The following is a 57,671-nucleotide window of genomic DNA, read 5'->3' on the forward strand; positions in this document are numbered from 1 at the left end:
ATTGACAGAAGTCCAAAATGAGCCAATCCACGGAAAAAACGTTCCAATATTTCCCAAAAATGAGCCAAAACCATGAAAAAATGAGCCAAACCCATGAAAAAATAAGCAAAACCTAATTTCTAACCATCGTTACAAACAAAAATTCAACCTGAAAACCTTATTTTTCTTCTAAAAAATACAAAATCCCTCATTAATAAAAAAACGAATACTAGTTCGCATATTGCTGGTTTGTTTTTGGGTGAATGTGGTAGAATGTTAATATGAATTTTAACGATTCACTTTCCAGCGTCATCTCGGTCCATAAACAAGGTTATTAAGCTGAAAAGTGTCAACAAAATAGATTTGATTTTTTAAAAGCGGGGAGGAAACTATTTGTGAAGGATCAATTTGAATTAGTTTCAAAATATTCACCCCAAGGAGATCAGCCGGGAGCTATCAGGCAATTAGTCGAAGGCATCAACCAAAACAAGCGCCATCAGACACTCCTTGGTGCCACAGGTACAGGTAAGACTTTCACCGTTTCAAACGTGATTAAAGAGGTAAATAAACCAACGCTTGTCATTGCCCACAACAAAACACTGGCCGGACAGCTTTATAGTGAGTTCAAGGATTTTTTTCCAAACAATGCGGTTGAGTATTTTGTTAGTTATTATGATTATTATCAGCCTGAAGCCTACGTGCCACAAACCGATACATTTATCGAAAAAGATGCCAGCATTAACGATGAGATTGATAAACTACGTCACTCCGCAACCTCTTCCTTATTTGAGCGGAAGGATGTCATCATTATTGCCAGTGTCTCCTGTATTTATGGTCTCGGTTCGCCAGAAGAATATCGGGAAATGGTGTTGTCGCTCCGAACAGGTATGGAAATCGAGCGCAATCAATTGCTTCACCGTTTAGTTGACATTCAATATGAACGAAATGATATCGATTTTAAGCGAGGGACATTCCGAGTCCGCGGCGATGTTGTTGAAATTTTTCCAGTTTCGCGTGATGAGCATTGTGTTCGTGTGGAATTTTTCGGAGATGAAATCGACCGGATTCGTGAAGTCGATGCGCTCACAGGTGAAATCATCGGCGAACGCGAACATGTCGCCATTTTTCCAGCCTCCCACTTCGTTACAAGGGAAGAGAAGCTGCGTGTTGCCATCGAGAATATTGAAAAAGAACTCGAAGAACGGCTTGCCGTGCTCCGTGAAGAGAATAAATTGCTTGAAGCACAAAGGATTGAACAGCGTACACGATATGACTTAGAAATGATGCGGGAAATGGGATTTTGCTCAGGAATCGAGAATTACTCGCGCCATCTCACATTACGACCTGCAGGCTCGACACCATACACGCTGCTCGATTACTTTCCAGAGGATTTTCTCTTGATCATTGATGAGTCGCATGTTACCTTGCCACAGGTTAGAGGCATGTTCAATGGCGACAAAGCGCGGAAACAGGTGCTTGTGGACCACGGCTTCCGTTTGCCATCGGCCCTTGATAACAGACCGCTCACCTTTGATGAATTTGACAAGCATGTTCATAATGCCATCTTTGTTTCGGCAACACCTGGTCCTTATGAACTAGAGCACACCCCGGAAATGATCGAGCAAATCATTCGGCCAACAGGACTTCTCGATCCAACGATTGAAGTTCGTCCAATTGAGGGTCAGATTGATGACCTAATTGGTGAAATTCAAGACCGGGTGAAGAAAAATGAACGAGTTCTTGTTACGACACTAACGAAAAAAATGTCCGAGGACTTAACCGATTATCTGAAGGAAATTGGCATCAAAGTCCAATACTTGCATTCAGAAGTCAAAACGCTCGAACGGATTGAGATCATCCGTGAGCTTCGTCTTGGAAAATATGATGTTCTCATTGGAATTAACCTGCTCCGGGAAGGACTGGATATTCCTGAGGTTTCGCTCATTACTATTCTTGATGCCGACAAAGAGGGCTTCCTCAGGTCGGAACGTTCGTTAATCCAAACCATTGGCCGTGCCGCCCGGAATGCCAACGGCCACGTGATTATGTATGCTGACCGCATCACCAATTCCATGGAGCTGGCGATTGGTGAAACGAAGCGGCGCCGTGCGATTCAAGAGGAATACAACCTTAATCACGGAATCACGCCCCAGACGATTCAAAAAGAAATTCGCGATGTCATTCGCGCTACTCATGCGGCCGAGGATCAGGAAGAGTACAAACCAGCAGCATCATTTGGCAAGATGAGCAAAAAGGAAAAAGAGAAACTTATTGCTACCATGGAAAAAGAAATGAAATTTGAAGCCAAGGCCCTTAATTTTGAACGTGCCGCAGAGCTTCGTGATTTAATTTTGGAATTGAAAGCGGAAGGATGACGTATACAGATGGCAATGGAAAAATTAATTGTTAAAGGCGCCAGGGCCCATAATTTAAAAAATATCGATGTCACCATTCCGAGAGATAAGCTTGTCGTTTTGACGGGACTTTCCGGTTCGGGGAAGTCCTCGCTCGCGTTTGATACGATTTATGCCGAGGGACAGCGACGTTATGTCGAATCACTTTCGGCCTATGCACGGCAATTCCTTGGTCAAATGGATAAGCCTGATGTCGATGCGATTGAGGGTTTATCCCCAGCGATATCGATTGATCAAAAAACTACAAGCCGCAACCCGCGCTCAACGGTTGGGACGGTGACAGAAATCTATGATTATTTACGATTATTATTTGCGAGGGTCGGACACCCGACCTGCCCGATTCACCATATCGAAATTTCCTCACAAACGATTGAGCAAATGGTTGACCGGATTCTTGAATATCCTGAGCGGTCAAAAATGCAAATTCTTGCCCCAGTCGTTTCCGGTCGTAAAGGAACCCATGTTAAAGTCTTCGAAGACATTAAAAAACAGGGCTTCGTCCGTGTCCGCGTTGACGGAGAAATGGTCGATCTCGGAGACGACATTGAGCTTGAAAAAAATAAAAAGCACTCCATTGAAGTGGTCGTTGATCGAATTGTCGTCAAGGATGGGATTGCTGCCAGGATTGCAGACTCACTTGAAACGGCTTTGAAGCTTGGAGGAGGAAAAGTCATCGTCGATGTGATGGGCGAAGAAGAGCTGTTATTTAGTGAAAATCATGCTTGTCCTCACTGCGGTTTTTCCATCGGGGAGCTAGAGCCGCGAATGTTTTCCTTTAACAGTCCGTTCGGTGCCTGCCCAGAGTGTGACGGACTTGGTTCTAAACTTGAAGTCGATGTGGATCTTGTCATTCCCAACAAGGATTTAACGTTAAAGCAGCACGCAATTGCTCCGTGGGAGCCAACCAGCTCGCAGTATTACCCGCAGCTACTTGAGGCAGTTTGCAATCATTTCGGCGTTGATATGAATATTCCAGTTAAGGACATTCCTGAGAATCTTTTGGAGAAAGTTCTCTATGGTTCTGCTGGCGAAAAAATTTACTTCCGCTATGAGAACGATTTTGGCCAAATTCGCGAGGGACATATTGAATTTGAAGGTGTCATCCGCAATGTCGAGCGCCGCTATAAAGAGACAAGCTCTGATTATATCCGTGAGCAAATGGAAAAGTACATGGCCCAGCAGCCATGCCCAACCTGTAAAGGCTACCGTTTGAAAAAGGAAACCTTGGCAGTTCTAATTAATGGCCACCATATTGCACATGTGACTGACCTTTCCATCGAAGAAGCGCAACAGTTTTTTGCCGAATTAAAGCTTTCAGAAAAAGAAATGCAAATTGCGCGGTTAATTTTCCGTGAAATTAGTGAACGCCTTGGCTTCTTAATTAATGTCGGCCTCGATTATTTAACCCTTAGCCGTACAGCTGGCACACTTTCAGGTGGAGAGGCCCAGCGGATTCGCTTGGCAACACAAATTGGTTCAAGGCTTACGGGTGTGTTGTACATTTTAGATGAACCATCAATTGGACTTCATCAGCGTGACAATGACCGCTTAATCGGGACACTACAAAGCATGCGCGATATCGGCAACACCCTGATTGTCGTCGAGCACGACGAAGATACAATGCTCGCAGCCGACTATTTGATTGATATTGGCCCAGGTGCTGGCGTACACGGTGGGGAAATTGTCTCTGCGGGAACTCCTGAAGAGGTGATGGCCGACCTGAATTCGCTGACGGGGCAATACTTGGCGGGTAAGAAATTTATTCCCCTGCCTTTGGAACGCCGAAAGCCGGATGGCCGTTATATCGAAATCAAGGGTGCTTCCGAAAATAATTTAAAAAATGTCAATGCAAAACTTCCACTTGGTATGTTTATTGCGGTGACCGGAGTGTCTGGATCAGGAAAAAGTACACTCATCAATGAGATTCTTCATAAATCGCTGGCGCAAAAGCTTCATCATGCGAAAACCAAGCCTGGTGAACATAAGAGCATCAAAGGAATTGATTATTTAGAAAAAGTCGTTGATGTCGATCAGTCGCCAATTGGCAGAACGCCGCGCTCGAATCCGGCAACCTATACTGGAGTCTTTGATGATGTTCGTGATGTGTATGCTTCAACAAACGAAGCGAAAGTCCGAGGTTATAAAAAGGGTCGCTTTAGCTTTAATGTGAAAGGTGGACGTTGCGAAGCCTGCCGTGGTGATGGGATTATCAAAATCGAAATGCACTTTTTACCCGATGTTTATGTTCCTTGCGAAGTGTGTCATGGCAAACGTTATAACCGTGAAACGCTAGAAGTGAAGTACAAAGGGAAAAATATTTCCGACATCCTTGATATGACCGTTGAAGCTGCGGTCGAATTTTTCGAAAACATTCCAAAAATCAGCCGTAAGCTGCAAACGATTTTGGATGTCGGACTTGGTTATATCAAGCTCGGTCAGCCAGCGACAACATTATCAGGGGGAGAGGCCCAGCGTGTTAAGCTTGCTTCCGAGCTGCACCGCCGGTCCACGGGCAAATCATTTTATATTTTAGATGAGCCGACAACGGGCCTGCATGTTGATGACATTTCTCGTTTGCTCGTTGTTCTGCAGCGCTTGGTTGAAAACGGCGATACCGTTCTAGTCATCGAACACAACCTCGATGTCATTAAGGCAGCTGATTATCTTGTCGACCTTGGACCAGAAGGCGGAGATAAAGGTGGAACCATTGTTGCAACGGGAACGCCCGAAAAGGTCGCGGAAGTCCCAGCGTCCTATACCGGCAAATACTTAAAGCCAATTCTTGAACGTGACCGCTTACGAATGAAACAGCAAATTGAAGAGAAAGAAATGACCGTAAAAAGCTAAAACCTTGTGTTTTAGCTTTTTTTACGGCGTATAGAACGCCCTCGTTCTAAACTATATTGTGAATGCATGGCCTGTAATGCCGCTTTGCTTTATGACGAAAGCTGACCTGATAGGGACTTTGGATTCTTCCCGCTACCCCTGCCTCTGTGCTTCCCTTCAGTATCTAACCGTTTTTCCAATGCTCTGGCCACAAGTGATAAGGCGTAATTTACGATGAAATAAATTATGGCTACTAATAGAAAAATTGGGATAACAAAGTTGAAATTTCCGTTGTAAATCCCTTGGGCGTTATGGAACATTTCCGGCAATGTAATCACGACGGCTAGTGAAGTATCTTTTAATAAGGAAATAAACTGACTTACCAGCGGGGGAATCATCCGCTTTAATGCTTGCGGAAGAATAATGTGCCACATGGTTTGGATGTAGGTTAATCCAGAAGATCTTGCTGCTTCGATTTGTCCTTTTTCAATCGAGTTCAAGCCGCTTCTTACGATTTCAGAAATCATCGCTGATTCGAAAATTGTTAATGCCATGATGGCGGCTGGAATAATTTCTAGCTTTAAGCCAACTTCGCGCAAACCAAAATAAACGAAAAAAATAATAAGTAATAAAGGCAAATTACGGATTGTCTCGACAATAACTGCCACTACTTTTGAAAGAACAGGTATTTTAGCATAACGAATGGTCCCTAAGAGGCTGCCGATTAGAAAGCTTAAGATGATGGAAATAACAGCGATCTCGAGTGTGATTAGGAAACCTTTAAATAAATACCCAAGATTGCCGGATGAGTATGCACCAATAAAATCCATTTTTCATCTCCCCTTTTAATAGCTTCTCGCCAATCTTCGTTCCAAATAAATGACAAATAAGCTTAATGGGATGGTTAACACTAGATAAAACATCGCTGCAAAAATATAGGTATCAAAAGTTACATAGGTTTTTTCATGAATGTAATCGGCAAAATACATTAATTCCATCCCGGCAACAACCCCTAATATCGAGGAGTTTTTTACAAGGTTAATAAACTGATTCCCAATCGGAGGAATCACTATTTTTACCGCCTGGGGCAAAATCACGTATCTCATCGCTTGAATATATTTCAAACCTGAGGAACGAGCGGCTTCCATTTGCCCCTTATCAACAGACTGAATCCCTGCACGAACGGCCTCGGCAATAAAGGCAGCTGTATAAATTGACAGCCCAATCGTCCCCGCGGCAAACCCGCTTAAATTGATATAAACACTTAATCCGTGATAAAAGAAAAACACAATTATTATCAGCGGGATATTCCTGATAAACTCAACAAAACATGTCCCGATATAGTTCAAGATTCGCAGCGGAGCAATACGCATGACTGCGACAATAACTCCTAGGATAAAACTGCAAATCAGGCCAATAATACTGACCTCTATCGTCGTTAGGAAGCCTTTGAAAAACAAATCATAGTATGTTGTTAGTATGGAGAAATCAAGCATTTGCATCCTCCTCGTTCATTAAAGAGGATGGGGTATTTAAGCCCATCCTCTATTATGATAATCTTACTCTTTAATCCACTTTGCCTTAATTTTGGCGTATTCACCGCTACCTTGTAGGTTTTTCAAAAATTTATTTACATAGTCAACAAATTCTTGATCGCCTTTTACCATCGCAATTCCGTATGGTTCTTCTGTAAAGGTACTGCCAACTACTTCATAATCTGAATCTTGAGCGGCCATCCCGTATAAAATTGAGTTATCAGTTGTAAGGGCATCTCCCTTACCGGATTTTAAGGCCGTAAACGCTTCAGCATAGTTTTCAAATTCTAATAGTTCTGTCTCAGGGGCTGCTTTTTTAACGTTATCACCAGATGTTGCTCCTTTAACGGCGATTACCTTTGTCCCTTTTTTCAAATCATCGACACTCTTGATTGAGCTGCCTTTTTTCACTAACAACGATTGACCGGCATCAAAATACACATCTGAAAAATTAACTTCTCTTTTGCGGTCTTCCGTAATCGTCATCGTCGCAATAATCGCATCAATATCCCCATTTTTTAGCTTCGGTATCCGCGTTTTCGATGTGATTTCTACTAATTCCACTTTCTTTTCGTCCCCTAAGATTTTCTTTGCAAGGGCCTTAGCAATATCGATATCAAAGCCGGTGACATCCCCTGATTTTGGGTCTTTATATCCGAATAAGTACGTATCGTATTTAACACCGACGACAAATTTTCCCCGCTCCTTAATTTTTGCTAAGGTGCTGTCACTCTTACTGCCTGAGGATGACTTCCCGCAACCAACCATCAAAGCCGCGATTAATGTAAAAATGACCCCTATAAACAACCATTTTTTCATACTAATTTCCCCCTTATTTAATGATTTAAGACACGTTTTAAAAAGAGCTGGGCTCGCTCAGCTTGCGGTTGGGCAAAAAACTCGCTTGGCCTTCCTTCCTCAACAATTTTCCCTTCATTCATAAACACAACACTGTCGGCGACTTCTCGGGCAAAGCCCATTTCATGCGTGACTACTACCATCGTCATTCCTTCTGTTGCCAGCTGCTTCATTACTTCCAAAACTTCGCCTATCATTTCCGGGTCTAAAGCTGAAGTAGGCTCGTCAAATAACATGAGCTTCGGCTTCATTGCGAGCCCTCTGGCAATCGCGACCCTTTGCTGCTGTCCCCCTGATAATTGCGAGGGATATGAATTTGCTTTTTCAGGAATTCCGACCTTTTCCAAATAGAAAACGGCTGTCTCTTGCGCCGTTTTCTCATCCACACCCAGTGCTTTAATAGGTGCTAATGTAATATTTTCTAAAACTGTTTTGTGAGGGTACAAGTTAAAATGTTGAAACACCATCCCGATATTTTTGCGAAGGTCGTTAATATCAGTTTGTTTACCATTTACAGGGATGCCACTGACAACCAATTCGCCGTCAGAAATTGTTTCTAAGCGGTTAATACATCGCAGCATCGTGCTTTTGCCAGAGCCTGAGGGTCCAATGACGACAACAACCTCGCCTTGATCCACTTCTAAACTAATATCCTTTAAAACATGAAAACTACCATAATGCTTATTTACATTGCGAAATGATATCAAAACAACCCCCTCCAAAACGTAAGAGTAGTTAAAAGTAAATTCTCTTTACACTATGAATAGGGGACAAGGTTTATTCAGTTTTCTCCTTATGAATGTAAATATGGTCTGTAATCCCTAGGTGATTATTCCTGTTTAATATACAGGTTGGCGAGATCAAAAAGCTGGCGGAATCCCAGATCAAATCGGCAATATTCCCCCAAAAGACCAACGTGAACCCCAGATGGCCACTGTTATACTATTTTCAAAAAATCTTTACGCAAAATTATTTCGCAAAATTGAAAAAACTTTGAAATTTTAGTAGAATAATAGAAGATTCCCAAAAAAAGGAGATAAAAAGATGGTTTTGCGTTCTATTTTCCAACAGACCCTATTGTGGTTGATTACAATCATTCTGTTCCTATCATTGTTGCTCTTACCCCGCTCTACCACCTATCAAACTGGGGCAGGCGGGATGTATGTAAGTGCATCCTATAATTATTCTGTTGATGCGCATCTGAAACAATTTAAGGATTTTTTTCAATATATTAAGGATAATAAAGGACTTGGCACTGTTTATAATGGATACTCGTTAACGGAAAATGTTTGGCGCACATTCCAAAAAAGCATGCTGATTACCATTCCCGCCCTACTTATAGGCTTTTTCCTTGGGGTCATCAAAGGAATTTTCGACTATCGAATTCGCAACCGTAGAGGGAGGTTGTTCGGTGTTAGTACGACTAGATTCTTCCTTTCTATTCCAGATTTATTTTTAATAATTGCTCTACAGTTGTTGATCATGGAAGGCTTTGAGGCCGAACTGCTTCCTCATATTATCGTTTACGGCAGCGACCAGCCTAGTGTCGTTCTCCTAGATATTATCTTTTTATCGATTTATCCGCTATTTTACATAGCCAATATTACCTTTTTCAGTATCCGTGACGAGCAGGGGATGGATTACATCCGAACGGCCTTTTCCAAAGGGACATCCTCCTTTAAGGTATTGTATCGCCATGTCTTGAAAAATTGTTTTGTTAAAATATTGAGCCATACGAATACAATTACCCTTTATACGCTATCAAATTTATTTATTGTTGAGTTCCTGACAAATTATCGCGGGGCGGCTTTCTTTTTTTACGAAACGGTTATGTCCCCGAAAAATTTCATGGTTGGTCAGGATTTTACAATCGGGGTTTACCCTGCATCGGGGTATGTTATCCTCTTTACCGCAGTTATCTTTCTGGCGAAGGTCCTTAGTGAAATCGGCAGAGGATTGGTATCTCCGTTGGAAAGGAATGAATAGAATTGAAGAATTGGAAGCTTTGGATTAGTTCGCTTTTTTTGCTCATTTTGTTGTTTTTCGTTTTTGCTGGACCGTCATTGCCATTTGTAGATAGTGATTTAAAAGAGACAGGAGTAATAAAAACGGAGAAAGGGAGCTTTCTCCTGCCGCCTTTTGCCCCAAGGGAAGGATACCCGCTGGGAAGTAATCACAAAGGTGTTGATATCTTAAGCCTTATTATTTTGGGAGCTAAAGAAACATTGACCATCGTCGTCTTTGTCATTGTTATTCGTTATGTATTGGCCATTCCGTTAGCCATTGGCGGGTTTTATTCGAAACTGCTTGAAAAAATACTACAGGGCTGGCAACAGCTGTTTTCCTTTATGCCGCCAATCTTTTTTGTTACCTTTTTCGTGACACTGCCCTTAATCTTTTTTTCCAAGGATAGAGGATTGTGGGTTATTCTTATTCTTGCTGTTCTTGAAACGGGAAGGGTGGCAGAAATTATTCTGCAAAACATGAAGGAAACAAAGAAAAGGCCGTATATTGAAGCAGGAATTGTCGCTGGCGGAACTCCATTTCGAATGTTTAAAAACTATTATATGCCTGTCGTGATTCCGCATCTTATTATTTTAATTATCAATGATTTAGGCAGGGTGCTTTTTTTGCTTGCGCAGCTTGGTATTGTCAAAGTTTATGTTACCCATAAGTTTATTACGAATGAGTGGGGTGCCTATGAAGTAGTGAATACCTCCCTTGCCTGGCCAACGATGTTTTCGACGATTACGGCTGATATTTTTTCCTATCAGTGGATTCCGTTTTCCGTTATTGCGGCGATTGCCGTGACAATATATAGCTTTAATTTGTTTGCTGATGGCTTGCAAAAGTTTTTTGAACTTAAATACCGAACCTCTCGCGCTGATTTATAGGGTGAAACCTCCTTTTGTGGGGTTGTCCTTCATTCCCTGCCGATGTTAGTTGTCCCCTAACTATACTTTTCCCGAAAAGTCTTCAAGTGGGGGATTTACTGCCCGTTACTGCGCGATAAATACATAGCCGTTAGGCGAAGATAGGTATAACAGTGTAAAAAACAAAAATAATACGAAACTTTCAACGTGTCATTTCGTAAATTAAGGATAGAGGTGATGAATGATATGGATTCAAGAAAAGTTCTTTCAGGATTGTGCTATTTTAGTATATTTTTTGCGGGGTTTCTTTTTCCACTGGCTGTGTATTTTGCGACTGGGGATGAAATGACAAAGCAGCATGCGAAAAAGGCGCTGTTATCGCATTTAATTCCACTGATTCCGACACCGTTGATTGTTTTTGCTATCTGGTATGATTTTGCAACTATTCAAGATCAGGTTCCTGTTTTTACTATTATAGGTATTGTAGTGTTGGCACTCATTTGGATGATTGTCCTCATTTGGAATATTGTAAAAGGCGTAAAGGTCCTAATAGCTGAATAAGCTTTAAGAGGGAAAAATTTTTATATCTGAGGTGGAGACGATGAAAGAGGAACGAAAACGAATTTTAAAGATGGTCGAGGAAGGAAAACTAGCTGTCGATGAAGCATTAACCTTACTGGATGAACTGGAAAAGGCTCAGAAAACAATGGAAGAGAAGCAGGAGCAAATTGTTAACGAACTGTCGACGGCCGTTCAATTTGAGGAAGCGAAAAAGGAAGACCCTTTTCAGGCGAAATACCAATCGACAAAGGATAAAATTTTTGACTTTGTCGATGGTGCTTTGAAAAAAATTAAAGACCTTGATTTTGACTTAAACTTCGGACAATCCGTGGATATTTCCCATATTTTTCAGCATGGGAATGTCGATTTGAAAGATGTGGATATTGATGTGGCGAATGGTTCGGTGAAGCTTGCTGCCTGGGATCAACCAGACGTCAGGATTGAGTGTCAGGCAAAGGTTTACCGGGTTGACAACCAGGACCAAGCGCGACAAAACTTTTTAAGAGATGTCATTTTTTCTGTGGAGAACCAGAAGTTACGATTTATGACCCAGCAAAAATGGATGAAGGTAGAAACAATCATCTATGTACCAAAGGCGCAATATGAGCGAGTTCGTATTAGAATGTTTAATGGTGCGGTAACCAGTGAAGAAATGAATGTTCAAGATTTGCGGGTGAAAACCGCCAATGGAAAAATAACTGTTAACCGTTTGAATGGGCAAAAGGCAGAGTTGGAAACCGCGAACGGAAAAATCAAGATGATTAGCAGTCTGTTCGATGATATTGAAGCAGAGACCATTAACGGTGCGATTATGCTTGAAGGTGATTTTAAAAGGGTGGAAACCCAGTCGTTTAACGGAAATATTAGCTACAACGTTCGCGGAAATCGATGCGAATTGCTTCAAGCAAAAGCAACAACGGGTGGCATTGACTTGTTTGTCCCAGAGAGTGCACCTGTCAATGGCGAATTCAAGACCAATCTTGGCGGCTTTAATTTGAACCTTGTCGGCGTCCAGGTTCTTGAGGAGAAAAGTGAAATGATTCAAAAATCGCTCCGCTTCCAATCCGTCAATCATCCTGATAAAATGGTAAGAATCGTTGCCGATACCAAAACAGGCTCGATTTCGATTCAAAAATCACTTGAGGAATAAGTAGGAGACGGTAAAATGAGATGGCTGATTGGATGTTTGATTAATGCGGTTTTGTTTATGGCACTTGCGGGCTATTTTCACGAAAGCTTTTACATTACAGGGTTTATGGCCGCATTTCAGGCGAGCATTTTGTTATCCATCTTAAATGTTCTGGTGCGTCCACTCCTCATTCTCTTTACCTTACCAGTGACGGTCTTAACGATGGGTCTGTTTCTATTTGTCATCAATGCAATGACCCTCGAGCTGACGGATTGGTTAATGGGGGATGCCTTTGAGATCCATGGCTTTGGCATGGCCCTGTTTTTTGCGGTACTGATGTCGCTCGTCAACTTAGTGATTCAAAAAACAATTCTCGATCCTTCAAGAAAATCGAAGCATTAAATAATCCGGTGCGTGCTGCTAATTAGTGGTGCGCACCTTTTTTTATTTGTCATTTTGAACAACTTCCATTTGGTTCTTTTTCAAATAATGCTAAAATAAGAGATATGAATTTTTTTGAATCTTTTTCTATGGTAAAGGGGCAGAGCGTCGCAAACTTGATCAGCTTATCTAATAATTGTTGACCCATATACTTTTTTCACTTTGAATGAAGTAAAGCTCAGCTTTGCTCATACCGCCTTTATTATGTTGCTTTTCTACTCCTATCTAGTTCATTTTCATGATTGGGTTGGGAGCTGGAACTCAAGATTTTTATTAAAAAAATTTAGTCTGTTTGAGGAGGAAGATTCTTGCCAAAAGTACGTACCAAAGATATATTGGAAAAATTCCAGCTTGAATTGGTCAGCGGTGAAGAGGGAATTAACCGCCCCATCACAACGAGTGATATTTCACGGCCAGGAATTGAAATGGCTGGTTACTTTGAATTCTATCCTGCTGAACGGATCCAGCTTTTAGGGAAAACAGAGCTGTCCTTTTTTGAAGAGCTACCTGAAGGTGAACGCATTTCCAGAATGGAACGGTTATGCACCGATATTACTCCGGCAATTATCGTCACGAGAGATATTGAAGTGCCGGTGGAGTTAATAGAAGCAGCGGAACGCGAATCTGTACCTGTTTTAAGGACGAGTATGAAGACCACCCGTTTTTCAAGCCGTCTAACCAATTATTTAGAAAGCAATCTGGCGCCAACAACAGCTGTCCATGGCGTCTTGGTTGACGTTTATGGAATCGGTGTGTTAATTACCGGAAAAAGCGGCGTCGGAAAAAGTGAAACTGCCTTAGAATTGGTCAAGCGCGGTCATCGCCTTGTCGCCGATGATTGCGTAGAAATTCGTCAGGAGGACCAGGATACATTAGTCGGTACCTCTCCGGAATTAATCGAGCATTTATTGGAAATCCGCGGCTTAGGGATCATCAATGTGATGACACTTTTTGGTGCCGGTGCCGTTCGCAGTAATAAGCGCATCACGCTCATCATGGATTTAGAAATCTGGGATTCCAAAAAGCAGTACGACCGCCTTGGTTTGGATGAAGAGAAAATGAAAATTATTGATACTGAGGTAACAAAACTGACGGTTCCTGTCCGTCCTGGACGAAACCTGGCTGTTATTATTGAGGTTGCGGCGATGAACTTCCGTTTAAAACGAATGGGTGTGAATGCAGCACAGCAATTTACAGAGAGACTCTCTGATGTGATTGAAGACGTAGATCAGGAAGATATTTAGGAGGAAAGGTGATAGATAGATGAACGAAAATATTCAGCCACTGAATCCAATTGCCTTTTCACTTGGCCCGATTGAAGTGCATTGGTACGGAATAATTATTGGCTCAGGTCTGGCACTGGCATTGTTTCTTGCCATTAGAGAAGGAAATCGCAGGGGACTCCCGAAAGACATCTTTGCCGATTTGATGCTTTGGGCGATTCCGATTGCGATTATCTCAGCGCGCATATACTATGTGATTTTTGAATGGAAGTATTATGTTAATCATCCGGCAGAGATTCCGCAAATATGGAATGGTGGAATTGCCATTCATGGCGCCTTGATTGGTTCCGTAATAACAGCGCTTGTTTTTGCGAAAAAACGAGGAATTTCTTTTTGGAAAATTGTTGACATCGCCGCCCCAAGTATTATTCTTGGTCAGGCAATCGGTCGCTGGGGAAATTTTATGAACCAGGAAGCCCATGGTGGTGAAGTAACAAGGTCTTTTCTTGAAAACTTGCATTTACCGGACTTTATTATCAATCAAATGTATATTAACGGAGCCTATTATCATCCAACGTTCTTATATGAATCCGTTTGGGATTTTGCCGGCTTTATTCTATTAATTTTGCTTCGACGTGTGAATTTACGTCGCGGGGAACTCTTTCTTTCCTATGTCATTTGGTATTCAGTCGGCCGCTATTACATTGAAGGATTAAGGACGGATAGTCTAATGCTAGGCAGCATGCGAATGGCGCAAATGATTTCGCTTGCCTTGATTGTTGGAGCAGCGGCGATTTTACTTTACCGCCGCCAAAAGAAACTTGCTGATGCACATTACTTAGATCAAGCGAATTTGTAGCAAATAGGGGGAACTTTGGAGATGCTGCAAAACTCATTGAAAAAGGGGTTACTGGTTGGCTTTAAGACTACGTGGACGCTAGGGAAAGTTATATTTCCAGTTACCCTCATTGTGGCAGTGCTGCAGTATACACCAGTTTTGCCATGGGTAATAAAAATGATTTCCCCGCTCATGAAATTGCTAGGTTTGTCCGGGGATGCCGCGATTCCACTTGTTCTCGGGAATTTCCTCAACCTGTATGCGGCAATCGGCGCCATCTTGACGTTTGATTTTTCGGTAAAAGAAGTGTTTATATTAGCCGTAATGCTTTCCTTTTCCCATAATTTATTTATTGAATCAGGCGTTGCTATGAAAGCAGGCGTGAAGCTGTGGGTGGTCCTGGTCACAAGGCCTGGACTTGCGCTTCTGTCTGCCGTCGTGATTAATCTTGTTTGGCATGGAGGCAGGGAAACTGCTCAATATGGCTTGATTCAGCCGAGTGCGCAACATGCTGACGGAATCGCGGCCATCATAGTTGAAGCCATTCAAAAAGCGGGGTTGGGCATATTACAGTTAGCGATGATTGTCATCCCGCTCATGGTTGTGATTCAAATTTTAAAGGATTTACAATGGTTAAATAAGTTTTCAAAAACGATGGCCCCGGTCACGAAGACACTAGGAATGAAGGAGAACACCTCAACGACGATGGCCGCCGGTTTATTATTCGGCTTAGCTTATGGTGCCGGTGTGATGATCCAAGCCGTAAAGGAAGATGGAGTCAGCAAAAAGGATATTACGCTGGCGTTTATTTTTCTAATGGCCTGCCATGCAGTTATCGAGGATACATTAATCTTTGCTCCGCTCGGCATTCCTATTTGGCCGCTGTTTTTAATCCGGCTAGGAGTCGCGATTGTGTTAACTTTAGTTGTCGGCACCATTTGGAAACGCTCGGGGCTAGCGAAAAGAAAGGATGCAACCTATGAACAACAAAATTACGACAATACTCTTTGATTTAGATGGAACATTAATTGATACAAATGAATTAATTATTTCGACTTATTTGCACACGCTTGAAAAATTTTATCCAAGCAAGTACCAGCGCGAGGATGTTTTACCATTTATGGGACCCACCTTGCAAGAAGCCTTTAGTACAGTTGATCCGGACCGTGTCGAGGAAATGATAGTGGAATATCGTGCATTTAATCTCGCAAATCACGATGCACTGGTGAGAGAGTTTGAAGGTGTTTTTGAGACGGTTCAAACTTTATTCGAAAAAGGTTACAAACTCGGAATTGTCACCACGAAACGTCATGACGTCGCCTTGAAGGGTCTGCGCCTGATGAATCTTGATCGCTTTTTTGAAGTGATTGTCGCACTTGATCATGTGACAAAAGTTAAGCCAGATCCGGAGCCCATTTTACATGCGCTTGAGCAATTAGATGCTGTCCCTGCGGAAACACTTATGGTCGGCGATAATTACCATGATATTTTAGCTGGGAAAAATGCCGGCACGCTGTCTGCAGGTGTGGCCTGGTCCATTAAAGGAAGAGACTATATTGCCAAATACGAACCGGATTACATCCTAGAGAAAATGGCTGATTTATTAACTGTTCTCGGAGTGTGAGATGAATGAGAGATACGACTCGCTACCCAGTTGAAGGGGCGAACTCTTTATGGCATGTCTATAAGACTGTGCCATTTTGGAAGGTAGTCAAAAATTTTATTGTGATTCAGCTAGGACGTTACACGCCATTTTTGGGGATGAAGAATTGGCTTTATCGTGTATTTCTAGGACTTAAGATTGGGGAGCAAACCTCTTTCGCGTTAATGGTCATGCTGGATGTGATGTTTCCTGAAAAAATTAGCGTTGGCCGTAACACGGTTATCGGCTATAACACGACCATCCTAGCGCATGAGTATTTAATTAAAGAATATCGGCTCGGCCCTGTTTCGATTGGCAGCGAAGTAATGATCGGTGCCAATTCGACGATTCTTCCTGGAGTGACGATTGGCGATGGGGCGATTGTATCGGCAGGAACGCTTGTCCATAAGGATGTTCCTGCGGGGGCATTTGTCGGTGGCAACCCAATGCGGGTGATTTACTCGAAGGAAGACCTGGCTGAACGCTGGGCAGATGACCCGATTTATGGTGGGAAAAATAACATATGATGTTTGAATGGAGCCTGGTTTGCTGTAACCCAGGCTTTTTTTTATGGAGTTCTTTCGGGCTGAGGAGTAATTTGTGGAGTTGGCGGAATAAATCCAAAATTTAGAGGAATCTATCCAAATTCGCGCGGAATTCACCTTCAGCAACATGTCCCATACCTTGCGACTGATGATTTTTTCATTGACGAAAAGATTATCGAAGGGTAAACTACTACTAATTAACTTTAATTCACTACCAATTTATCAGACTAAAGTAAAATGAAAAAGGATGAGCATGATGAGTCGCTTGTTTATGTTTGAAAAGCCTTTAGGAATGCGCGATACGTTGCCAGAGGTATATGAAAAGAAGCATCGCGTTCGGTCAGTCATGGCAGAAACGATGAAACTTTGGGGCTATCAATTTATCGAAACACCCACACTTGAATACTTCGAGACTGTCGGGGCGGCATCGGCCATTGTCGACCAACAACTTTTTAAATTGCTCGACAAAGAGGGGCATACGCTAGTCCTCAGACCGGATATGACAGCTCCAATCGCTCGGGTAGCAGCATCCAAGCTATTAGATGAGGATCTTCCAGTAAGATTAGCATACTCTGCTAATGTTTTCCGGGCCCAGCAGCGAGAGGGAGGGCGGCCTGCTGAGTTTGAGCAAATTGGTATTGAATGTCTGAACGAGGATACCGTTTCTTGCGATGGCGAGGTTATTGCCTTACTGATTTCTTCCTTAAAAAAAGCAGGACTGAGGCAATTTCAAGTTTCGATTGGTCATGTCGGCTTTGCCCAGGAGTTGTTCATGCAAATCCTCGGAACGAACGGACGAGCAACAGCGCTACGAAAATTTTTATATGAAAAAAATTATGTCGGCTATCGAGAGCATGTGAACTCCCTCCAGCTATCATCAATCGATAAGCAGAGACTATTAATGCTACTCCAATTAAGAGGCGGTGAAGAAGTCATCGGAATGGCTCTCAATCTTATTGAAAATGGCAAGGGCAAGCAGGCCCTCCTCGAACTGAGGGAGCTTTGGGATGTTATCAAGGATTATGGCGTGGAGGAGCAGGTGAAATTCGATTTTTCAATTGTCAGCCATATGAGCTATTATTCTGGCGTTTTATTTGAGGCGTATGCCGGGAATGTCGGATTTCCTATCGGAAATGGTGGCCGTTACAGTTTAATTGAGAAGTTTGGAAAAAAAGCAACGGCGACCGGGTTTGCGGTTCGGCTTGATATGCTGCTCGAAGCCTTAGGAGAACTAGACGTCAAAAATTCCACTCACTGCATTTTTTTCAGCCAGGAGCGGCGAAAGGAAGCCTTTCAACTAGCCAAAGAAATGCATAGGCAAGGTAAGTCTGCCTTGCTTCAGGACATTACCGGTGTAAAAAATTTAGATGCCTTTACAAAAAAATTTGCCGGGACGACCTATTTAATCGGAGGACACACAGATGAGTAACATCCTAACGATTGCAATGCCAAAGGGGAGAATTTTTGAAGAAGCTGTGGGCTTACTGAGAAAAGCCGGCTACAGGCTGCCGCCGGAATTTGACGATTCAAGAAAATTGATCATTGACGTCGCCGAGGAAGGCCTCCGATTTATTTTAGCCAAGCCAATGGATGTTGCTACCTATGTTGAGCACGGTGTTGCTGATGTGGGAATTGCCGGGAAGGACGTGTTGCTTGAGGAGGAGCGCGATGTTTATGAGCTGCTTGATCTCAAGATCAGCCATTGCTATTTGGCGGTTGCCGGTCTTCCAGATACAAATATGAATGATGTGGCCCCAAGAGTCGCAACCAAATATCCGAATGTGGCGGAAGCCTATTTTCGCGAGCAAGGGGAACAGGTTGAAATTATCAAATTGAATGGCTCCATCGAACTGGCTCCATTAATCGGCCTTTCCGACAGAATCGTTGATATTGTCTCAACCGGCCGGACATTAAAGGAAAATGGGCTCGTGGAATACGAGCGAATGGTTGATGTGACATCGCGCCTGATTGTCAATCCTGTCAGCTATCGAATTAAAGACACTCGGATTGACGAATTGGTAACAAGGCTACATGAAGTGGTTTCATAGGGAGGGCAAAATATGAAAATAGTTAAAGTGTCTGACCAGGTATCACTTAAACGTTCGATTGAAACCGGCACCTTTGAACAGCAGTCTATCGTCAAAGACATTATCGCTGATGTACGTACTCATGGTGACGCAGCTTTAAGAACGTACACGGAGAAATTCGATCGCGTCAACTTGTCTTCTTTTTCCGTACCAGAAAAAGAAATCGAAGAGGCCTATGGTCAGATGAAGGATTCATTTGTGGCAATTGTTCGAGAAGCGGTGGATAATATCCGCTCCTTTCATGAAAAGCAACTGCGGCCATCGTGGATGACAACGGAAGAGAACGGAACAATTCTGGGACAAAAAATAACCCCGCTTGATTCGGTTGGAGTGTACGTGCCAGGCGGTACGGCTGCCTACCCCTCATCGGTGTTGATGAACGTAATTCCAGCGAAAGTGGCCGGTGTCAAACGAATTGTAATGGTGTCGCCGCCTAACTTCGATGGGAAATTGCCAGCAGCGGTGCTCGTTGCTGCAAGGGAAGCGGGCGTCGAGGAAATATATAAGGTTGGCGGGGCACAAGCAATTGCAGCCATTGCCTATGGAACGGAATCGATTGCCGCTGTTGATAAAATTACCGGCCCTGGAAATATCTTTGTGGCATTGGCGAAACGGGAGGTATTCGGCGATGTTGATATTGATATGATTGCCGGACCGAGTGAGATTGCGATATTAGCAGATGATACAGCAAGGGCTGACGAGGTTGCGGCCGATCTGTTATCACAGGCAGAGCACGATTCCCGAGCCTGTAGCGTTCTAGTTACTCCGTCGCTAAAATTGGCTGAAGCTGTGTCGTTAGAAGTCGAACAGCAGTTAGCATTGCTGCCGCGTAAGGAAATTGCGGCACGGTCAATTGCAGATTACGGAGCCATCTATGTAACCGTTGATCTCGACGAAGCAATTGATATAGTTAACCAATTAGCGCCCGAACATCTTGAAGTTATCACTGAAAATGGACTTGAGCTTCTCGGGAAAATTCGTCACGCTGGGGCCATTTTTATCGGACGATACAGTTCCGAGCCTGTTGGCGATTATTTTGCCGGGCCAAACCATGTGCTACCGACAAACGGAACAGCCCGTTTCTCAAGTCCACTTAATGTCGATGATTTTCAAAAGAAATCGAGCGTGATCATCTACAGCAAAAAGGCTTTAACCGACAACGGAGCGAAGATAGCTGAATTTGCCAGAATGGAAGGGCTTGAGGCACACGCCCGAGCTGTCGAAATAAGACTCAACAACGATAAATAGCTTCTTTACATGTCATGTTTGAAGGTTAATAAGGGCTCTTAAGGACAAGATCCCTCAACAGAACAGGAAAATTGTCAATATTGTTTTTGTAAATAAATTCCAATTCAAACGGTCTATAAAAGAAGAAAATAATTCAAGGAGGGCAGCTTCATGGAAAGAGTGGCAAGCATCGAACGGAACACAAATGAAACAAAAATTCAACTATCGTTAGAAATTGATGGGGATGGCCAGTCCAATCTTGAAACAGGTGTCCCATTCTTAAGTCATATGCTGGATTTATTCACTAAACATGGCCAATTTAACCTGACTGTTGACGCCCAAGGCGATATCGAAGTTGATGATCACCATACAACGGAAGATATCGGTATTTGTCTGGGGCAGGCACTACGCGAAGCACTTGGAGATAAAAAAGGCATTAAGCGTTACGGGAATGCGTTTGTACCGATGGATGAAGCACTAGCCCAGGTAGTGGTCGATCTCAGCAACCGCCCGCATCTCGAAATGCGAGCCGAGTTCCCAGGACAGAAGGTGGGAAGCTTTGATACCGAGCTTGTCCATGAATTTCTTTGGAAGCTTGCCCTTGAGGCGCGGATGAACCTCCATGTGATTGTTCATTATGGAAAAAACACCCACCATATGATCGAGGCTGTTTTTAAAGCACTTGGCCGGGCACTCGACGAAGCAACCACGATTGACCCGCGCATTAACGGGATCCCATCGACAAAAGGGATGTTATAGAAGAAAGGCACCGTTTTTTAAAAATCGACAAAATAGGGGCGGTGTCAGGCACCGTTCCAAAAAGGTGGCATCAACATGATTGGTATTGTTGACTACGGCATGGGAAATCTCTTTAGCGTAAGCAAGGCGTTAGAACGACTCGGTGCCGAATATTTTATTTCTGCTGATAAACATAAATTGCTTCATGCCGATGCCTTGATTCTCCCAGGAGTAGGTGCCTTTCGTGATGCGATGGAACGGCTCCCAGGAGAAACGATTAAGGAATTTGCGGCAACGGGGAAACCACTGCTCGGAATCTGTCTTGGCATGCAGCTGCTGTTTGAGCAAAGTGAGGAAAATGGCTTAACGAAAGGCATAGGATTATTGCCGGGAAGTGTTCGTCGTTTTCCGGGGCGAACGCTTGCAGACATTCCATACAAAGTTCCACACATGGGCTGGAACCGGCTTGAATTTGTCCAGTCGTCACCTCTTTTGAACAATTTACAAGAGGATTATGTTTATTTCGTCCATTCTTATTTTGTAAATGCGGAAAATTCGGATGTACTCCTGGCAAAAACAGTTTACCATGAACAGGTTTCAGCGGTAGTAGGAAGAGACAATGTGTTGGGGATGCAATTTCATCCTGAAAAAAGTAGCAAGCTTGGGATGGCCCTTCTCGCAAATTTTTTAAAAATAGTGGAAGAAAGGAAGGCGGTTCGATGAGCTTCACGATCTACCCGGCGATTGATATGCGGGGCGGCAATTGTGTTCGTCTTCTTCAAGGGGATTATCGTAAAGAAACGATTTATGGAGAGTCGCCATTTGATATGGCTCGAAGCTTTGCAATTGATGGTGCTGAATGGATTCACATGGTCGACCTTGATGGTGCAAAGGATGGCCAGCGAGTCAACGACCGTTTTGTGATTGAGGCCGCGCAAAGACTAAAGACAAAAATTCAAATTGGTGGCGGCATTCGCTCCGAGGACGATATTCTTCACTATCTGGAAAATGGCGTGGACCGAGTGATTATTGGGAGCATTGCTGTTTCGAAGCCTGAATTTGCGATCGAAATGATTAAGAAATTTGGTAAAAAAATTGCAGTCGGTATTGATGCCAAAGATGGCTATGTTGCCACCCATGGCTGGCTGAATACTTCAGAGTTAACAGCGGTTGAACTGGGCCAACGTTTTGCTGATGCTGGGGCTGAAACATTTATTTTTACCGATATTGCCACCGATGGAACCTTAGCAGGCCCGAATATTGCCGCTGTTTGTGAAATGGCTGAAGTAACTGGAAAAAATGTCATCGCCTCAGGCGGGGTAAGCAGTCTTACAGATTTACAGGCTTTAGCTGCAGCGAACGGTGTAAACGGAGCGATTGTTGGTAAAGCCATCTATGAAGGTCGCTTTACATTAACGGAAGCGTTGGAAGAGGTGGCTCCGATATGACATTAACAAAGCGAATCATTCCCTGCCTTGATGTAAAGGATGGTCGCGTGGTAAAGGGGATTCAATTTGTCCAGCTTCGTGATGCCGGTGATCCTGTTGAGCTTGCACGGTTTTATGATGAGCAAGGGGCAGACGAGCTTGTGTTCCTTGATATTTCTGCTTCCGTCGAGGGCAGGAAAACAATGGTTGAAGTCGTCAAGGCTATTGCCTCTGAGCTGGCAATTCCATTTACGGTAGGCGGAGGCATCAATTCTTTGGAAGACATGAAGAAAATTCTTCGCTCTGGAGCTGATAAAGTGTCATTGAATACAGCAGCCGTGCTAAATTCGGAGTTGATTAAGGAAGGTGCCGGCTATTTCGGTTCGCAATGTATCGTAGTGGCGATTGATGCTAAATTTGATGAAGAGTTAGGGACGTGGCGAGTATATACCCATGGCGGCCGGAAGCCTACTGACAAAAAAGTAATAGAGTGGGCAGTGGAGGCGGCCGATCTTGGTGCCGGAGAAATTTTATTAACTAGTATGGATAGCGATGGCGCGAAAAACGGATTCGACATAAAGCTAACGATGGCAGTAAGTGAGGCGGTACCGATTCCGGTAATTGCTTCAGGTGGTGCCGGGAATGCCGAACATTTTGAAAAAGCCTTTTTGTATGGAATGGCCGATGCTGCACTCGCTGCCTCAATCTTTCATTATAAAGAAACCTCAGTCCATGAAGTAAAAGGCTATTTGCGGGAAAAAGGAGTTGTCGTTCGATGAACGTGAAATTTGATGAAAAAGGGCTTGTTCCGGCCATTATCCAGGATACCGAAACAATGGAAGTACTAACGCTCGCCTACATGAACGAGAAATCTCTTGAGAAAACACTGGAAACTGGGGAAACGTGGTTTTTCAGTCGCTCACGTCAGGAGTTATGGCATAAAGGAGCGACTAGCGGGAACACCCAGTCAGTCGTTAGTATCCAGTACGACTGTGATCAAGATACAGTGCTCGTGCTTGTTAACCCTAGGGGCCCTGCCTGCCACACGGGTGCGGTTAGTTGTTTTTCGAAAGGGGGTTTAGAGCGTCCTCCTAGCATGAAGGACTATCAAATATTATCAACACTTGAGAAGGTTATTTTGGAGCGCAAGCAGGAGCGTCCAGAGGGTGCTTATACCACCTATCTGTTTGAAAAAGGCGTCGATAAAATTTTGAAAAAAGTCGGGGAAGAAGCAGCCGAGGTGATTATTGCAGCCAAGAATCGCGATCATGAAGAGCTGAAGTGGGAAGCGGCCGATTTGCTTTATCACCTGCAGGTATTATTAGTGGAGCAAGGGCTACCATTTAAAGAAGTATTGCGTACTTTAGAAGAAAGACACAAAGACCGGTCCTAAAGAGGGGCTGGTTTTGTTGTGGGCTGTGGTATTCAGGAGGAATTTGTAGATATCCTTCAAATAGGAGTAGCTCTCCTTCAAAAATTTATAGCTATCCTTCAAATAGGTGTAGTTATCCCCAAAAAAATTGCAGATATTCATCAAAAATTTATAGATATCCCCAGAAATGTGAAATATATTCTCTGAAAAAATTGTAGATATCCATCAAAAATATGTAGATATCCCCAAAAAACTGTAGATATCCTCAGAAATTTCTAGATATCCCCAAAAATTGTGAAATATATCACCCGAAAATAGTATATCCTTTCAATATGTGTCGATATCTTCCCTAAATATGTTGATATCCTTACAGAAATGTTGAAATAGGTCCCACAAAAATTTGCCATCGATAACCATGCTGAATCCCTTCTCGTACAACCGCTGAATATGATATACTAGATTAGTTATGTTGAAAATTTGGAGGACTTCATGGGAAAGAAAGCGGAGGCAAGAATGCATAAGGGAAAGATACTTTCATTTGTTCCTACGGGGGAATATTATTTCACGAAGGGTTTAAAGGCATACCATCGACGTGATTTTATAAAAGCAAAAAAATATCTTGGGCGAGCGATGCAGCTTGAGCCGGGTGAACCGATGATTACATGCCAGCTGGCCATTGTGTCAACAGAACTTGGCGAGTTTGAAAATTCTAACCGACTCTTGCATCACATCCTTGAAGGACTAGACTCCGAAATGGTGGAGTGCCATTATTTATTGGCCAATAATTATGCCTATATGGGATTTTTTAAAGATGCTTATCACCATGCCAAACTATATTTACAGCTGGATCCGGATGGTGATTTTTCGGAAGACACGGAGGATTTGCTTGAACTGCTTACCTTTGAATCAGAAGAGTTGGAGGATGAGCTGTTTTTACAGCAAGACGACCTGATATACAAACAAGAGCAGGCCCGCGATCTGTTAGAGTCAGGCTATTTTCCAAAGGCGATTGAGTTGTTAAAGGATGTCGTCAAGGAATATCCGGAATACTGGTCGGCTTACAACAATTTAGCACTCGCTTATTTTTATTTAGGCAAGTCGGAAAAAGCAGAATCTATCTTAGATGATGTGTTGGAGCGGAATCCGGGGAACCTGCATGCCCTCTGTAACAGGCTTGTATTTGCCCATTATCAGGGGAAAGTGAAAAATGTCACCAATTTACTTACGATATTAAAAAAAATTCAACCTCTTCTTAGTGAGCATCAATTTAAGCTTGGTACCAGTTTTGCTTTGGTAGGGGAATATGAGCTTGCCTATTTATGGTTAAAAAAATTATATAAACAAGGCTTTGATGGTGATGGACCGTTTTATTACTGGCTTTCCTATTCAGCTTATTTCACTGGCTATGAAAATTTTGCGAAAAGCATATGGAAAAAGGTGCTGGAAATCACTCCTGACAAAGAGGGCTCTGAACCATGGAATGGTGAAAAGGCATCAGTAAATGGGTTTGAAGATCATTCTGGATCTATTTTTCAAAAGCTTGAGAGCGAATATGTTGAGGAGCGATTATTTGCGCTGTTCCTCACGACTGTTTCGAAGAAAAAAGAGGAAATCATTACGTCGAAGCGTCTTTTTCAAAATCAGAAATTGACAACTTTAGAGAAAGAATATATCTCGTTAATCAGGTCAGGAAAACCATCTATAACATCCGATGCACAGGAAATTGCCGAGCTTTTTTATGAGAATCATCAACCGATTGGCGCAATTGAATCTGGTTTGTATTTGATGTGGTTCTCTGTGTTTGTGGAAGTTTCCAAAGCCAATATCCACTTGAAAAATAAACGTGCCTGGGCGGGGGCAGTTGAGTATGTGTGGCACAAGCTACGCCATGAAAAGGTTTCCCAGCAGGAGGTTGCCACCCGTTACGGATTGTCCATTGGGACGATTGGGAAATATGTCAAGATTGTGAATGATATACTGAATTGATTTGTGATAACTATCTAGCAATAGCACCGAGCAACTGGTGTAGTGCACGCTAAGGGAGCGTGCTTTCATAATTTTGAGCAGATATTTGGACTATAATACGATTGTTTAATACGATTAAGTAGGGAATGTTATACTTAATCGTTTTTTTTTATATTCTAGCTGCAGCGCCTAGCCCTTTGAGATCAAATAACCTCGTCCATATGAAGTCAAAGTGTATACTTCGTATACTCGAGAACATTTGCTTGTCGGGGCTGCCCAAGGCAAGGCGCTTCCGCTTTTAAAATAAGGAGTGAAACCCACAATGTCTGAAGAGAAAATTTATGATGTCATTATTGCCGGGGCAGGACCTGCGGGAATGACGGCGGCTGTTTATACATCACGTGCCAATCTTTCAACACTGATGATTGAGCGTGGCATGCCGGGCGGACAAATGGCCAATACCGAGGATGTTGAGAACTATCCGGGCTTTGAGAGCATATTAGGACCTGATTTATCAACGAAAATGTTTGAACATGCGAAAAAATTTGGCGCCGAATATGCTTACGGCGATATTAAGGAAATCGTTGATCATGGCGACTACAAACTCGTTACCGCTGGATCGAAGCAATATAAAGCTTACTCTGTTATTATCACTACTGGTGCCGAGTATAAAAAAATCGGCGTTCCAGGCGAAAAAGAACTTGGCGGCCGCGGTGTATCTTATTGTGCCGTTTGTGATGGCGCCTTTTTCAAAGAAAAACAACTATATGTCATAGGTGGTGGCGATTCTGCTGTTGAGGAAGGCGTTTATTTAACACGTTTTGCTTCCAAAGTTACCATTGTTCATCGCCGTGATGAGCTGCGCGCACAAAAGATTCTTCAAGATCGTGCTTTTGCCAATGAAAAAGTGGACTTTATCTGGAACCATACGATTAAGTCGATTAATGACAAAAACGGCAAAGTCGGCAGCGTGACCCTGGTTTCAACACAAACTGGAGAAGAACAAGAACTGCCGGCAGATGGTGTTTTCATTTATATCGGAATGCTACCGCTTTCGAAGCCATTTGTAAGCCTTGGCATCACGAACGAAAATGGATATATTGAAACCAATGAACTTATGGAAACGAAGGTGCCTGGTATTTTCGCCGCAGGTGATATCCGTGAAAAAACGCTGCGCCAAATTGTTACCGCTACTGGGGACGGCAGTATTGCAGCGCAAAGTGCTCAGCATTTTGTCGAAGAGCTTAAGGAAGAGATGAAACTAAAGAAATAAACAACAATTGAATAAAATGGGTCACGGATTGTTAATTTTCTTATCCGTTTCATTTACAAAAAAGTAACTCTGTTTTAATTCTTCTGTAACAAAAGTGAAATAAAGATAGGGTATGATTAAGTAAATTGACCCCCTTTAAAATATATACCTTATGGTGCACAAGCCCAGCAGCTTGTGCCATTTTTTTTGGGCTAAATACAAACGTAATAAAAGCAACGGATCAATGTGTCTTTTCGACTTAAACGCTAGCCAATCAGTAAGGTTTCCATATCCATGGAAGAATGGAAGCTAACCAAGCTACAAAGGAAAAAATTTTAACAGAAATATCAATTTTGTATTCATTGTGACTATATCTTAAAAATAGTATAATGGATAGAATAAATTAGTTGTTAGACTGGGGTTTTGTCATTCTAGTTTAATACCAAGGCATTATGCTTTTTAAAGAGGGTGAGTGTTGTGCAGCGGGTCACTAATTGTGCATTGATAAGAAATAATCAAATGTTGTTGCTGCAAAAACCGCGTCGGGGCTGGTGGGTGGCTCCAGGTGGAAAAATGGAGCCGGGCGAATCGGTACGGGATTCCTGCATCAGGGAATACCGTGAAGAGACGGGTATCTATCTAAAAAACCCACAACTAAAAGGAATATTTACGATGATTATGATGGAAGGCGACGAGCTTCTTTCCGAGTGGATGATGTTTACCTTTATGGCAACGGATTCAGATGGGATTGATTTAGTTGAATCTGAAGAAGGAAAGCTGGCATGGCATCCGATTGAACAGATAAATAGTCTGCCAATGGCTGGCGGTGATTATCATATCATTGATTACATGATTCATGGAAAAGGGATTATTTACGGTACTTTTACCTATACAAAAGATTTTCAACTAATCAGTTACCGATTAGATCCGAGTTAATTCATATAATAGGGGGAATTGAAGTGAGTACCGGTGCGATAAGTGAAACCCAGATGGTGATTATTACCGGTATGTCTGGGGCTGGAAAAACGGTAGCCATTCAAAGCTTTGAAGATTTAGGATTCTTCTGTGTCGATAATTTGCCGCCGACGCTGCTCCCGAAATTTCTTGAACTTATGAAGGAATCTGGGAATAAAATGAATAAAGTTGCTTTGGTTATGGATCTACGCGGTCGGGAGTTTTTTGACCATTTATTTAAGGGATTAGATGAACTGGCGGAAACTTCATGGGTGACGCCGCAGATATTATTTTTAGATGCGGATGATTCAACATTAGTCCGTAGATATAAGGAAACAAGGCGGTCCCATCCGCTAGCCAAGTCAGGGCTGCCTCTAGAGGGTATCACACTTGAGCGGGAGCTGCTGGAGGAATTAAAGGGCAGGGCCCAATTAATTTATAACACTTCCCAGATGAAACCACGTGAATTGCGCGAGAAAATATTAACGGAATTTACCGCGAATAAACAAATAAGCTTTACTGTCAATGTCATGTCCTTTGGCTTTAAACATGGGCTTCCCATCGATGCGGATCTTGTTTTTGATGTGCGCTTTTTGCCGAATCCGCATTATATTGAACATATGCGGCCAAAAACAGGACTGGATGAAGAGGTCTCCAGCTATGTTTTAAAATGGAACGAAACACATAAATTTTTGGAAAAAGTAACAGATTTGCTAAGCTTCATGCTTCCTCATTATAAAAGGGAAGGGAAAGCACAGCTGGTGATTGCGATTGGATGTACAGGTGGGCAGCACCGCTCTGTTGCTTTAGCTGAATATCTAGGACGATTTTTCCAAAATGATTATAATACATGTGTATCCCACCGTGACATTGAGAGGAGAAAGGATAAAACTACATGAGAGAGTTAGGACAGCCTCGTATTGTCGTCATTGGTGGAGGAACAGGATTACCTGTGTTATTGCGAGGATTGAAACAGTATCCTGTTGATATTACCGCTATTGTGACAGTCGCGGATGACGGGGGCAGCTCTGGACGCTTACGCGATGACCTGCACATTCCTCCTCCTGGTGATATTCGCAATGTGTTAGCATCACTGTCAGATGTGGAACCGTTGGTTGAGGAAATGTTTCAGCATCGTTTTAAAACGTCAAATGAACTTTCTGGACATTCGCTGGGTAATTTAATCCTGGCTGCGATGACCTCCATCACCGGAAACTTTGTTCACGCCATTCAAGAAATGAGCAAGATTTTGAATGTCCGTGGAAAGGTGTTACCAGCCGCTAATCAAAGTGTCGTTCTGCATGCTGAAATGGAGGACGGTGCGATTGTTTCTGGGGAATCGAAAATTCCTTATTCGGGGAAAAAAATTAAAAGAGTTTTTTTAACGTCAAAAAGTACAATTCACCCCTTGCCAGAGTCGATTCAAGCGATTCGTCAGGCGGATTTAATCATTATTGGCCCCGGAAGCTTGTATACAAGTATTCTGCCAAATTTGCTTGTTCCGCGTTTAGGGGATGAAGTGTGCCACTCGCAAGCAAAAAAGGTGTACATTTGTAATTTGATGACACAGGCTGGGGAAACGCACGGCTATACCGCGAGCGATCATGTGAAGGCCATTTATGATCATATGAACTGTACGTTTATCAATACGATTCTTGTGAATAACGAAGAAATTCCACAGCATATTCAGCTTCGCTATAATGAAGAGTTGGCCGACCCAGTGATATACGATTTACCACAGCTTTATAAGCAAGGACTTGAGGTAGTTCATGCAGATATTGCCTATCAGGAAAATGGTGCCCTTCGGCATGACCCAAAAAAAGTGGCGAAAATTTTATATAATATACTGTTAGATGAAACCAAAAAGCGGTATGAAGCGTAGATAGTAGTGTGCAGTTAATAAACGTTATTTTGATAGTGTCTTTAGAAAAAACAAATAGTGGGTTTTTATAAAGGGGTGAGGGGATGTCTTTCGCTTCGGAAACGAAAAAGGAATTAACCAACTTGGAAGTGAAAACATGCTGCATTCAAGCAGAGCTTTCGGCTTTAATCCGCATGAACGGTTCCCTTTCCTTTTCAAACCGTAAGTTAGTCGTAGATATTCAAACGGAAAATGCAGCAATAGCGAGAAGAATATATACATTATTGAAGAAGAGCTATGAGATACAGGTAGAGCTGCTTGTCCGAAAAAAAATGCGCCTTAAAAAAAACAACGTCTATATTGTCCGTTTATCTCAGGCGGCCAAGGAAATTCTTGAGGACACGAAAATCCTTGGTGAGGGATTTACCTTCATTCACGATATTTCGCAGGACCTTGTAAAGAAGAAATGTTGTAAGCGTTCTTATTTACGCGGTGCTTTTCTAGCAGGAGGATCCGTCAATAATCCGGAAACATCCTCTTATCATCTGGAAATTTCTTCGCTCTATAAAGAACATAATGATTCTTTATGCGAATTAATGAATACATTTGGTCTTAATAGCAAAACACTTGAGCGTAAAAAAGGCTTCATTACTTATTTAAAAGAAGCCGAGAAAATTACCGAATTTTTAAATATTGTCGGTGCTCATAATGCCCTGCTCCGTTTTGAAGATGTCCGGATTGTTCGGGACATGCGGAACTCAGTTAACCGCTTGGTAAACTGTGAAACCGCCAATCTGAATAAAACCATCGGCGCTTCTATCAGACAGGTTGAAAATATCCGGTTGATTGATTCGACGGTCGGTCTGCAAATTTTACCTGATAAGTTAAGGGAAATTGCCGAACTTCGGGTGCAATATCCGGATGTTACTTTAAAAGAACTTGGTGAAATGGTTTCTGGTGGTGCCATTAGTAAATCAGGCATTAATCATCGCTTGCGAAAGATTGATGAGATTGCGGAGAAGCTACGTGCCGGGGAAATAGCCCCGAGGAATTAGCGGAAGCGGCAATGACTCCCCAAAGTATAGCCCTTTATTAGGGTCGCGTGGAGTTAACTTTGTGAAATGATGAATTTGTTTTAAGAATATAGAATTAAAACATAGGGAGGAAATGTGTAATGTTGGAGAAACAGGTAGAAGTAAAATTGAAAACGGGCCTTCAAGCCCGGCCAGCCGCACTTTTTGTGCAGGAAGCGAACCGCTTTTCAGCTGATATTTTTCTAGAGAAAGATGGCAAAAAGGTAAATGCAAAAAGTATAATGGGATTAATGAGCCTTGCAGTCGGCTCAGGAATCGTGATTAATATTATCGCAGACGGTGATGATGAGGATAGAGCTATCAACGCTTTATCTGACTTTATTCAAAAAGATCATTAATTAGGAAGGGTTTGGCTCAAATTTGAGGGCAAACCCTTTTTTTGTGTGGATGAACAGAGGCATCGGTCAAGGAGTGTTTATTTTTTTTGTAATAAATGGTAAAACAGCCATAACATACGAAAAATGAGCCAATAAAGTGAAAAAATAGGCCAATCCCCCAAAATAGGGGAGGTAATCCTGTAAATCTACCGCTAAAAAACTATCATGAGCCTCAACTCCCAACCCTATCATGGAAATAAATTTAGAGAACAAGCCGTAGTCACCTAATAAAGGCGGTGAGAGCAGAGCTAGACTTCACATCTTTCGTCTAGTGAAATGGGTATTTCACTTTAACTGGTTAAAGTGATTCATTTTTGCGGCGCTCCGCCCCTTTTCCACAGAAAAGAAAAAAGCAACCGGCCCGGAAGCCGATTGCTGTAATCATTACTTTTTATCTGTGGTTTCATTAGGTTTACGAGTGATGATGCTGTCAATAAGGCCGTATTCTTTTGCTTTTTCAGCAGTCATGAAGTTATCACGATCGGTATCCTTTTGAATCACTTCAAGTGGCTGGCCAGTGCGATCTGATAAAATTCCATTCAACTTTTCACGAAGGAACAAGATCCGCTTTGCAGCAATTTCAATTTCTGTTGCTTGGCCTTGAGCACCACCAAGTGGTTGGTGAATCATGACTTCGGCATTAGGTAGCGCAAATCGCTTTCCTTTTTCCCCTGCGGCAAGTAGGAAGGCACCCATTGATGCAGCCATTCCGATACAAACGGTTGATACATTTGCTTTAATATATTGCATGGTATCGTAAATCGCCATTCCGGCTGTGATGCTTCCGCCTGGGCTGTTGATGTAAAGTGTAATGTCTTTTTCGGGATTTTCCGCTTCTAAAAATAATAATTGTGCTACAATACTGTTGGCAACATTATCATCAATAGCGCTGCCAAGCATAATAATCCGGTCTTTTAACAGACGAGAATAAATGTCATATGCACGTTCACCGCGGTTTGTTTGTTCAATAACTGTAGGAATCAAATTCATATTTCTTCCTCCTCCTGAGTGTGAAAGTTAAAAATAATATGTATTGTTATCATACACTGATGGTCAATTAAGGTCAAACAATTCAACTTTTAAATGTTCGACAACTTTCCCTATTTCAGCATAACCATTCCAGCCAACTTTAAAACCTATTCTTCACTTGCAAAGTGAACAAATCTGGCATATAATATGTAAGTCGCTAATATTTGCGCTCGTGGTGCAACGGATAGCACGTAAGATTCCGGTTCTTAAAATGGGGGTTCGATTCCCTCCGAGCGCGTCATGAAAGCCTCCTGTTTTGTGTAAACAGGGGGTTTTTAATTTATTAATATTATTCCTAAACAATCTAGATATCAATTTCCATTACCCGAAAACCCTTCTTTCATGTAAAATAGGATCATAGGGGGGAGACAAATGAACTTGAAGGCGAGTTTATGGCAGCAGCAAACATTGAAATTGGCGATGACGCAGGAGTTATCACAGGCGATTGCTTTATTGCAGTATTCGGCCCAAGAACTTGCTGATTTCTTAGAAAATAAGGCACTCGAAAATCCCCTTATGCAGATTGAGAGTGGGAATGTTCAGCCGATGAATCCCCTCATTGACCGTAATCGACGGAAGCACCGCAAGGCGGAAAATGACTGGATTGAGCAAATTGCCGATAAGCCATTTTCATTGGAAGATTATCTAATTTCGCAATTAAATATAGCAAACCTATCGGCGGAGCAATTAAAGGTTATCCGCCATCTTATTCAAAATCTTGATGAAAACGGTTACTTTTTTGGCGATCTTGCCAACATTGCTGAAAAACTACGGGTATCAGAGGAATTGGTAGAAGAGGGCCTTGCCGTTATTCAAACACTTGAACCTGCGGGAATCGGTGCAAGGAACCTTCAAGAGTGTCTGTTAATGCAAATTTATTATAAAAATCCAGAAAACGAGCTTGCCCAAAACATAATTTCCAACTATTTCATCCCGTTTGCCGAAAAGAAATGGAAGCAAATTTCGAAGGAATTACAGGTATCACTTAAAGAGATTCAAAATGTATCTGACGAAATACAATTGCTTGATCCAAAGCCTTGTGCCATCTTACGTACAGAGTCCACGACGTATATTATTCCCGATGCCATCGTGGAACAGTCGGCTGCCGGTCTAACGGTTCGCATGTTTGATGATGCCCTGCCAAGGATAAGCTTTAATGAGCAATATTATAAAAAATTCAAGGACCAGGATCAACAGGTCAGTAGCTTTTTACAGGATAAGCTCCAGGATTATCAATGGATAATAAAAAGTATTGAACAGCGAAAAGAGACATTAACAAGGGTTGTTGCTAAAATCGTTGAAAAACAAACATCCTTTTTTCAAAAAGGCTTGCAATATTTAGTTCCGATGACGATGAAGGAAGTCGCCGCGGAACTCGATGTTCATGAATCGACTGTCAGTCGAGCAGTTCGGGAAAAATACGTGCAAACCCCAATTGGGACCTTTCTATTAAAATCATTTTTCACTAGCACCATCCAAACGGTCTCCGGGGATGAAAATACCTCATCGACACAGGTGAAGAATACGATTAGAAAATTAATAGACCAAGAGAAAAAAGAAAAACCGCTTTCTGATCAAGAAATTGTCGAACAATTGAAGTTGGAACAGGGAATTGTTGTCTCAAGGAGGACCATCGCTAAGTACCGCGACCAGTTGGGGATCCCCTCTTCTTCTAAAAGAAAAAGGTTCAACTGAGAAAGGAACAGAACAATGGCGCAAACAATTATCACGTTATATACCAGAAATCGTTGTCCGCTATGCGATAAAGCAAAAGCAACACTTCTGGAACTGAAAGAAGACTGGAATTTTCGACTGGAAGAAATTGATATTGAAACAAGTGATGAATTAACCGAACACTATGGATTAATGATTCCAGTCGTTCATATCGACGGGGAAGAGGTCGGATTTGGCTTTGTTGACAAATTTGACATAAGTAATCGTTTACAAGAAAAAAACGGATAAATTTAGGTTGAAATAGGTTGAAATAGGTTTTCACTCCTGCTACAATGAAAATTGTAGTAGGGGTGATTTTTTTTAGAGTAGGCGGGACATAATATGTCTATGGTGGACATTTTACGGCCAACTACACAGAATAAAGGAGCTTGCGATTCATGCAGTCATTTATCGATATCCAAAAAAGATTATTACCCGATCTCCTTCAAGTCTTGCAAAAAAGATATTCCATCCTTAGGTACATAGGATTTATGCAGCCGGTGGGAAGAAGGAGTTTAGCTGTTAGTCTTGGATTTACAGAAAGAATCCTTCGTAGTGAAGTAGACTTCCTCAAAGAGCAAAACCTTATTTACCGTAATAATTTGGGGATGATTTTAACCTCGGAAGGAAAAAATTTACTTGAGGATTTGGAAGGCTTAATGCGCGAGTTAAAGGGTATTGATGTGATGGAATTAGAATTGAAGCATCTGCTCGGCATTAAGAAAGTCGTTATAGTACCCGGTGATAGCGACGAATCAGCAATGGTTAAAGGCGAACTTGGCAAAGCTAGTGCTATTTGCATGAAAAAGCTGCTAAGCGGGAAAAATATCATCGCTGTTACGGGTGGTTCGACCATGGCTGCTGTCGCAGAAAGATTAACGCCAGAGTTGAATCAGCAGGAGTTACTTTTTGTTCCAGCACGAGGCGGAGTTGGTGAAGATGTTGCTAATCAAGCAAACACGATTTGCTCGAATATGGCGAAAAACACCGATTCTAAACATCGCGTTTTCTACGTTCCTGATCAGGTCAGTTCAGAAATTTATCAATCTCTGATTAGAGAGCCTGATATTCATGAGGTTCTAAAGCTAATAAAATCAGCAAGCATGGTTCTCCATGGAATTGGAGATGCTATCACAATGGCTGAGCGGCGAAAAACCAACCCCGAAATCAAAGAAAAGCTTGAAAGTGGGGAGGCAGTCGGCGAAGCTTTTGGCTATTATTTTAATGAACAGGGCGAGATCATTCACAAGGTATCAACAATTGGACTTCAGCTCCAAGACTTGGCCCACATTCCAAATGTCATTGCCGTTGCAGGCGGGACCTCAAAAGCAAAGGCTATCAAGGCATACTTTAAACAAGCACCAGCATCGACGATTTTAATTACCGATGAAGGTGTGGCAAAAAGGTTATTGAAAGGGTAAATCCTTTTAAAATAATACATCTTTACCCAATAAAAGGAGGAATTTTATTATGGCAGTAAAAGTTGGTATTAATGGATTTGGACGTATTGGTCGTAACGTATTCCGTGCGGCTTTAAACAATAGCAATGTGGAAATCGTTGCAATCAATGACTTAACAGATGCAAATATGCTTGCACATCTTTTAAAATATGATACTGTTCACGGAACTCTTGCTGAAGACGTTACGGTTGACGGTGAATACTTAGTAGTTGGTGGTCATAAAGTAAAGGTTATCGCTGAGCGTGACCCTGCACAACTTGGCTGGGGCGACCTTGGTGTTGAAGTAGTGGTTGAATCAACAGGCCGTTTCACAAAACGTGAAGATGCCGCGAAACACCTTGAAGCAGGTGCGAAAAAGGTTATTATCTCTGCACCAGCATCAAACGAAGATATTACTATTGTAATGGGTGTTAACGAAGACAAATATGATGCCAACAACCATCACGTGCTTTCTAACGCTTCTTGTACAACAAACTGCTTAGCACCGTTTGCAAAAGTGTTAAATGATACTTTCGGTATCAAACGCGGTATGATGACAACTGTTCACTCATATACAAACGACCAACAAATCCTTGACTTGCCACACAAAGACTACCGTCGTGCTCGTGCAGCAGCTGAAAACATGATTCCTACTTCAACTGGTGCAGCAAAAGCGGTTTCCCTTGTTCTTCCTGAACTTAAAGGTAAATTAAACGGTATGGCAATGCGTGTTCCAACTCCAAACGTTTCTGTTGTTGACTTAGTAGCAGAGTTAGAAAAAGATGTAACAGCTGAAGACATTAATGCAGCATTGAAAACAGCTGCTGAAGGCCCATTAAAAGGAATTTTAGCATACAGCGAACTACCATTAGTTTCTAGCGACTACAACGGTTCTACTGCTTCTTCTACCATTGATGCCTTATCAACAATGGTTCTTGAAGGCAACATGGTAAAAGTACTTTCTTGGTATGATAACGAAGTTGGTTACTCTAACCGCGTTGTTGACCTTGTAGATTATATCGCTTCAAAAGGACTTTAATCTTCTAGTTTAAATTGGTTATTTATCTAGAACATGATTATAATGAAATGGTATTTCCAAAGGGGAGTGGGGAGGATTCCCCCTCTCCTTTTTTAATGTAGCTTACCACAATCCAATACATTAGGAGGGTCCTTTACAATGAACAAGAAAACACTAAAAGATGTTGATGTGAAAGGTAAACGCGTTTTTTGCCGGGTAGATTTTAACGTGCCAATGCAGGATGGGAAAATTACCGATGAAACGAGGATTCGTGCAGCGCTACCAACGATCCAATACTTAATGGAACAAGGAGCGAAAGTGATTTTAGCTAGCCATTTTGGTCGTCCAAAAGGCAAAGTGGTTGAAGAAATGCGCTTAACTCCAGTTGGCATCAGACTTGCTGAACTTCTTGGTAAAGACGTGAAAAAGGCAGATGAAGCCTATGGCGATTCTGTAAAGTCCTTGATTGAGACGATGAAGGAAGGTGACGTGCTTCTTCTTGAAAACGTCCGATTCTATCCTGGTGAAGAAAAGAATGACCCAGAGTTAGCGAAATCATTCGCTGAGCTTGCTGATGTGTATGTGAACGACGCATTTGGAGCTGCTCACCGTGCCCATGCCTCAACGGAAGGAATTGCTCACAATCTTCCTGCTGTTTCCGGCTTCTTAATGGAAAAAGAACTTGAAGTACTTGGTAAAGCCCTTTCTAATCCGGAACGTCCATTTACAGCGATTATTGGCGGTGCTAAGGTAAAGGACAAGATTGGTGTTATTGAAAATCTGTTAGAATTAGTCGACAACTTAATCATTGGCGGCGGTCTTGCTTATACATTTGTTAAAGCGCAAGGCCATGAAGTCGGGAAATCGCTGCTTGAAGCAGACAAGATTGACCTTGCTAAATCATTTATCGAAAAAGCAAAAGAAAAAGGCGTTAATTTCTATATGCCAGTTGATGCGGTAGTAGCCGATGATTTCTCAGCAGATGCCAATTCTAAAGTAGTGGCAATCGAAGAAATTCCTGCTGATTGGGAAGCACTCGATATCGGACCAAAAACAGCAGAAATTTATCGTGATGTCATTCAAAAATCAAAATTGGTTATTTGGAACGGACCGATGGGCGTGTTTGAAATTGATAAATTTGCCGGCGGAACAAAAGCGGTTGCCGAAGCACTTGCCGAAGCGGAAGGTACATATTCAGTAATTGGCGGTGGCGATTCAGCAGCAGCAGTCGAAAAATTTGGCTTAGCAGATAAAATGAGTCATATTTCCACAGGTGGTGGTGCTTCCCTTGAGTTTATGGAAGGAAAAGCATTGCCAGGCGTAGTTGCTTTGAACGACAAATAGTTTTTTCCTAAAAATAACTTATATCTGTAAATTTAATGAGATATCTACAAATTGCATAGCGAATATCTACAATTTTCAGAGCGATATCTACAAATTGCGTTTTAACAACCCATGAAAGGATGTGCCACTCATGCGTAAACCAATCATTGCAGGGAACTGGAAAATGAACAAAACACTCTCCGAAGCAAAGAGCTTTGCTGAGGAAGTAAAAGGACTTGTGCCTGCCGCAGACAAAATGGAATCTGTCATTTGCGCGCCAGCTTTATTTTTACAAAGCCTTGTGGAAGCAACCCAAGGTAGCGATGTGAAAATTGGTGCTCAAAACATGCACTTTGAAGAAAGCGGTGCGTTTACAGGTGAGATTAGCCCGAAAGCACTCGTGGACCTCGGTGTTCAATATGTTATCATCGGTCACTCGGAGCGCCGGGAAATGTTTAATGAAACAGATGAAGCTGTTAACAAAAAGACGCTTTCTGCTTTTAAATACAATCTAACACCAATCGTTTGCTGTGGTGAAACTCTAGAGCAACGTGAAAATGGCGAAACCAATAACCTAGTCGGTGACCAAGTTGCAAAGGCACTAGCAGGATTAACAGACGATCAAGTAAAACAAACGGTGATTGCCTATGAACCAATCTGGGCAATTGGTACAGGAAAATCGTCGACATCGAAGGATGCAAATGATGTTTGTGCCCACATCCGTCAAGTTGTGGCCAAACAATTTTCCCAAGATGTTGCTGATGCCGTACGAATTCAATATGGTGGCAGTGTGAAACCAGAAAATATTAAAGAATACATGGCACAATCTGATATTGATGGTGCGTTAGTGGGCGGAGCCAGCCTAGAACCACAATCATTTTTACAATTACTGGAGGCAGGTAAGTATGAGTAAATCTCCAGTTGCTCTCATCATCCTTGATGGCTTCGGCTGCAGGGGTGAGACAAAAGGGAACGCGGTGGCACAGTCGAAAAAGCCAAATTTTGACCGTCTTTGGAACACCTATCCCCATTCTCATTTAACCGCATCGGGTGAGGCAGTTGGTCTTCCAGAAGGACAAATGGGTAACTCGGAGGTAGGACATTTGAATATCGGTGCCGGACGCATCGTTTACCAAAGCTTAACCCGTGTCAACATTGCCATTCGTGAAGGCGAATTTGAAAAAAATGAAACATTTACTGGTGCAATGGAACATGTAAAGAAACACGGTACAGCCCTTCATTTATTTGGCCTACTTTCAGACGGCGGTGTTCACAGCCATATTCAACATATGTTTGCCTTGTTGAAGCTTGCAAAAGAAGAAGGCGTTGAAAAGGTATATATCCATGCCTTCCTTGATGGCCGCGATGTTGGTCAGAAAACAGCAGCAACATATATTCAGCAAACACTGGATAAAATGAAGGAGTATGGCGTTGGCGAATTTGCTACCGTTTCTGGCCGCTACTACTCGATGGATCGAGACAAGCGCTGGGAACGTGTGGAAAAATCATACCGTTCGATGGTGTATGGTGAAGGTCCTGCTTACAATAATCCATTAGAGGTTGTTGAAGATTCCTACTCACATGGCATTTTTGATGAATTCGTCATCCCGTCTGTGATCACAAAAGAAGATGGTCAGCCAGTGGCAACAATCAAAGATAACGATGCCGTTATTTTTTACAATTTCCGTCCAGACCGTGCCATCCAGATTTCGAATACGTTCACAAACAAAGACTTCCGCGCGTTTGACCGCGGACCGAAGCATCCAAAGGATTTATTCTTTGTCTGCTTAACACATTTTAGTGAAACAGTTGATGGTTATGTTGCCTTTAAACCATCGAACTTGGATAATACTTTAGGTGAAGTTCTATCACAAAATGGGCTGAAGCAATTAAGAATCGCTGAAACAGAGAAATATCCGCACGTCACCTTCTTTATGAGCGGCGGCCGTGAAGAGAAATTCCCTGGCGAAGATCGGATTCTAATCAACTCACCAAAGGTTGCGACTTACGACCTTCAGCCTGAAATGAGCGCATATGAAGTAACAGATGCCTTATTGAAGGAAATACAAGATGATAAAGTTGATGCAATCATTTTAAATTTTGCTAACCCTGATATGGTTGGCCACTCAGGCATGCTTGAACCAACGATTAAAGCGATTGAAACCGTGGATGAGTGCTTAGGGAAAATTATTGATTTAATCCTTGAAAAAGGTGGCTCAGCGATCATCACTGCTGATCACGGAAATGCCGACGAAGTTATTACACTAGAAGGCGAGCCAATGACCGCGCACACGACTAATCCGGTACCGGTAATTGTCACCAAGCAAGGTGTGGAATTACGTGACGGTGGTATCCTTGGAGACTTAGCTCCAACTATGTTAGACTTATTAAAGCTTAAACAACCAGCAGAAATGACTGGAAAATCATTAATAAAATAAACATATTATTTTTAAGGAGAGATTTGAATGCCATTTATTGCAGATGTATACGCTCGTGAAGTATTAGATTCCCGTGGGAACCCAACAGTTGAAGTTGAAGTATTTACAGAATCAGGCGCTTTTGGCCGCGCATTAGTTCCAAGTGGTGCTTCTACTGGTGAATATGAAGCAGTGGAACTTCGTGACGGTGATAAAGGACGCTACCTTGGTAAAGGTGTTCTTAAAGCAGTAGACAATGTAAACGAAATTATTGCGCCATATCTTGTTGGCGAAGAGTTCAGTGTGTTAGATCAAGTTTCAGTTGATCACGCGTTAATCGAGCTTGATGGAACAGACAACAAAGGTAAATTAGGTGCCAACGCTATCCTTGGCGTGTCCATGGCCGTTGCACATGCAGCAGCAAACTACCTAGATATTCCCTTATACCAATACCTTGGAGGCTTCAATTCTAAACAGCTTCCAGTACCAATGATGAACATCGTTAACGGCGGCGAACATGCTGACAATAACGTTGACATTCAAGAGTTCATGGTTATGCCTGTTGGTGCACCAAACTTTAAAGAAGCACTTCGCATGGGTGCGGAAATTTTCCACACTTTAAAAACAGTTCTTAAAGGCAAAGGTCTTAATACAGCTGTTGGTGACGAAGGCGGTTTTGCACCAAACTTAGGCTCAAACGAAGAGGCACTGCAAACAATTGTTGAAGCAATCGAAAAAGCAGGTTACAAGCCTGGCGAAGAAGTTATGCTTGCAATGGATGCAGCATCTTCAGAGTTTTACAATAAAGAAGATGGTAAATACCATCTTGCAGGTGAAGGTGTTGTGAAAACTTCTGCAGAAATGGTTGATTGGTACGAAGAGCTTGCTAATAAATACCCTATCATTTCAATTGAAGACGGTCTTGATGAAAATGACTGGGAAGGTCACAAGCTTTTAACAGAACGTCTTGGTAAAAAAGTTCAATTAGTTGGTGATGATTTATTCGTTACGAACACGAAGAAGCTAGCTGAAGGTATCGAAAAAGGAATTGCAAACTCCATCCTCATTAAAGTTAACCAAATTGGTACTTTGACTGAAACTTTCGATGCAATCGAAATGGCAAAACGTGCTGGCTACACTGCCGTTATCTCTCACCGCTCTGGTGAAACTGAAGATAACACGATTGCTGACATCGCGGTGGCAACAAATGCAGGTCAAATCAAAACGGGTGCACCATCTCGTACAGACCGTATCGCAAAATACAACCAATTGCTTCGCATTGAAGACAATTTAGGTGAAACAGCTCAATTCAACGGGATTAAATCTTTCTATAACTTAAGCAAGTAATTTTTGCATCCAAAAGGCACTCAGCATATTGAACTGCACCCGAATTGTTGGACACTTTCTAACAATGAGGGGTGCAGTTCGCAAATGAGTGTCTTTTTTCTACCACAATCCTCGATATTGTGGTATTTTTTGTATAAAGAGGAGGCGAAAAATATGAAACGTTTGTTAGATTGTACTGCATCTGATTTTGAAAAAATGAATGGAAGGGATTTACGGCAATCGATCCTCGCATCGGAAGGAAGAACGATGGTTGCTGAGGTAATCGGCGCTGTTACCCCTTATTATCCTGCGGTAACTAACGCGAAAATGGCTGCTGCCTTTGGTGCCGACCTTATTTTATTAAACTTCTTTGACGTATTTAACCCGAGCATGGAGGGATTAGAAGTTGAGGTGCCTGACACCCTGGTTCAGACCTTGAAAAAGCTTGTCGGACGCCCCATTGGTCTTAATTTAGAGCCGGTTGATGTGGATGCTGAGACGGTAGAAGCCTTAAATAAGCTCCCAGAGGGTAGACTTGCAACGGAAAAATCACTGCAAAAAGCGAAGGAGCTCGGGTTTGATTTTGTCTGTTTAACAGGAAATCCGAAAACGGGTGTCAGTAATGCGGAAATAACCAAGGCAATTCAGAGGACACGGAGGATTTTCGGTCCAGAGGGCTTGATCATCGCAGGAAAAATGCATAGTGCTGGAGTGGCTGGCGAGGTTGGCAGTAGCCTTATGTCCACGGAGACACTGCATTCGTTTATCGAAGCAGGAGCGGATATCATCCTTATCCCTTCACCGGGAACAGTTCCAGGTTTCACCGTCGAAAAAACGGCAAAATTAGTAGACGTAGTTCATGAGAAGGGCGCGCTAGCCATTCTGACAACAGGTACGAGTCAAGAAGGAGCGGATGAAGCGACGATTAAGCAAATCGCCTTAAATAGTAAAATGGCAGGGGCAGATTTATTTCATATAGGTGATGCTGGTGCCGCAGGTATGACGATTCCAGAGAACATTACAGCCTATTCGATTGTCGTAAGAGGCAAGAGACATACATATGTAAGGATGGCAGCCTCGATTTTACGATAACCAATAGGGATTATCACATCATTCTTATAGCCTTTTACAAATAACTCTATTGTTAAAAGGGAAATATTATGGTAAATTTAATATACTGTGAAATGTACGTCTAACAGGAGGTGGCCTTCATGCATACATTTATCGTAATCTTATTAGTTATCGTAAGTATTGGACTTATTGGGGTTGTCTTACTTCAATCAGGTAAAAGCGCTGGATTATCCGGTGCCATTTCTGGTGGTGCTGAATCCCTATTCGGTAAGCAAAAAGCACGAGGAATTGACTTGATTCTACATCGTATTACGGTTGTATTATCAGTATTATTCTTCATTCTTGCCCTTGCCGTTACTTACTTTAAAATCTAATATTAGACAGTTAAACCCGGCCGCGAGCCGGGTTTTTGTTGTTGTGGATCTATTTTGACTTTGATATCTAGGGAGATTTTCAGCGTTGGGAGTGGTCTTAGTTGGTGGAATCCCGTCCCAAGTTAGCTGAATTACAACACATTCCAGCGATATCTATATTTCAATCTGTTTTGAAAAAAATTTTTCAGCACAACATTTCTCCGTCACAAGCCTTTTTTCTAGCATGTTCACCACTTCATTGCTTAAACTAAAATAAGCTAATAGTAATTAAGGGAGTTTTTTTACATGAAAGTCACTATACCGAAACCATTTACTTTTAAAGGAGGAAAAAGGGCAGTCCTCTTGCTTCACGGTTTTACTGGCAATTCGGCAGATGTCAGGATGCTTGGACGTTTCCTTGAAAAAAAAGGCTACACCTGCCATGCACCCCATTACAAAGGTCATGGAGTACCTCCTGAAGAACTTGTACATACTGGCCCTGAAGACTGGTGGCAGGACGTCATAAATGGATATGAATTTTTAAAAAATCAAGGCCATGAAGAAATCGCTGTTGCCGGACTCTCTCTTGGCGGCGTATTTTCCTTGAAATTGGGATACACTGTACCTATAAAAGCAATTGTACCAATGTGCGCACCCATGCATATAAAAAGTGAAATAGTTATGTATGAAGGAATTCTCGAATATGCTCGTGAATTTAAAAGACGAGAAGGAAAAACGGACGAGCAAATCGAAATGGAAATGAATGAGTTTAAAAAGACACCAATGAAAACATTAAAGGCACTTCAACAATTAATCGCCGATGTCCGAGAAAATGTCGATATGATTTATGCACCTACCTTTGTGGTTCAGGCTCGTCACGATAAAATGATTAACACGGAAAGTGCCAACATTATTTACGAGAACATAGAGTCGGTAATAAAGGAAATCAAATGGTATGAAGAATCCGGCCACGTTATTACGCTCGATAGGGAACGTGATCAACTGCACGAGGATATTTATGCTTTTTTAGAAAAGTTAGACTGGCACGATTAATAAAGTACCCTAAGGAGGGATCAGTTTGGAAGATAACATACAAAAGCACATTGATAAGCTTTTGCAATATATGAGGGACGAGGCATATAAGCCATTAACTGTCCAAGAGCTGGAAGAGGCATTTGGCATCCAGGACTCAAGTGATTTTAAAGAGTTTGTCAAAGCACTCGTCCAAATGGAAGAAAAGGGGTTGGTGGTTCGCACCCGCAGCAACCGTTACGGTCTGCCGCAAAAAATGAACTTAATTCGCGGAAGGTTGATTGGCCACGCGAAAGGCTTTGCGTTTGTGACGCCGGATGAACCGGGAATGGATGATATTTTTATACCGCCTAATGAAACAAACACGGCCATGCATGGAGATACCGTTTTAGCACGAGTTTCATCAGAAACCTCAGGGCAGCGCCGGGAAGGCAGCATTATTCGCATCATTGAACGAGGCGTCCAGCAAGTCGTTGGAACATATGTCGAAAGCAAAAGCTTTGGCTTTGTCATTCCTGATGATAAAAAATTTGCCAGTGATATTTTTATTCCCAAATCGGCATCTAAGGGAGCGGTCGAAGGACATAAGGTCGTTGTGAAGCTCGTCACGTATCCCGAGGGTAGAAAAAGTGCGGAAGGTGAAGTCATTACGATTCTTGGTCACAAAAACGACCCAGGAGTGGACATTCTATCCGTCATACATAAGCACGGCTTGCCGATGGCTTTTCATGATGATGTACTAGAGCAGGCAAATAACACGCCAGATACAATTGATGAAAGTGAATTGGCCAATCGTCGCGATTTACGGAACGAAACAATTGTTACCATTGATGGGGCTGATGCCAAAGATCTTGATGACGCTGTTACCGTTACCAAACTTGAAAATGGCAACTTCAAGCTTGGTGTTCATATCGCCGATGTTAGCTATTATGTAAAAGAAGGAACGCCAATCGACCTCGAGGGAGAGGAGCGGGCCACAAGTGTTTATTTAGTAGACCGAGTGATTCCGATGATTCCGCACCGATTGTCTAATGGGATTTGCTCATTAAATCCAAAGGTTGACCGTCTAACGCTGTCATGTCATATGGAAATTTCACCAGAGGGCACCGTTGTCTCTCATGAAATTTTTCAAAGTGTGATCAAAACAACGGAGCGGATGACTTATCATGACGTAAATCTGATTCTTATTGATAAAGATGAGGAAACTCTGTCGCGATACGAACCGCTTGTGCCGATGTTTGAAATGATGGAAGAGCTTGCAGCCATTCTCCGCAATAAACGGATGAAGCGTGGCGCCATCGACTTTGACTTTAAAGAATCAAAGGTATTGGTCGATGAGGAAGGCAAACCAACCGATGTTATTCTCAGAGAACGTTCCGTTGCTGAGCGCCTAATTGAAGAATTTATGTTAGCAGCAAACGAAACGGTGGCTGAGCATTTCCACTGGCTGGAAGTTCCGTTTATTTACCGTATTCACGAGGATCCAAAGGAAGATAAGCTCCGGAGATTTTTTGAGTTTATCACCAATTTTGGTTACATTGTGAAAGGGACGGCCAATGATGTACACCCTAGGGCCCTTCAAGAAATTATTGAAGAGGTTCAAGGTAAGCCGGAAGAAATGGTGATCTCGACCGTTATGCTGCGTTCGATGCAACAGGCAAAATATGACCCTGAAAGTCTCGGACACTTCGGATTATCGACCGAGTTCTATACCCATTTCACCTCACCGATTCGCCGATATCCTGATACCATCGTTCATCGATTGATTCGTACGTATTTAATCGAAGGAAAGCTCGATGAATCAACAAGGGAAAAATGGAATGCCCGCTTACCTGAGATTGCCCAGCATTCTTCGAAAATGGAGCGCCGTGCTGTGGATGCTGAGCGCGAAACCGACGAATTGAAGAAAGCGGAATACATGGAAGATAAGATTGGCGTCGAATATGACGGGATCATCAGCTCGGTGACCAACTTCGGAATGTTCGTTGAGTTGCCTAATACGATTGAAGGCCTTGTCCATGTCAGCTATATGACTGATGATTACTACCGCTTTGACGAGCGGCATCTCGCAATGATTGGCGAGCGGACCGGAAATGTGTTCCGAATAGGAGATGAAATTACCGTTCGGGTGGTAAAAGTTAATAAGGATGAGCGCTCGATTGATTTTGAAATTGTCGGTATGAAGGGTACACGCCGCGAGCGGTCTGAGACGCCGAAGGTTTTTAAAACAGGCAGTGATACGCATAAACCGCGCCGAAATAAGCAGCAAGGTGACCGCAAACAAGGACGAAATCAAAATGGCCAAACGCCGGAATCAGCTGGCGGTCAGGGGAACAAAAAGAAAAAGAAACGAAAATTTTACGATAATGTTCCTAAGTCAAAAAGTACAAAGCGAAAAAATAAATAATAAACGTAAGGGGCCTTTACACAAGGCCTCTTTTGATTGTATGGCTATCATATTTCTGCTAAAATAAAATCCATAGATGAGGTGGAAAAAATGCCAAAAGGTGAAGGAAAAGTAGTCGCACAAAACAAAAAGGCTTACCATGACTATTTTATTGAAGAAACGTACGAAGCGGGCATCGTTCTCCAGGGGACGGAAATCAAGTCGATTCGTGCTGGTAAAGTGAATCTTAAGGATTCCTACGCTCGGATTCAAAATGGAGAAGTTGTTTTATTTGGGATGCATGTCAGCCCATATGAGCAGGGAAACCGCTATAATCACGACCCATTAAGGACACGAACGCTGTTGCTTCATAAACGTGAAATTAATAAGCTGATTGGAGAAACGAAAGAGGCAGGCTATGCCCTTATCCCATTGAAGCTTTATTTAAAAAATGGTTTTTGTAAGGTGTTAGTTGGCTTGGCAAAAGGGAAGAAGAATTATGATAAGCGTGAAGCCTTAAAGCAAAAAGAAGCCAAACGTGAAATCGAACGAGTCTTCCGCGATCGTCAAAAGATGTAATATTTCTGTTGCTTGGGCAAAACGCGAAGCTTACAAATACTTACAATTGATAAATCTGCAAAATGTGTTATAATAAGTTTGTCGCTTTGATGAGCGGCAGAAATTTTTGCTCAAATAAATGTTGAGCATCCTAACGTCTGATGCAGAATCTTTAACTAGATTTCAGCTCATTTTATAATGGGGACGCTACGGATTCGACAGGGGTAGTTTGAGCTTAGGTTGCGAGTCGAGGGGATCGGCCTCGTTAAAACGTCAAAGCCATAACTGGCAAAACTAACAACAACCTCGCTTTCGCAGCTTAATACTGCATAGCGGTTCCTCCCTCCATTGCCCATGTGGTAGGGTAAGGGACTCACTCTAAGTGGGCTACGCCGGATTCCACCGCCTGAGGATGAAGGAAGAGAACAACCAGGCTAGCTGACCGGACGCCGGTCGATAGGCAGAAGACTCAGCGAAATGCCAATATATCGACTACACTCGTAGATGCTTAAGTGGCGATATCTTTGGACGTGGGTTCGACTCCCACCGTCTCCACCATACATAATGTTTGGTGGTTTTTTTATTTTCTGTGACGTAAAGCATAAATTTTCCGTTTGGAAAGTTTATGCTTTATTTTTTGTATGGAAAAGGGGCGGAGCGCCGCAAAAGCGAATTAGTTTATCCAATTGGAGTGAAATAAATACATTTTTCACTTCGAATTAGGTGAAGTTCTGCTCTGCTCACACCGCCTTTATTAAGTTAGCTTGGTTTTTAGAACGAATTGTATTTCCATGCTAGATGGTGGCGTGTAACGCCATTTACGTTTTCTGTGGAAAAGGGGCGGAGCGCCGCAAAAATGAATCACTTTAACCAGTTAAAGTGAAATACCCATTTCACTAGACGAAAGATGTGAAGTCTAGCTCTGCTCTCACCGCCTTTATTAGGTGACTACGACTAAAGCTGGAAATGCCAATGGAGACAAAATGTAATATATATTTTATTAACTTTTTGAAGCAATGTACCTAAGCAAAAATGTGCATAGAATTAAACAAAGCAACGTTATTATGGTGCATTGCTATGCTCCTGTTTCAAGTATATTTAAAAGTAATTTCTATATAATTCTTATCTAAGACTTCCGTTTAACTGAGGGGATATCTAAGTGGTTTGGTTCATGGCCAAGGAGACTATGATTAACATCAAGGGTTGCTCCATTATCCCAACATGTGAGTGGTACAGACTAAACATTTAATTAAAATTCAATACACCCGCTACCGCTTATGGTTGCTAAAATAAAAGTAAGCCCATTCAAAATAAAAGGAAGTCCAGTAAGATGATAGAGATACGAAATTTCTCCTTGGTTTTGCAATTACAATTTTTTTAACCGGAGTTATTTCGTTCGCAGCCTGATAGATAAAGAAGAAGGCTGCCAGTGAGGCACCTGACAGCATAATATTTAGGGACTTATCTAGTATAATATCAAGGCGGTATGCCTCTACGCCGTATTTCAAGATCCATCTTGATAAACACACAATATATATCAGTTCATTCGCACAGTATATTAACATTATCAGTTGAAAAATCTTGTATGTCTTCTTTTCAAATAACAACTCTTTTGTAGTATTTCTGTCATATCCCCTCATCACCATGAGATCCAAGGTAAAGAATAAATAAAGCGGCTTCCTAGCCGCCAGACTTACAGAATATATAAATAATAAGGCGGCTGAGTAAAAAACATTATTCCATAACAGCTGTAAGGCAGAACCAGACAGAAAATCCACCAATAGGCCTGCAGTTAAATTTAGGATGACAAATATTCCCGTATAATTAAGCCCTCCAGTATCTTTGAATCGGTATAAGCTATAAAGGATCCCAGGCAGTGTGGAGAGAATCATGGCGGGATAGTCCCTTACAACATTCCGACTTAACTCCCAAAATACCAAAGGGAAGATTAAAAACACAACAAAATCTACTAACAGCATTAAGGCTGGCCTCATATTTTTCACCGTACTTTCCTCAGTTATTCAATATATATGGACCAACCTCAATAAATAGAACAAGCTCCTGATGTCAAGGGACATCCTGTCCGCTCTGTGGTTAAGCTGGTCAAATGTTGCATACATCGGGGTTGAGCGGGGGTCATCTTCTTTAAATTCATTGAAATCTGTAATCGTGTATCTGGAAAGTAGGGATCGATTTATAGTTGGAAAGATAAATGGTATTAGGAGGTGAAAAAAAGAATAGGGTATGGAGGATCAATTAAACCTTGTAAAATAAAAATAAATCATTTACTATTAAATATAGAAATTACTACATATTGGATTTTAATGAGAATTTACAACTATATATAGTATCGGCCATATAATAAGATGCGATTTTCGCTTAATAGGGAATTCGGTTGAAGCCGAAGCTGCCCCCGCAACTGTAAATGCTGACGAAATAAATAAACCACTGTATAAGACGGCTTAGTGATAGGTGCTTATACGGGAAGGATTTAAAGTAGGATGAAGCATGAGTCAGGAGACCTGTCTTATTTTTATATGTTTCAACTTCTTCGGGGATTGAGAAGATGAAACGGCGGCTTCAAGAGGAATTCTAATATTTGTTATCTTCGATTATTCTTTTTGACCTTCGTTTCATCCGCTCAATGATTTGAGCGGATTTTTTTGTCTATGAAAGCTTTTTTACGAACGGGAGGAAACAAACATGAATTCACCAGCACAAACAAATCATTCATATGTATTACAGGTCATTCAAGAGGTAGGAGAGAAATATGGCTTAGATACTAGGGAAATCAACGATCGCGTAGCACATTTAAATGGAACAGAATTGGAAGCAAATGGGCAGGCGCTGATATATTCATTAAATAAGATTGCAATGGATCAGTCCAACTGGACATTTGTTGCTGCTCAGCTTTATTTGAATGAGTTATATGATTTTGCCGCTAAAAATAGGGGGTACGATCGGTCTCAAAAATACGGAGATTTCTACGCATTGATTAAAACATTAACTAAAACCGGAATCTATTCAACGGATTTAGTAAACTCGTATTCGAAACAAGAAATAGAAGAATTAGCTGCTGAAATAATTTCTGATCGGGATCATTTATTTACCTATATTGGATTATTCTTGTTTGCAGATCGATATCTTGCGAGAGATCATGGACGGAATGTATACGAGCTGCCACAAGAAAGATTTATGATTATTGCCATGCATTTAATGAAAGATGAAACGAGTACAAAACGATTAGAACTCGTAAAAGAATCCTATTGGGCATTGAGTCATTTGTACATGACAGTGGCAACACCGACATTGACGAATGCAGGGAAAAGCTTTGGTCAACTCTCATCTTGTTTTATTGATACAGTAGAGGATTCACTCGATGGAATTTACTTAAATAATTGGGATATTGCTAGATTAAGTAAAGATGGCGGTGGAATTGGGATTTATTATGGAAAAGTGCGTGCACTTGGTTCAGATATTAAGAAATTTAAAGGGAATTCTTCTGGCGTAGTGCCGTGGATACGATTAATTAATGATACAGCTGTTAGTGTGGATCAACTTGGACAGCGACAAGGTGCGATCGCAGTATATCTTGATATTTTTCATAAAGACATCATGAACGGCTTTCTCGATCTAAAAACAAATAATGGCGATGAGCGGCGGAAAGCACATGATATTTTTACCGGTGTCACCATACCAGATTTATTTATGGAAAAACTTCAGGAAGTGGATGAATCTGGGAGAAGCAGTGGCATGTGGCACACATTTTGTCCGCATGAAGTGAAACAAATAATGGGTTGGAAAGACGAGGAAGGGAATCCACTCGGACTTGAAGACTTTTATGATGAAGAAGATAAAAAATATTTCACAGAAAACTACCAAGAAGCTGTCAATCATCCACTGCTACCGCGCAAAACGTATCGTGCCATGGACATAATGTCTCGGTTGATGATTGCCCAATTAGAAACGGGTACTCCTTATATGTTTTATCGGGATGAAGTGAATCGGCTAAATCCAAACAAACATGTAAGGGGTGAAGGTCGTACATCGATTTTTTGCAGTAATTTATGTACCGAAATTGCTCAAAATATGTCCCCTACAACAATCGTGAATGAAAGTGAAGATGAAGATGGCAACTTAATTATTGTTCGAAAACCAGGTGACTTTGTGGTCTGTAATTTATCCTCTATTAATTTGGCAAAAGCAGTTCCAGCCAATGTACTTGAACGCTTAATACGAATTCAAGTGAGAATGTTGGATAATGTGATCGATTTAAATACGATACGTGTTGGACAAGCGGAGAAAACGAATAAAAAGTATCGAGCGGTAGGATTAGGTACATTTGGATGGCATCATCTTTTAGCGCTAGAAGGAATTCATTGGGAATCAGAAGAGGCCGTTCAATATGCCGACGAATTATATGAAGACATTGCCTACTATGCGATTCAATCTTCTATGGAATTAGCTGCAGAAAAAGGAGCTTACAGCCAATTTTTAGGTTCTGAATGGGAAACTGGTCAATATTTTGAAAGGAAAGACTATTCCTCTGATCGTTGGAAACATTTAAGAAAAGAGATAGCACAAAAAGGGCTTCGCAATGGGTGGTTGCTGGCAGTAGCCCCTAACTCTTCAACAGCAAAAATTGGCGGTTCAACTGATGGCATTGATCCAATCTATTCTGTTGAATACGCAGAAGAAAAGAAAAACTTCAAATTTAAAGTAACAGCTCCTGATTTGAATCATATTACGTACAATTATTATCGTCGATCTAGACATGAATTGGATCAAATATGGAGTATAAAACAAAATGCAGCAAGACAACGACATGTGGATCAAGCTATCAGCTTCAACTTATATGTGAAGCACGATATTAAAGCAAAAGACTTATTACATCTTCATATGGAAGCATGGAAAAATGGCTTGAAAACGACCTATTATGTACGAAGTACTTCTCAGGCTGAGATTGAGGAATGTGAAGCCTGTCATAGCTGATCTTTTTTTGGACCATTTATTCAGGAGGCTATGTTTACAATTGTTTCAATAAAAATAGTCCTTTGGTGTATATAAGGTATGAGATGATTCACTTCATGAACAAACACTAAAGTCAAAATAGTGTAACGGTGACAAACGAAACAACATGTAGGAGGGGATTTTTTATGAATCAAACTTTAACTAAAATGAAGCTGCTGAATCCAGAGTTTCCAAATAAATCAACAGGGATTATTAACGGAAAATCTTCTGGAATCTTAAATTGGAATGATATTGCCTATCCGCAAATGTATGATTTATATCAAACATTGTTGTCGAACTTTTGGAAAGCACAAGAGATTAATATGCAAGATGATATTAAGCAATGGGATTTTCTTAGTTCCGTAGAACAAGATGTTTTTTTGCGGGTCAATACCCAGCTAGCTTCATTAGATAGTTTGCAAACACCCATAATGAGTCAAGTAATGGATTATGTGACGGACTCAAGTTTTAAAGCAATATTTGCAGTTATTTCTCAGCAGGAAGCGGTTCATAACGAATCATATTCCTATATTTTAAGCTCGCTTGTTCCCTTACAAGAACAAAATGCCCGCTTTAATCAAGCAAAAGATGATCCAATTGTACAAAAACGGAACGCTCTCATTTTAGAAGCGTATGAAGCGTTTCATATGAATCCAACACCGCAAAATTTATTTAAACTCGCGGTTAATTCCATCAATTTAGAAGGTATTTATTTTTATTCGGGCTTTGCCTTCTTTTACAATCTAGCTCGTAGACAAAAAATGTTGAAAACAAGCACAATGATTAGTTATATCCAACGTGATGAAATGCAGCATGCGTACTTAATTTCCCAATTTATTCGCATTCTGTTAACGGAAAATCCTGAAATGAATTTAAAAGAGAATATTGATTATATATATGAAACCATAAGCAAGGCGGTAGAATTGGAAAAAGAATGGTCTTATTATATCTTAAAAGATATAGAAGGAATTGATTTACTTGAATTTGAAGGATATGTTGAATACCTTGCCAATAAACGGTTTCGCCAGCTTGGACTGAAAAATCTTTATTCGGATCGAGAGAATCCAATGCCATGGATTCATGTTTTTAGTGACGAAATGTTAAATGAAACAAAATCAGACTTTTTTGAGCAAAAGTCGCGGAACTATTCAAAGGTGACGCAATCCAACGGATTTGATGAATTGTAATGAAAATAGCCATGGTCTATTCGTCTAGAACTGGGAATACCGAAGAACTTATCAAATGTCTTTACGAACGGTTTCTACCTCATTTTGCAAACATCGTTTTATATGAAGTGGATGAATTTGCACTTTCCCAACTATCAGAATACGATGCAATCGTCATTGGCACCTATACTTGGGGAGACGGAGAAATTCCGCCAGATATGTTTTTCCTATATGAAGCGTTTGAAAAGCAAAATGTAAAACATATGATAACAGGAGTGGTTGGGTCAGGAGATCGTTTTTACCCTCATTTTTGTGGAGCAGTTGATGAATTTAGAGATATGTTATATGTCCAAACAAATCTTGCGGTAACGTTAAAAATAGAACTCTCTCCACAAGTAAGCGACATGGAGCGCTGTAATCAATTTGTCGATTTTTTTATTAAACGGGTAAAAAGAAATAGTTTGACATAGATTGCGTAAAATAAGAGCGTTTATTTTGCTAGTTTAAATTGTTACCTGCAAAATGGTTTAAAAAGATCCTTAATATGATAAATATCGATCAGAAATGGTAGTGAATAAAATGAACAAGCTATTTGAACAATTTCAAGAAATAGTTGACAGCAGTAACCAAGATTTAATCCAGGAAAACGCCAATGTTGATGGCATATCGCCGATGGGGATGATGAGCTTATTTGGCTCAACGAGCTCTAGAGCCTATACAGTCGAAAAATTATTATCAGAAGATGTCAAACAGGCTTATTTAGGCGGGTATATTCATATTCATGACATGGATTTTTACCCAACCGGAACCACTACTTGCACGCAGATTCCATTAGCAAAATTATTAAAAGATGGATTTGATACAGGACATGGACATATGAGAGAGCCAAAATCCATTACAAGTGCGATGGCACTCACAAGTATTATCTTCCAAGCGAACCAAAACATGCAGCATGGCGGTCAATCTATGCCTTGCTTTGACTATGATCTAGCTCCTTATGTTCAGAAATCATTTGAAAAGAAACAGAAATTAGTAAAAGAACTTTCAGTTAGCCTTTCTGAAGAAGAGATCGAAGCAAAAGCCTGGGATCTAACAGATTATGAAGTCCTTCAAGCATGTGAAGCTTTTATTCATAACTGTAACAGTATGCATAGTCGCGGAGGCGGCCAAACTCCTTTTGTGTCTATAAATTTAGGAACAGCCACATCAAAAGAAGGAAGAATGGTCACTAGAAATCTCCTTCTGGCTACTCAAAAAGGATTAGGAAATGGCGAAACACCTATCTTTCCGGTCACTGTTTTTAAAATTAAAGAGGGCGTAAACTTTAATGAAGTCGATCCAAACTATGATTTGTATCTACTTTCATTAGAAACAACAGCCAAACGGTTATTCCCGAACTATGTGTTTATTGATGCACCTTTTAATCTACCATACTATGATGGTACACCTGAAAGTGAAATTGCCACGATGGGCTGTAGAACACGAGTAATTGGAAATGTAAATGGGAGAGAAACACCAGTAGGAAGAGGAAACCTTTCTTTTACAACTCTTAACTTACCGCTTATTGGGATTGAATCTACATCATTGGATGATTTTAAAGAGAAGCTAGAAGCATATACAAATATCTGCATTAAACAATTATACGAACGCTATCTCTATCAATCTGAAAAAACACCAGCCAACTTTAAGTTTTTGTATGGGCAAGGCATATGGTGGAATGGAGAAGCACTAGAACCTCATGAAAAATTAACCGAAATCCTTAAACAAGGGACTCTTTCGGTTGGATTCGTTGGATTGGCAGAAGCTTTAGTTCAATTAACAGGAAAACATCATGGTGAGAGCGATGAATCTTTCAAACTAGGATATGAAATCATTCGATTTTTACGTAAGAAAATGGATCAAGCTACAATAGATTCTGGATTAAATTACTCTTTACTGGCTACCCCTGCTGAATCTAATGCAGGAAAAGCATTAAGAACAACTAAAGCGAAACATGGAGTAATTAAGGGTGTTACAGATAGAGATTACTTCACAAACAGCTTCCATGTACCTGTTTACTATCCTATCAGTGCCATTAATAAAATCAAAATTGAGGCTCCTTTCCACGCCCTAAATAATGCAGGACACATTACGTATGTTGAAGTAGATGGAGATCCAAGCCGTAATATTGATGCATTAGATACATTAGTTCGGGCTATGCAAAAATATGGGATTGGATACGGGAGTATTAATCATCCAGTGGATAGATGTATGGCCTGCGGCAATCAAGGGATTATCGATAATGAATGTCCGAAATGTGGAAACCATGATGAATTCAACATTGAGCGTATCAGAAGAATTACAGGCTATTTAGTTGGCTCATTAAATAGATGGAATTCAAGTAAACGTAGCGAAGAACGGGATCGGGTTAAGCACCAACTATCGGGTGTCGAGTATCTCAAAAAGACCAAATTCCTTAGTGAGAAAACAAAATGAGAGTCTTAAACATCCTTCATGACTCTATTGTTGATGGGAAAGGGTTAAGAACAGTAATCTTTTTTGCAGGTTGTCCTCACCATTGCCATGGCTGTCACAATCCACAATCATGGAACTGTGAGAATGGAATGGAATGGACCGAAACGGAAATTTTTCAAGAAGTCATGCAAAATGAACTATCAAATGTAACGTTCAGTGGTGGTGAATCTTTTCTTCAAGCAAAGGAAATTGCTCCACTCGCTCAAAAATTAAAACAAGAAGGAAAGAACATTTGGTGTTATACTGGCTATCTTTACGAGGAATTAATGCAAAATCCTGATCATGCTGCCCTGCTTAAACAAATTGACGTATTAGTGGATGGAAGGTTTGACTTAACAAAGCGAGACTTATCCCTATGCTTTAAAGGAAGTTCAAATCAAAGGATCATTAATGTAACAAAAAGTCTTGGACGGGGAGAGATTATAGAGGAACTCAGTTAGCTCTTTATGATATATTTGAAACCCGATTGCTTGAAAAGAAAGCGATCTGCATAAGAGGAAGGAATGCTGTGGAAGATTTCTATGACACAGAGAAATAAAAACGGGCAAGTTTTTTCAATATGATTGGATTAATGATCTTTCACAATTTGGTGTTTTTCTTTAACAAGAACGTTCTTTTTGGAAACACAATGTTATTTATCGGTCTTCAACAATCGGGCGCTATAATGGAATAAAGATCATAGAAATGATTAAATTTTTTAATAATAGAATGACTCAATTGAATATACTTAGAGCGTGTTTTGATCAATCTCTTTTTCAAAACAGGCTCTTTCTTTTTGTTCGTTTATCAAGGTTATAAGTATCAATTTAATCAAACATTATTCTAAAGCAACATTTATTGGATTTCATTGTAAAGGAATTGTAAATGTTTGTAATAAACCGCAATGGGTAGTTTATAATACCTTAGTATTAAACATCAGGTTTTAAGTGAGTGAATAAGGGAATTACTCACTTTTTAGTGAAATAAATAAGGGCAAATTACTAGATAAACGAATTTATTGGTTTTTAAATAAGTAATAATTCCTAATATTAAAAATCCACCTTACATTAACCCGACTTTAAAGAGGGTTTAATAATAACCAAATATAATTCATTATGTACAATATTATTGGGAGGGGAAAATCATGAAGAGAATTAAAAAGAATGTATTAACAATCGTAGCAATTTCTTCTATTGCATTAGGGATGGCCGTTGGGACCAACATACCTATCGAACCCGTTGAAGCTAATAGAAATGTAAATAATGGAAAAGTTAAAAATGTTATTTTTATGATTCCTGATGGTTATTCAGCCTCATACGCCACAAATTATCGTTGGTTTAAAGGTCAAGAGACTCTTATGGATTCTATGCTTGTTGGTATGCACCGATCCTATTCAGCTAACTCTCCAGTGACAGATTCAGCAGCGGCAGGAACAGCCTTTGCGACTGGTATAAAAACAAACAACGGAATGATCAGCACCTCCCCTAAAGGGAAAGAGTTAAAAACAATCCTTGAAAGGGCTGAGGAAGAAGGGAAATCGTCTGGTCTAGTAGCGACCTCAACGATTACCCATGCTACTCCAGCTGTTTTCGCATCACATGTTGCTTCTCGTGCTAATGAGGCTGATATTGCGCCACAGCTTCTCAAAAATGATGTAGACGTCATTCTTGGTGGAGGCAAGAAATATTTCCCTGAATCCCTTTTAAATCAAGCAAAAGAAAAGGGTTATGATTATATTTCTAGCAAAGATGACTTAGGAAAAGCAGATAAGTCTAAAAAGCTAATCGGCTTATTTTCTGAAGAAGGAATGGCACCAGAATTGGACCGTAATACAACAAATCAGCCAAGCCTAAAAGAAATGACGAAATCTGCATTGGATGTTCTTAAAAAAGATAAAGACGGTTTCTTCCTAATGGTTGAAGGTAGCCAAATAGATTGGGCCGGTCACGCTCACGACGCCGCTTGGGCAATGAAAGATGCTGAAGCATTTGAGCAAGCATTAGCTGAAGTGATTGATTTCGCCAAGAAGGATAAAAATACACTCGTTGTAGTTGCTGGAGACCACGATACAGGCGGTATGTCTGTTGGAGGATATGGTCAATACGATGCGAAGGTAGAG

At 41.4% G+C, this 57,671-nt stretch carries 53 protein-coding genes, 1 tRNA gene, 1 other RNA gene and 1 riboswitch (1 of these 56 running past the window's edge); of the genes, 49 read left to right on the plus strand and 6 right to left on the minus strand.

The window, feature by feature from the left end; translation table 11 throughout:
- The first annotated feature begins 374 nt into the window (after nt 1-374).
- Together uvrB and uvrA are read left to right on the plus strand one after the other, a co-directional pair.
- Nucleotides 375-2,354 carry an excinuclease ABC subunit UvrB gene (gene uvrB, locus RTR43_RS00005; RefSeq protein ID WP_312468765.1) on the plus strand — a complete coding sequence of 660 codons (1,980 nt, stop codon included), beginning with the start codon at nt 375-377 and terminating at the stop codon, nt 2,352-2,354.
- A 9-nt stretch (nt 2,355-2,363) separates the two neighbouring features.
- The gene (gene uvrA / locus RTR43_RS00010) at nt 2,364-5,240 is read left to right on the plus strand and encodes an excinuclease ABC subunit UvrA (RefSeq protein ID WP_312468766.1); all 2,877 of its coding nucleotides are present in this window, start codon (nt 2,364-2,366) and stop codon (nt 5,238-5,240) included.
- An 89-nt stretch (nt 5,241-5,329) separates the two neighbouring features.
- Here uvrA and RTR43_RS00015 read toward each other — a convergent pair whose 3' ends face one another.
- The 4 genes from RTR43_RS00015 to RTR43_RS00030 all read right to left on the minus strand — a co-directional run bounded on the left by RTR43_RS00015 (nt 5,330) and on the right by RTR43_RS00030 (nt 8,319).
- On the minus strand, nt 5,330-6,049 hold the full coding sequence (locus RTR43_RS00015) for an amino acid ABC transporter permease (protein WP_312468768.1): 720 nt from the start codon (nt 6,047-6,049) through the stop codon (nt 5,330-5,332).
- Between the two features lie 15 nt (nt 6,050-6,064).
- Nucleotides 6,065-6,715 carry an amino acid ABC transporter permease gene (locus RTR43_RS00020; RefSeq protein WP_312468769.1) on the minus strand — a complete coding sequence of 217 codons (651 nt, stop codon included), beginning with the start codon at nt 6,713-6,715 and terminating at the stop codon, nt 6,065-6,067.
- Between the two features lie 63 nt (nt 6,716-6,778).
- Nucleotides 6,779-7,573 carry a glutamate ABC transporter substrate-binding protein gene (locus tag RTR43_RS00025; RefSeq protein WP_312468770.1) on the minus strand — a complete coding sequence of 265 codons (795 nt, stop codon included), beginning with the start codon at nt 7,571-7,573 and terminating at the stop codon, nt 6,779-6,781.
- A gap of 17 nt (nt 7,574-7,590) precedes the next feature.
- Nucleotides 7,591-8,319, minus strand: coding sequence for an amino acid ABC transporter ATP-binding protein (locus tag RTR43_RS00030; RefSeq protein WP_312468771.1), 729 nt, complete (start codon nt 8,317-8,319; stop codon nt 7,591-7,593).
- A gap of 337 nt (nt 8,320-8,656) precedes the next feature.
- Between RTR43_RS00030 and RTR43_RS00035 the strand changes: the two genes are divergently transcribed.
- From RTR43_RS00035 to RTR43_RS00160, 26 genes are all read left to right on the plus strand, one after another.
- The gene (locus RTR43_RS00035; protein WP_312468772.1) at nt 8,657-9,598 is read left to right on the plus strand and encodes an ABC transporter permease subunit; all 942 of its coding nucleotides are present in this window, start codon (nt 8,657-8,659) and stop codon (nt 9,596-9,598) included.
- Nucleotides 9,599-9,600: 2 nt separating this feature from the next.
- The gene (locus RTR43_RS00040; RefSeq protein WP_312468774.1) at nt 9,601-10,506 is read left to right on the plus strand and encodes an ABC transporter permease subunit; all 906 of its coding nucleotides are present in this window, start codon (nt 9,601-9,603) and stop codon (nt 10,504-10,506) included.
- Nucleotides 10,507-10,731: 225 nt separating this feature from the next.
- On the plus strand, nt 10,732-11,046 hold the full coding sequence (locus tag RTR43_RS00045; RefSeq protein ID WP_312468776.1) for a magnetosome magnetite crystal formation protein family: 315 nt from the start codon (nt 10,732-10,734) through the stop codon (nt 11,044-11,046).
- Between the two features lie 40 nt (nt 11,047-11,086).
- Nucleotides 11,087-12,196: a DUF4097 family beta strand repeat-containing protein gene (locus RTR43_RS00050; RefSeq protein WP_312468778.1), complete on the plus strand. Its 1,110-nt coding sequence runs from the start codon at nt 11,087-11,089 to the stop codon at nt 12,194-12,196.
- A gap of 15 nt (nt 12,197-12,211) precedes the next feature.
- The gene (locus RTR43_RS00055; protein ID WP_248736691.1) at nt 12,212-12,577 is read left to right on the plus strand and encodes a phage holin family protein; all 366 of its coding nucleotides are present in this window, start codon (nt 12,212-12,214) and stop codon (nt 12,575-12,577) included.
- A 347-nt stretch (nt 12,578-12,924) separates the two neighbouring features.
- Nucleotides 12,925-13,860: an HPr(Ser) kinase/phosphatase gene (gene hprK, locus RTR43_RS00060; RefSeq protein ID WP_248736690.1), complete on the plus strand. Its 936-nt coding sequence runs from the start codon at nt 12,925-12,927 to the stop codon at nt 13,858-13,860.
- A gap of 19 nt (nt 13,861-13,879) precedes the next feature.
- A complete protein-coding gene (gene lgt, locus RTR43_RS00065; RefSeq protein WP_312468782.1) occupies nt 13,880-14,698 on the plus strand; it encodes a prolipoprotein diacylglyceryl transferase in 819 nt (272 codons plus the stop codon).
- Between the two features lie 21 nt (nt 14,699-14,719).
- Nucleotides 14,720-15,688, plus strand: a complete 969-nt coding sequence (locus tag RTR43_RS00070; RefSeq protein ID WP_312468783.1) for a nucleoside recognition domain-containing protein — start codon at nt 14,720-14,722, stop codon at nt 15,686-15,688.
- On the plus strand, nt 15,657-16,301 hold the full coding sequence (gene ppaX, locus RTR43_RS00075; RefSeq protein WP_312468784.1) for a pyrophosphatase PpaX: 645 nt from the start codon (nt 15,657-15,659) through the stop codon (nt 16,299-16,301). Before RTR43_RS00070 ends, ppaX begins: the two co-directional genes overlap by 32 nt.
- 5 nt (nt 16,302-16,306) lie before the next feature.
- Complete coding sequence (locus tag RTR43_RS00080) at nt 16,307-16,846, plus strand: acyltransferase (protein ID WP_312468785.1); 540 nt, start codon at nt 16,307-16,309, stop codon at nt 16,844-16,846.
- 274 nt (nt 16,847-17,120) lie between these two features.
- Complete coding sequence (locus RTR43_RS00085) at nt 17,121-18,293, plus strand: ATP phosphoribosyltransferase regulatory subunit (RefSeq protein WP_312469104.1); 1,173 nt, start codon at nt 17,121-17,123, stop codon at nt 18,291-18,293.
- A complete protein-coding gene (gene hisG, locus RTR43_RS00090; RefSeq protein WP_312468786.1) occupies nt 18,286-18,912 on the plus strand; it encodes an ATP phosphoribosyltransferase in 627 nt (208 codons plus the stop codon). Before RTR43_RS00085 ends, hisG begins: the two co-directional genes overlap by 8 nt.
- Before the next feature lie 12 nt (nt 18,913-18,924).
- The gene (hisD, locus tag RTR43_RS00095) at nt 18,925-20,199 is read left to right on the plus strand and encodes a histidinol dehydrogenase (RefSeq protein ID WP_312468787.1); all 1,275 of its coding nucleotides are present in this window, start codon (nt 18,925-18,927) and stop codon (nt 20,197-20,199) included.
- A 150-nt stretch (nt 20,200-20,349) separates the two neighbouring features.
- Nucleotides 20,350-20,937, plus strand: a complete 588-nt coding sequence (gene hisB, locus RTR43_RS00100) for an imidazoleglycerol-phosphate dehydratase HisB (RefSeq protein ID WP_312468788.1) — start codon at nt 20,350-20,352, stop codon at nt 20,935-20,937.
- Nucleotides 20,938-21,012: 75 nt separating this feature from the next.
- On the plus strand, nt 21,013-21,639 hold the full coding sequence (hisH, locus tag RTR43_RS00105) for an imidazole glycerol phosphate synthase subunit HisH (protein ID WP_312468790.1): 627 nt from the start codon (nt 21,013-21,015) through the stop codon (nt 21,637-21,639).
- Nucleotides 21,636-22,364 (plus strand): 1-(5-phosphoribosyl)-5-[(5-phosphoribosylamino)methylideneamino]imidazole-4-carboxamide isomerase, encoded by a 729-nt coding sequence (gene hisA, locus RTR43_RS00110; RefSeq protein WP_312468791.1) that lies wholly within the window; start codon nt 21,636-21,638, stop codon nt 22,362-22,364. Before hisH ends, hisA begins: the two co-directional genes overlap by 4 nt.
- Nucleotides 22,361-23,122, plus strand: coding sequence for an imidazole glycerol phosphate synthase subunit HisF (hisF, locus tag RTR43_RS00115; RefSeq protein ID WP_312468793.1), 762 nt, complete (start codon nt 22,361-22,363; stop codon nt 23,120-23,122). The genes hisA and hisF overlap by 4 nt, the downstream gene beginning before the upstream one ends.
- Complete coding sequence (gene hisIE, locus RTR43_RS00120) at nt 23,119-23,736, plus strand: bifunctional phosphoribosyl-AMP cyclohydrolase/phosphoribosyl-ATP diphosphatase HisIE (RefSeq protein WP_312468795.1); 618 nt, start codon at nt 23,119-23,121, stop codon at nt 23,734-23,736. The genes hisF and hisIE overlap by 4 nt, the downstream gene beginning before the upstream one ends.
- An 18-nt stretch (nt 23,737-23,754) precedes the next feature.
- Nucleotides 23,755-23,922 carry a hypothetical protein gene (locus RTR43_RS00125; RefSeq protein WP_312468796.1) on the plus strand — a complete coding sequence of 56 codons (168 nt, stop codon included), beginning with the start codon at nt 23,755-23,757 and terminating at the stop codon, nt 23,920-23,922.
- Nucleotides 23,923-24,204: 282 nt separating this feature from the next.
- Nucleotides 24,205-25,701 (plus strand): tetratricopeptide repeat protein, encoded by a 1,497-nt coding sequence (locus RTR43_RS00130; protein WP_312468798.1) that lies wholly within the window; start codon nt 24,205-24,207, stop codon nt 25,699-25,701.
- A gap of 301 nt (nt 25,702-26,002) precedes the next feature.
- The gene (gene trxB / locus RTR43_RS00135) at nt 26,003-26,953 is read left to right on the plus strand and encodes a thioredoxin-disulfide reductase (protein ID WP_312468800.1); all 951 of its coding nucleotides are present in this window, start codon (nt 26,003-26,005) and stop codon (nt 26,951-26,953) included.
- 456 nt (nt 26,954-27,409) lie between these two features.
- Nucleotides 27,410-27,868 (plus strand): 8-oxo-dGTP diphosphatase, encoded by a 459-nt coding sequence (locus tag RTR43_RS00140; protein WP_312468802.1) that lies wholly within the window; start codon nt 27,410-27,412, stop codon nt 27,866-27,868.
- A 23-nt stretch (nt 27,869-27,891) separates the two neighbouring features.
- Nucleotides 27,892-28,785, plus strand: coding sequence for an RNase adapter RapZ (rapZ, locus tag RTR43_RS00145; protein WP_312468804.1), 894 nt, complete (start codon nt 27,892-27,894; stop codon nt 28,783-28,785).
- On the plus strand, nt 28,782-29,768 hold the full coding sequence (locus RTR43_RS00150; protein WP_312468806.1) for a gluconeogenesis factor YvcK family protein: 987 nt from the start codon (nt 28,782-28,784) through the stop codon (nt 29,766-29,768). Before rapZ ends, RTR43_RS00150 begins: the two co-directional genes overlap by 4 nt.
- Nucleotides 29,769-29,851: 83 nt before the next feature.
- Nucleotides 29,852-30,802 (plus strand): DNA-binding protein WhiA, encoded by a 951-nt coding sequence (gene whiA / locus RTR43_RS00155; protein WP_312468808.1) that lies wholly within the window; start codon nt 29,852-29,854, stop codon nt 30,800-30,802.
- A gap of 119 nt (nt 30,803-30,921) precedes the next feature.
- Nucleotides 30,922-31,179 (plus strand): HPr family phosphocarrier protein, encoded by a 258-nt coding sequence (locus RTR43_RS00160; RefSeq protein WP_312468810.1) that lies wholly within the window; start codon nt 30,922-30,924, stop codon nt 31,177-31,179.
- 423 nt (nt 31,180-31,602) lie between these two features.
- On the opposite strand, the gene clpP is transcribed toward RTR43_RS00160, so the two are convergent.
- Nucleotides 31,603-32,208, minus strand: coding sequence for an ATP-dependent Clp endopeptidase proteolytic subunit ClpP (clpP, locus tag RTR43_RS00165; RefSeq protein ID WP_312468812.1), 606 nt, complete (start codon nt 32,206-32,208; stop codon nt 31,603-31,605).
- A 205-nt stretch (nt 32,209-32,413) separates the two neighbouring features.
- Between clpP and RTR43_RS00170 the strand changes: the two genes are divergently transcribed.
- The 15 genes from RTR43_RS00170 (at nt 32,414) to ssrA (ending at nt 47,441) form a co-directional block, all read left to right on the plus strand.
- Nucleotides 32,414-32,485, plus strand: a tRNA-Arg gene (locus RTR43_RS00170).
- A 134-nt stretch (nt 32,486-32,619) separates the two neighbouring features.
- Nucleotides 32,620-33,942: an RNA polymerase factor sigma-54 gene (gene rpoN, locus RTR43_RS00175; protein WP_312468814.1), complete on the plus strand. Its 1,323-nt coding sequence runs from the start codon at nt 32,620-32,622 to the stop codon at nt 33,940-33,942.
- Nucleotides 33,943-33,957: 15 nt separating this feature from the next.
- Nucleotides 33,958-34,209 carry a glutaredoxin family protein gene (locus RTR43_RS00180; RefSeq protein ID WP_248736668.1) on the plus strand — a complete coding sequence of 84 codons (252 nt, stop codon included), beginning with the start codon at nt 33,958-33,960 and terminating at the stop codon, nt 34,207-34,209.
- 149 nt (nt 34,210-34,358) lie between these two features.
- Complete coding sequence (locus tag RTR43_RS00185; protein WP_312468816.1) at nt 34,359-35,381, plus strand: sugar-binding transcriptional regulator; 1,023 nt, start codon at nt 34,359-34,361, stop codon at nt 35,379-35,381.
- Between the two features lie 49 nt (nt 35,382-35,430).
- The gene (gene gap / locus RTR43_RS00190; RefSeq protein ID WP_312468817.1) at nt 35,431-36,438 is read left to right on the plus strand and encodes a type I glyceraldehyde-3-phosphate dehydrogenase; all 1,008 of its coding nucleotides are present in this window, start codon (nt 35,431-35,433) and stop codon (nt 36,436-36,438) included.
- A 138-nt stretch (nt 36,439-36,576) separates the two neighbouring features.
- Nucleotides 36,577-37,761, plus strand: a complete 1,185-nt coding sequence (locus tag RTR43_RS00195; protein ID WP_312468818.1) for a phosphoglycerate kinase — start codon at nt 36,577-36,579, stop codon at nt 37,759-37,761.
- 130 nt (nt 37,762-37,891) lie between these two features.
- Nucleotides 37,892-38,653, plus strand: coding sequence for a triose-phosphate isomerase (gene tpiA / locus RTR43_RS00200; protein ID WP_312468820.1), 762 nt, complete (start codon nt 37,892-37,894; stop codon nt 38,651-38,653).
- Nucleotides 38,646-40,178, plus strand: a complete 1,533-nt coding sequence (gpmI, locus tag RTR43_RS00205; RefSeq protein WP_312468822.1) for a 2,3-bisphosphoglycerate-independent phosphoglycerate mutase — start codon at nt 38,646-38,648, stop codon at nt 40,176-40,178. The genes tpiA and gpmI overlap by 8 nt, the downstream gene beginning before the upstream one ends.
- A gap of 27 nt (nt 40,179-40,205) precedes the next feature.
- Complete coding sequence (eno, locus tag RTR43_RS00210) at nt 40,206-41,504, plus strand: phosphopyruvate hydratase (protein WP_248736662.1); 1,299 nt, start codon at nt 40,206-40,208, stop codon at nt 41,502-41,504.
- Nucleotides 41,505-41,657: 153 nt separating this feature from the next.
- The gene (locus tag RTR43_RS00215) at nt 41,658-42,575 is read left to right on the plus strand and encodes a DUF7916 family protein (protein WP_312468823.1); all 918 of its coding nucleotides are present in this window, start codon (nt 41,658-41,660) and stop codon (nt 42,573-42,575) included.
- 119 nt (nt 42,576-42,694) lie between these two features.
- Nucleotides 42,695-42,928, plus strand: coding sequence for a preprotein translocase subunit SecG (gene secG, locus RTR43_RS00220; RefSeq protein WP_312468824.1), 234 nt, complete (start codon nt 42,695-42,697; stop codon nt 42,926-42,928).
- A gap of 285 nt (nt 42,929-43,213) precedes the next feature.
- The gene (locus RTR43_RS00225) at nt 43,214-43,960 is read left to right on the plus strand and encodes an alpha/beta hydrolase (RefSeq protein ID WP_312468825.1); all 747 of its coding nucleotides are present in this window, start codon (nt 43,214-43,216) and stop codon (nt 43,958-43,960) included.
- Nucleotides 43,961-43,985: 25 nt separating this feature from the next.
- A complete protein-coding gene (rnr, locus tag RTR43_RS00230; protein WP_312468826.1) occupies nt 43,986-46,346 on the plus strand; it encodes a ribonuclease R in 2,361 nt (786 codons plus the stop codon).
- A 90-nt stretch (nt 46,347-46,436) separates the two neighbouring features.
- On the plus strand, nt 46,437-46,904 hold the full coding sequence (smpB, locus tag RTR43_RS00235) for an SsrA-binding protein SmpB (RefSeq protein ID WP_248736657.1): 468 nt from the start codon (nt 46,437-46,439) through the stop codon (nt 46,902-46,904).
- A 179-nt stretch (nt 46,905-47,083) separates the two neighbouring features.
- Nucleotides 47,084-47,441: a transfer-messenger RNA gene (gene ssrA, locus RTR43_RS00240) on the plus strand.
- Between the two features lie 710 nt (nt 47,442-48,151).
- On the opposite strand, the gene RTR43_RS00245 is transcribed toward ssrA, so the two are convergent.
- On the minus strand, nt 48,152-48,862 hold the full coding sequence (locus RTR43_RS00245; RefSeq protein ID WP_312468828.1) for a VC0807 family protein: 711 nt from the start codon (nt 48,860-48,862) through the stop codon (nt 48,152-48,154).
- A 368-nt stretch (nt 48,863-49,230) separates the two neighbouring features.
- Nucleotides 49,231-49,427: riboswitch (cobalamin riboswitch) on the plus strand.
- A 159-nt stretch (nt 49,428-49,586) separates the two neighbouring features.
- Between RTR43_RS00245 and RTR43_RS00250 the strand changes: the two genes are divergently transcribed.
- The 6 genes from RTR43_RS00250 to RTR43_RS00275 all read left to right on the plus strand — a co-directional run.
- On the plus strand, nt 49,587-51,875 hold the full coding sequence (locus tag RTR43_RS00250; RefSeq protein WP_312468829.1) for a ribonucleoside-diphosphate reductase subunit alpha: 2,289 nt from the start codon (nt 49,587-49,589) through the stop codon (nt 51,873-51,875).
- 164 nt (nt 51,876-52,039) lie between these two features.
- A complete protein-coding gene (locus RTR43_RS00255; RefSeq protein ID WP_312468830.1) occupies nt 52,040-53,080 on the plus strand; it encodes a ribonucleotide-diphosphate reductase subunit beta in 1,041 nt (346 codons plus the stop codon).
- Entirely contained in the window at nt 53,080-53,529 is a 450-nt protein-coding gene (locus RTR43_RS00260) for a flavodoxin domain-containing protein (protein ID WP_312468831.1), read from the plus strand. The genes RTR43_RS00255 and RTR43_RS00260 overlap by 1 nt, the downstream gene beginning before the upstream one ends.
- A gap of 109 nt (nt 53,530-53,638) precedes the next feature.
- Nucleotides 53,639-55,534: an anaerobic ribonucleoside triphosphate reductase gene (locus RTR43_RS00265; protein WP_312468833.1), complete on the plus strand. Its 1,896-nt coding sequence runs from the start codon at nt 53,639-53,641 to the stop codon at nt 55,532-55,534.
- Nucleotides 55,531-56,013 carry an anaerobic ribonucleoside-triphosphate reductase activating protein gene (gene nrdG / locus RTR43_RS00270; protein WP_312468834.1) on the plus strand — a complete coding sequence of 161 codons (483 nt, stop codon included), beginning with the start codon at nt 55,531-55,533 and terminating at the stop codon, nt 56,011-56,013. The genes RTR43_RS00265 and nrdG overlap by 4 nt, the downstream gene beginning before the upstream one ends.
- A 683-nt stretch (nt 56,014-56,696) precedes the next feature.
- On the plus strand, nt 56,697-57,671 hold the 5' portion of the coding sequence (locus RTR43_RS00275; RefSeq protein ID WP_312468836.1) for an alkaline phosphatase. Its footprint extends 339 nt past the window's final position; only the first 975 of its 1,314 coding nucleotides appear in the window; the start codon lies at nt 56,697-56,699; its stop codon lies off the right edge, out of view.

Source organism: Neobacillus sp. (assembly GCF_031988165.1).
In the GTDB taxonomy this organism is placed as follows: Bacteria; Bacillota; Bacilli; order Bacillales; family Cytobacillaceae; genus Neobacillus; species Neobacillus rhizosphaerae.

Excerpts from the sequence above, each read along its gene's own strand:
- uvrA (WP_312468766.1), top strand. The coding sequence starts at position 2,364 with ATGGCAATGGAAAAATTAATTGTTAAAGGCGCCAGGGCCCATAATTTA.
- RTR43_RS00015 (WP_312468768.1), bottom strand. The coding sequence starts at position 6,049 with ATGGATTTTATTGGTGCATACTCATCCGGCAATCTTGGGTATTTATTT.
- RTR43_RS00020 (WP_312468769.1), bottom strand. The coding sequence starts at position 6,715 with ATGCTTGATTTCTCCATACTAACAACATACTATGATTTGTTTTTCAAA.
- RTR43_RS00025 (WP_312468770.1), bottom strand. The coding sequence starts at position 7,573 with ATGAAAAAATGGTTGTTTATAGGGGTCATTTTTACATTAATCGCGGCT.
- RTR43_RS00035 (WP_312468772.1), top strand. The coding sequence starts at position 8,657 with ATGGTTTTGCGTTCTATTTTCCAACAGACCCTATTGTGGTTGATTACA.
- RTR43_RS00045 (WP_312468776.1), top strand. The coding sequence starts at position 10,732 with ATGGATTCAAGAAAAGTTCTTTCAGGATTGTGCTATTTTAGTATATTT.
- RTR43_RS00050 (WP_312468778.1), top strand. The coding sequence starts at position 11,087 with ATGAAAGAGGAACGAAAACGAATTTTAAAGATGGTCGAGGAAGGAAAA.
- RTR43_RS00055 (WP_248736691.1), top strand. The coding sequence starts at position 12,212 with ATGAGATGGCTGATTGGATGTTTGATTAATGCGGTTTTGTTTATGGCA.
- lgt (WP_312468782.1), top strand. The coding sequence starts at position 13,880 with ATGAACGAAAATATTCAGCCACTGAATCCAATTGCCTTTTCACTTGGC.
- RTR43_RS00070 (WP_312468783.1), top strand. The coding sequence starts at position 14,720 with ATGCTGCAAAACTCATTGAAAAAGGGGTTACTGGTTGGCTTTAAGACT.
- ppaX (WP_312468784.1), top strand. The coding sequence starts at position 15,657 with ATGAACAACAAAATTACGACAATACTCTTTGATTTAGATGGAACATTA.
- RTR43_RS00080 (WP_312468785.1), top strand. The coding sequence starts at position 16,307 with ATGAGAGATACGACTCGCTACCCAGTTGAAGGGGCGAACTCTTTATGG.
- RTR43_RS00085 (WP_312469104.1), top strand. The coding sequence starts at position 17,121 with ATGAGTCGCTTGTTTATGTTTGAAAAGCCTTTAGGAATGCGCGATACG.
- hisG (WP_312468786.1), top strand. The coding sequence starts at position 18,286 with ATGAGTAACATCCTAACGATTGCAATGCCAAAGGGGAGAATTTTTGAA.
- hisD (WP_312468787.1), top strand. The coding sequence starts at position 18,925 with ATGAAAATAGTTAAAGTGTCTGACCAGGTATCACTTAAACGTTCGATT.
- hisB (WP_312468788.1), top strand. The coding sequence starts at position 20,350 with ATGGAAAGAGTGGCAAGCATCGAACGGAACACAAATGAAACAAAAATT.
- hisH (WP_312468790.1), top strand. The coding sequence starts at position 21,013 with ATGATTGGTATTGTTGACTACGGCATGGGAAATCTCTTTAGCGTAAGC.
- hisA (WP_312468791.1), top strand. The coding sequence starts at position 21,636 with ATGAGCTTCACGATCTACCCGGCGATTGATATGCGGGGCGGCAATTGT.
- hisF (WP_312468793.1), top strand. The coding sequence starts at position 22,361 with ATGACATTAACAAAGCGAATCATTCCCTGCCTTGATGTAAAGGATGGT.
- hisIE (WP_312468795.1), top strand. The coding sequence starts at position 23,119 with ATGAACGTGAAATTTGATGAAAAAGGGCTTGTTCCGGCCATTATCCAG.
- RTR43_RS00130 (WP_312468798.1), top strand. The coding sequence starts at position 24,205 with ATGGGAAAGAAAGCGGAGGCAAGAATGCATAAGGGAAAGATACTTTCA.
- trxB (WP_312468800.1), top strand. The coding sequence starts at position 26,003 with ATGTCTGAAGAGAAAATTTATGATGTCATTATTGCCGGGGCAGGACCT.
- RTR43_RS00150 (WP_312468806.1), top strand. The coding sequence starts at position 28,782 with ATGAGAGAGTTAGGACAGCCTCGTATTGTCGTCATTGGTGGAGGAACA.
- whiA (WP_312468808.1), top strand. The coding sequence starts at position 29,852 with ATGTCTTTCGCTTCGGAAACGAAAAAGGAATTAACCAACTTGGAAGTG.
- RTR43_RS00160 (WP_312468810.1), top strand. The coding sequence starts at position 30,922 with ATGTTGGAGAAACAGGTAGAAGTAAAATTGAAAACGGGCCTTCAAGCC.
- clpP (WP_312468812.1), bottom strand. The coding sequence starts at position 32,208 with ATGAATTTGATTCCTACAGTTATTGAACAAACAAACCGCGGTGAACGT.
- rpoN (WP_312468814.1), top strand. The coding sequence starts at position 32,620 with ATGAACTTGAAGGCGAGTTTATGGCAGCAGCAAACATTGAAATTGGCG.
- RTR43_RS00180 (WP_248736668.1), top strand. The coding sequence starts at position 33,958 with ATGGCGCAAACAATTATCACGTTATATACCAGAAATCGTTGTCCGCTA.
- RTR43_RS00185 (WP_312468816.1), top strand. The coding sequence starts at position 34,359 with ATGCAGTCATTTATCGATATCCAAAAAAGATTATTACCCGATCTCCTT.
- gap (WP_312468817.1), top strand. The coding sequence starts at position 35,431 with ATGGCAGTAAAAGTTGGTATTAATGGATTTGGACGTATTGGTCGTAAC.
- RTR43_RS00195 (WP_312468818.1), top strand. The coding sequence starts at position 36,577 with ATGAACAAGAAAACACTAAAAGATGTTGATGTGAAAGGTAAACGCGTT.
- tpiA (WP_312468820.1), top strand. The coding sequence starts at position 37,892 with ATGCGTAAACCAATCATTGCAGGGAACTGGAAAATGAACAAAACACTC.
- gpmI (WP_312468822.1), top strand. The coding sequence starts at position 38,646 with ATGAGTAAATCTCCAGTTGCTCTCATCATCCTTGATGGCTTCGGCTGC.
- eno (WP_248736662.1), top strand. The coding sequence starts at position 40,206 with ATGCCATTTATTGCAGATGTATACGCTCGTGAAGTATTAGATTCCCGT.
- RTR43_RS00215 (WP_312468823.1), top strand. The coding sequence starts at position 41,658 with ATGAAACGTTTGTTAGATTGTACTGCATCTGATTTTGAAAAAATGAAT.
- secG (WP_312468824.1), top strand. The coding sequence starts at position 42,695 with ATGCATACATTTATCGTAATCTTATTAGTTATCGTAAGTATTGGACTT.
- RTR43_RS00225 (WP_312468825.1), top strand. The coding sequence starts at position 43,214 with ATGAAAGTCACTATACCGAAACCATTTACTTTTAAAGGAGGAAAAAGG.
- smpB (WP_248736657.1), top strand. The coding sequence starts at position 46,437 with ATGCCAAAAGGTGAAGGAAAAGTAGTCGCACAAAACAAAAAGGCTTAC.
- RTR43_RS00245 (WP_312468828.1), bottom strand. The coding sequence starts at position 48,862 with ATGCTGTTAGTAGATTTTGTTGTGTTTTTAATCTTCCCTTTGGTATTT.
- RTR43_RS00250 (WP_312468829.1), top strand. The coding sequence starts at position 49,587 with ATGAATTCACCAGCACAAACAAATCATTCATATGTATTACAGGTCATT.
- RTR43_RS00255 (WP_312468830.1), top strand. The coding sequence starts at position 52,040 with ATGAATCAAACTTTAACTAAAATGAAGCTGCTGAATCCAGAGTTTCCA.
- RTR43_RS00260 (WP_312468831.1), top strand. The coding sequence starts at position 53,080 with ATGAAAATAGCCATGGTCTATTCGTCTAGAACTGGGAATACCGAAGAA.
- RTR43_RS00265 (WP_312468833.1), top strand. The coding sequence starts at position 53,639 with ATGAACAAGCTATTTGAACAATTTCAAGAAATAGTTGACAGCAGTAAC.
- nrdG (WP_312468834.1), top strand. The coding sequence starts at position 55,531 with ATGAGAGTCTTAAACATCCTTCATGACTCTATTGTTGATGGGAAAGGG.